The organism is Bilophila wadsworthia ATCC 49260, from assembly GCF_000701705.1.
Taxonomy (GTDB): domain Bacteria; phylum Desulfobacterota; class Desulfovibrionia; order Desulfovibrionales; family Desulfovibrionaceae; genus Bilophila; species Bilophila wadsworthia.
This window is the reverse complement of sequence record NZ_JNJP01000026.1, coordinates 1-45,725: the sequence shown is the minus strand read 5'-3', so window position 1 is coordinate 45,725 and position 45,725 is coordinate 1. Positions and strand designations below refer to the sequence as shown.

The window sequence follows — 45,725 nt, the reverse complement described above, 5'->3', positions numbered from 1 at the left end:
TCTATTCAAAAAATAGCAGTGGACATATCACGTCCATTGCTGCTGTGACTTATGAAGACGGCACGAGAGAACTTGTGGCGGATAGCCCTCTCCAAATCAACGACATACAAATAAAACAGGTTGTTGACGGCGGAAGAAGGGTAATCGTGCTCTCTGGGGCGCGTGGCAAGGAAGGGTATTCATTTCGTTTTTCCCCGGACACGGGGGAGGCATATATGGATGGCCGTGTAATACATGCGAAAGCCGATACCGCCGGATACGCAGATACCGCCGGGAGTGCGAATGCGCTTGGCGGCAAAGCTGAATCGGCCCTCTCCGTAGCGTATGCAAGGGACTCTGGGGCGATGAACGGCAAGGCCGAAAGTGCCCTTTCCGTCAACTATGCAAACAGTGCTGGACAAGTATATCTAGCAGGTTCGGCAGTGCAATGGGTCGTCAATCTCTCAGGTCCACAAATCACAGTGCCGCTCGGTGGTACATATAATGTCGTGTGTATCTGCTTCAACGACAGTGGCGGCAAAGGCGCTGTGAAGCACTACCCCAATATTGCCGGGGGCACAGTAATCCCGAACGCACCCACAGACTACATGGTCGCCGGGCTTTGTGCTCGTGTTGCATAAAAAGAGGTTAAAATGATTGATTTTTCGCAAATCATCCACCGCACTTTTGACGACTCATACGTCATCACGAAAAATGGTATGCCCTACCATGTCTATCCCTACTCTGCCGAATTCGCGGAAGAATGGGACGAGGCATTTGCCTATGCCGAGGCGCACCCTGAATGCGTGACCGAAGAAAAGCCTTATGTACCCACGCTTGATGAACTGAAAGCAGCGAAGAAGGCATGGATCGACGCTGAAACGTCCGCCGCCATTGCTTCCGGGTTCGACTATGCCGTGGGCGGAGTCACCTATCATTTCAGCTATGACACCTTTGACCAGCAGAATTTTGCGGATACGGCGAACGTTTGCATCATGAAACAGGCGGGGATGCCGGGCCTGCCCGACTCCGTAATGTGGAACGCCTACACGGTGCCGGGCAATGAGCTGGTGCGGCTGACGTTCGACGCATCGGGCTTCCTCGCGCTCTATGCTGGCGGGGCTATGCGGCACAAGAACGGGACGATGCAGCGCGGCGGGGAACGTAAGGCGGCTGTGGAGGCCGCGACCACGCCGGAAGAGATTGAAGCCGCATGACCTACGGAAAACGAACGTTGATCGCCGTCGACCAGCTCATCAATACGCTATTCATGGACTGGCCCGACGAGACCCTGTCCTCGCGCTGTTACCGCTGGGCGCGGGACGGGGTGAGAGCGTGGCCCCGCAAGCTCGTGGACGGGCTGTTCTTCTGGCAGAGGGAACACTGCAAGAGCAGTTACGAGAGCGAGAGGGAGGGGAGACAGTCGCCGCCGGAATTGCGGAGAGTATAATGGTCTCTCGATTCGTTGTGCAATCGCTGCAATTTGATGTTGACTCGTATGGACACAGAGCTAGTGTCCGGTCACGAGGAGGCGGTTATGAGTCTAATCACCCAGTATAATGCAGTAAACAACGGATGGTGTCCGTACAATATCGGACGGCGATGTCTTGGAGACAAGTGCTTGGGATGGCTCTGGGCCGCTCCCGAAGAGGCCACCGAAAATTCTTCTGTCTGCAAGGATGCCGCAGGTGCCGCATGCAGTGAAGACTGCAGCCAGTGCGCGTACCGTCTGGGGCGCTGCGCCCTGATCTCTGCCGAGCAGCAAGACGATCAGCAAGATATGCCCGTCTACCGAGGGAGCTTTATCATGTCTGCGGAATGACGGGGGTACATATGAGAGCCACATGAAGGCCGGGAGTAATCCCGGCTTTTTTTGTGTAAAAACATCTGGTTATCGCAAGAAATGACTTGCATCTCTTTGCAGCAAGAGCGAACACACAACCACGGAAAGGAACAAAAGGCAAACAACAACGACAAGTTAAGGAGATAAAGATGAACATTTTTTTAATCGAAACGGAAACAAACCATTTCGCCAACCAAATTTTCTCAGCTTGGGTGAAAAAGACGCTCCCAGACTGGAACCTCATAAAGATCGAGTCGGATAGTGATAACGTCATAGAACTGGTGCAGGTGGCGCTGACCCAAAATATATCCAAGGTGATCCATCTTGGAAATCCCACGATTGGAGCCATCATACAGATGAGCATGGCTTTTTCGATGGGGATGCCGGTATACGCCCTCGGCTTGCCGGTTGACAAACAGGATGCCGCTTTCCGGGGGATACTTGAGGACTGGAGCTACGAAACCGAAGACTTTGAGCGGAGCCTGAAGAGCATTTTAGGCAAGGCGGCGTAAGCAAAAGGGGTGGGCGGGGTACTTCCCCGCCCTTAAAAATCCTTTGAAATCAGCAAGAAATGACTTGCATCTCTTTGCAACAAGAGCGAACACACAACCACGGAAACGAACAAAAACAAATAAAAACAAGGTGTTGAAATGTTTAATGTAGCAAAGGCTCTCGAAAATTTCTGCAATGCATATGAAGGCGAAGTTACTTTTTACCCTGATTATTCAGGGAGATGCATGTACGGGAGAACATGCCCCGGCATAACCGTGAATGACGACCTCCAGCCGTTTGAGCTTGCCCTCGCACTTGCTGACTTTGTCAGCGAAACTGAAGAGGTTACCCCCTACGAGCTTGGCGATATGCTTGGGACAAGCCGCGTCGATTCGATGGGGCTTGGGTACATCGTCTACTTCCCTAACGCGGCATAACGGAACCGGCCCCCTCCAGAACATCGGAGGGGGCCGCATCAGAACTAAAAAATTCTTTAAAATCAGTAAGAAAAGACTTGCATCCATCCGCAACAAGAGCGAACACACAACCACGCCACGGAGCGGAAACGAAATACAAACCAAGGGGTTAGTGATATGGATCGCAAGTTTGGAGTCGAGCTGGAGCTGGTCGGAATCACCCGGGAACAGGCGGTAAGGGCCCTTACCGGAGTGGGCATTACGGTACGCGAAGAAGGATATAATCACGAGACTCGTAGGCACTGGAAGATCGTCAGCGACTCCAGCGTGATGGGAGGATTCGAGGTTGTCAGCCCCGTTCTGCAGGATGAGGCCGGGCTTGATGAAGTTCGCAAGGCCGCAACCGCATTGGATGACATGGGAGCTACGGCGAACCGGAGTTGCGGATACCATGTCCACCTTGACGCCGGAGACTTGACTGCGAACGACATCCGGGCCATCGTCACCCGCTATGCAGACCACGAAAGCGAGATAGACGCCTTTATGCCGCCGAGCCGCCGAGGAAACAGCAATGTGTACTGCAGCAGCGTGATGCAACTGGCGCGAAGCGAACGCTTCCGGAGCGCCGGGACGATACGCGACCTCGTCAACGCGCAGGGCGGGCGCTACTTCAAGGTCAACCTGCAGAGCTACTATGTCCACAAAACGATTGAATTCCGCCAGCATAGCGGGACAATAAACGCAGCGAAGGTTACAAACTGGGTGCTTTTCCTGCAACAGTTTGTCGAAACCTGCCGAAGGCCAGCCAGCGCGGAGATTGCGGTGCGCGGCGGGGTACAGGGACGGCTTGCCGCGATACTCGCCGAAGGCCCGGTGACGCTGGAGGCCCTGCAGGAGCACTTTGGATGGCTTCCGCATACGGCTCGCGCCACGGTAGCCCGCCTTCGCCGCACGGGGCTTCAGATCGGAGCGATAAAGCTGGACGGTAAGCCCGGATACAAGCTCATCGGCAACGAGCCGACGACGCTCACCATCGGACTTTTTGACGGAATAGACGCCAACATAGCGGAATTTTACAGAAACCGTACTGCCGTATTTGCGGCGAGGGAGGGAAGATGAAATACAGGATGCTGAACGGGAAGATCGTGGGGGCGGACAGCCCCCGCCAACTGGCGGAAATCATGAACGAGATGGTGATGACGCCAGCGGAAACACTGGAGGACTGGATGAAGGATTCCGCAAAACGGGCGCAAATCTACAGCGGCAGCATAATACGATGCACAACGATAGAGGAGCACATTGAAGATCTCATCGCCGCCGGATTCATCACGCCGGTTGAGTGAGTCCCCAATATCCCCAAATCTTCAATGGATTATACGGGATAACTGAGAAAAACACAAGTATCTTGCACGGCTGAAAAATACTTTGCACAGCTTGCGAGGATTCCGGAAAACGCCTCTGGTTTGCGTCATGGTACGCGCCAGAGGCTTTCTTTTTTGGGAAAGTTTCAGACGGCAGAGGAGGGGGCAGTTGTGATGCCCCCTCCGGAGAGACGTCCGGCTGAGTGGACGTAGCTCCCCACGGCACCACGGACATAAGCGAGATGCCCGCAGTGATTCCGCCTGCGTGATTGCCCACGGATAGGGCGCAGTCACGCTATCAGAGGCCGGAGTCCGGTGCAAGCTGCAAAGGACTGGCAAAATGACTGAGCTGAAGGAGATCCGGTGTCACAAGTGTGGAAAACTGCTGGCAAAGGGCGAGGCTCTGGTTCTCGAACTCAAATGTCCACGCTGCAAGGCGTACAACTTCCTGCGAGCCGTGAGCGCCAGACCAGAGCCGCGAGAAGGTCGAACCGAGATGATGAGTGACGCAAGATAACGAAGGTTTCAAGCCCATCCGCTCGCCTCTGGCTGGCTGGATGGGCGGCAAGTTCCAGCTCTCCAAGCGCATTGTCGCCGCCATTCCCGAGCACATCTGCTACGTCGAGCCTTTCGCGGGCGCGGCATGGGTACTGTTCCGGAAGCCGGAGTCCGAGGTCGAGGTTATCAACGACATCAACAGGGAGCTGGTGACTTTTTACCGATGCATCCAGCATCATCTGGAAGAATTCGTCCGCTATTTCAAGTGGGTGTTAGTGAGCAGGGACGAGTTTGAGCGCCTGAAACGGGTCGAACCCGACACGCTGACGGACATCCAGCGGGCGGCGAGGTTCTACTACCTGCAGCAGCAATGCTTTGGCGGGCGCATTACCAACCCATCCTTTGGATACGCCGCCGTGCGCGGCCCGAAGCTCAACCTGCTCCGCATTGAAGAGACACTCTCCGCCGCACATCTGCGCTTGGCACGGGCGTATGTGGAATGCTTGCCGTACCACGAGGTCATCCGGCGTTATGACAAGCCCACCACCTTCTTTTACATCGATCCTCCGTACTGGGACTGTGAGGATTACTACGGCAAGGGATTCTTCAGCCGGGAGGACTTCGGCAAGCTGGCGGATCTGCTGGAGGGCGTGCAGGGGAAATTCATCCTGTCCCTGAACGACACGCCCGGCGTCCGAGAGACATTCAAGGCGTTCCGATTCGAGGAGGCGGAGGTCAACTACACCTGCTCGAACGGCAAAAATCTAAAGTGCGGGGAAGTCCTGATCCGGAATTTTAGTATAAATTAATATCATATTTAACAACAAAAGCCCTCTTCAATCATTGAAGAGGGCTAATTTTTATTTTTCATATTTAGTAAATTTTAAAATTTTATTTTTAGGTAAAATACGTTCATCTCCAATTCTATCGAAATATGTCTGTTCAAGACCTAATAGTCTGATTACATCTAAAGCGCCTAAATTTGATATTTGTTCTAAAGAAATACATAGCTGTTTAAAAATAATATCAGCACTAGCTTCTAATAGATTTGGAGCCTCTAAAGGTGTTGTTTCATCATATGGTTCACAGGTCCTCCAACCTTTGCGAGAAAGATTTATTTGAATATTCTTGTGAGCTTGTTCAGAAATAATATTTAACTGGAGACAACGCCTGACTTGAGCAGCAATTGAAATTTTCCATTTTTGTTTTAAAATACGAAAAGTATCTAAGCTGGCGTAAGAAAAATCCCTCGCATACCCTTTTTCAGGCATAAGAAACGCTGATGCAAATAACCACGCCTGCTCCTCAATTATTTTGAGATTTGTATCTGCAGGAGTTATATGTCTATGTAAAACAAGATGCCCTAATTCGTGGGCCATGCTCATTCTATCTCTATATGCTGTTGTATTTTTTGATAAAAATACAACAGGAATGGTGCCTCCATGTAACCAACGTGAAAAACCATCTTCGCTGGAATCCATATCTAGTCGAACAACTAGACATCCATTGTTTTCAAGTAACTTTATCATGTTGGGAATTGGACCAAATTTTAAACCCAACAGTTCCCGTGTTTTATATGCAGCTTGTTCTATCTTGTTTTTTTCAACAGTTGCCCAGTGCTCTCCCAAAGAGAGTTGAGGAATATTAAGTTTAGGGATATCAACGTAATTAAGAATTTCATCAAGTAACTCATCTAATAGTGCGCTATGCTGTTCCCATTGTTCTTGGAATATCTTTTTTTGTCGCCGCAATGCTCGAAAATAAACAGGAGTTTCGAGTCGATCTGGCATGGGCTTACAAAAAAAACTTTCGGGAAGGGAGAGCGCGTTTGCTAATCTAGTCAGGGAGTCTTGACGCGGCTCCCGTGTCCCGGATTCATAATGAGAGAGGGACATCACAGATACTTGGGAAAGCATAGAGAGAGAGGTCTTTGTTAGGCCCCGTAGTTCCCGCGCTTGCCGCAAACGTTCTTTGATGAAGCTTGCCATGATTATGCCATTTTTCGAATTTCTTTGGGTTTTGGAGTAGCAATAGGGAGGTCTTCCTCTGGCTCTGTACCAAGTCCCGTATTGCCAAGGGTTAGGGGAAGCGAAATTATTTCTAAAAAAGATACAGCCCGCCTATCAGGCAGGGCTAATTTTAAAAAACCTAACTCTTCTCCATGCTTAGTTTCAGGGCCATGAAGCATAATGATATAGGGGACTTGTTCCTCTTTAGGCATTAACTCTTTTGAGAGAAAAAACTGATTACTCAGCGCGTGCTTACACCGAAACTTTGCAGTTCGCAAGCTTGCATCGCGATAGGGTAATCTATGCATGGTAAGGCATGCAGACTCGACAGTTCCCATCATATAAGTATAGCTTGAATTACGTGTCATTTTAGAGCGTAATGAAATGTTTGGACACTTAAAAATTTCAAATGTTTCTTGAAGAGCAAGATCTCCAGCATCCCTTTGGCGTAGAGACAGATTTTGATGCCGTTGCTGTGCAGAATGGAATCGTCCGGCCTCATTTGCGGCTATTGAGTATTCCCGGCTTAGGTAGGTTATGAGTGTGGGGAAAAAGTTTTCTGGCATTGTTTTTAAAAAATAGTCAATAAATTTAACCATAAAACTCAATTCATCCTTTTTTGAAAATAAACATAATGTAGAAATAATTATTTTTTTTAAACTTTAAAAAGGATTGTTGAGGTTGTCAAGAGTTTTTACGGTCTTTAGGGGGTCGGGGTGGGAGGTCACAAGTTCCTCTTTGAGGAGGCTCGGGTCAACTACGCCTACTCGAACGGCAAGAATTTGGAAGGGGGTGAAGTACTGATCCAGAACTTCTGACGAACGAAAAAAGGCTCCAAAAACTGGAGCCTTTTTTCGTCATATCCAAACATCGTGCCAATTGGATTTTTCACAAGTTCACATTCTCAAGTTGGCTGCAACAGATTCTCATCTTGGGTGACTCCTCACACCAATCTATCTGAAAATTTCCCATTGGTTCATCTAAAATAGCGGGATAAGAGCGGGATAAAAGGGCTTGCAAAAAGAAAAGCCCCTTAGAGAGTGTCTCTAAGAGGCTGAATTTTCTGGTGCGCCCGACAAGAATCGAACTTGTGGCCTACAGCTTAGGAGGCTGTCGCTCTATCCGACTGAGCTACGGGCGCGCGTTAGGAACGTGTTGTTTTAGGTGTTCAGGCCGGTGAATGTCAAGCCTTGCCGTCGTCGTGGGGGAGTTCTTTGTCGTTGATGCCCATGCGCAGGAGTTTTTTCCGGAGTCCTTCCCGTGTGATGCCAAGCAGTTCCGCGGCTTTGCTCTTGTTGCCGCCGGTTTTGTTCAGCACATCAAGGATGAGTTTGCGCTCCATTTCTTGCAGGTTGTAGTTCTGCGCCGTTGGCGTTTCCTCCCGAGGGGTATCTGCCCCATCCCGGCTGATGAGCGGTTCCGTCTCGAGAAGGTGGCATCTGACTTCATCCGGCACGATACGCGTGGAGAGATCGGAAAGCTCCACACGGTTGCCGATCGTCAGAGAGGCGGCGCGTTCCATTTCGTTATTCAATTCCCGCACATTACCGGGCCAGCCGTATTGCAGAAGCTGCCTGCACACGGCGGGAGAGAGCGAAAGCCGGGGCCGTCCCATATAGGCGCAATGGCGCTCAAGAAAAAGCTGTGCCAGCAAAAGGATGTCATCTCCGCGATCTCGCAGGGGAGGAACCCTGATTTCCGCCACATTGATGCGGTAATAGAGATCTTCCCGAAAGTTGCCCTTGCGGACGGCTTCTTCCAGATTGGCATTGGTGGCGGCGATGAGCTTGATGTCCACGCTCACGGGTTTGGAACTGCCCACGCGCAGGACTTCGCGCTCCTCCAAAACCCGGAGCAGCTTGGCCTGATTGGGCAAGGTCATGTCCGCCAGCTCGTCGAGAAACAACGTGCCCCCCGAAGCTTCCTCAATGAGGCCCTTACGCGCGTTGACGCCCGTGGCGATGCCTTTTTCGATGCCGAACATCTCGCTTTCAAACAGCGAGTCGGGGATGGCCGTGCAGTTGACCGCTACAAACGGCCCTTCGCGCCGGGGCGAGTTGAAATGGATCGCCTTGGCGATGACTTCTTTCCCAGCCCCGGTGGGGCCGAGGATAAGCGTATTGATGGGGCGGCGGGCGATGGTCAGGGCAAGCTGAATGACCTTCCGCATGGCCTCGCATTGGCCCACGATCTTCTTGGTCTGGTAGTTTTCCTGAATGGTCCGCATCAGATGCGTGTTGCGCTCGGCGAGGAGCCTGTGCGCTTCCTCCAGCTCGGCGTTGCGGGTTTTCAGATCCGCAATGAGCTGTGAGCGGTGGTACTCCCGGCTTTCCACCTTGACCAGCATCATACCGAAGGCTTCCGCGAGCCGGACATAATTCTTTGGGCCCGCGCCTTCCTTGGTGAGGGCGAACAGCCTGTCCTCGCTGGCGGGGCGGCCCCAAGCCAGATCGTCGCAAAGGTTGATCAGGGTATCCAGAAACGCCTGTTCGGAGAGAGGTTCTTGCTTCACGTTCGTTTCCTGTGCGTTCGTCATTGCCGCTGGAGGGACTGCACCCAGCGCAGTACTTCGGCCACCGGGCCAATGAGATCCTTGGGGATGTAGGCGTTTTCCGTCCCGTTTTCAAAAAGGCTGCGGGCCAGCGGCACATTCCGCATGATCGGGATGCCTTCTTCCTGCGCCACCCGTATCATGCGCTGGGCGAGGAACCCTTCGCCCTTGGCAAGGATAACCGGGAGCGGCGTCCTGTCTTTTTCGTAATCCAGCGCCACGGCGTAATGGGTCGGGTTGGTCACGAGCACCTTCGCTTTGCGCACGTTGCCCAGCGCGTTTTGGGAGAGCATTTCCTGATGGAGCTGTTTGCGCTTGCCCTTCACCTGCGGGTCGCCCTCCATCTCCTTGTACTCCCGTTTGACTTCATCTTTCGACATCATATGGTTCTTGGTGTACTGCCATTTCTGAAAAAGATAGTCCACGGCGGCGATGACGCAGAAGACGCCCGCCGCCATGAGCAACAGGTCTTTGACAGCCATCCCGAGGACTTCCCACATGGTCCAGATCGTCCCCCGCTGGATGGCGAACAGCGTCGGCAGATGATCCCGCATGACAACCCAGACCGTAACGCCGAGCACCGTCACCTTGATGATGTTCTTGAGGAACTCCACAAGGTTCTTCATGGAGAAAACCTTCTGGAACCATTTGGACGGGCTTACGTTTTCGAGCTTGGGCATGGCTCCCTTGAAGGCGAACAGTATACCCACCTGTCCGAGGTTGGCGACGAGGGCCACGGCCATGACGAGGCCGACGAGCGGGGCGACGATAGAAACAGCTATGTGGAACGTGGCTTCGGCGGCGCGCGGCGCGGCCTCGGCGTAGGGCGTGGACAACAGCTTCATGGGAAGCTCCATCATCGCCAGCAGCGATTCCAGCAGCTGCCCCCCCATCACGACAATATAGACGGACAAGGCGAGCACGGTCAGGGCCGACGGCACGTCCTGGCTTTTGCACACATCCCCTTTCTCGCGCGATTCGCGGAGGCGTTTCGGTGTTGGCTGTTCGGTTTTGTCGCTCACGGCAACAGCCTCCTGAGCTGCTCGAAATCGGCCTTGACCCCATCGAACAATCCTGTCGCGTTCGACAGCAGCATCATGAAATAGAACAGCATCAGAAAGGCCGCGACGCCGCTCTTGATGGGCATGGCAAGCACGTACACGTTGAGCTGCGAAGCGAAGCGGTTGATGAGCCCGAGCGAAACGTCGGTGAGCAGGCAGGCCACCACGATGGGGCCGGAAAGCAGAAGCATCATGAGCAGAAGCCAGCTCACGCGCCCGGCGAAGAACAACGGCAGGTTGATGTCCTTAAACACGCTGAGCGGGATGAGCTGCGTGACCGGCCAGATTTCGTAAGAGGCGTAAACCACGCCAAGCAGGGCGAGGAATGCGCCGGTGGAAAAAAACAGGTAGACGGCGCTCTGGAAAAAGAACGAGCCGAGCGGCGAAGTCTGTTCGCCGGACAGCGGATCGGCCCCTTCCGCCATGGACGCGCCGCGCTGGTTGTCGATGAAGAAGCCCGCGCACTGGATGGTCCAGAACAACATGCCGGACAGGTAGCCGAGAAGCATCCCGATGAGCGTTTCTTTGACAAGGATGGCCCCGTACAGGGCGAACGTGGAGGAGGAGAGGCCCTGCGTTTCGGGGAGGCTGGCGACGATGGCGGGGTGCAGTATGAGATAACAGGCAAAAACCACGGTGGTCCGCAACTGCCCCGTGAGGATGTTCCCGCCCATGAACGGGGCCACCTGCACGAGCATGAACAGCCGGGGCATCCCCACCAGCAGCGCCAGCAGTTGCTCGAAAAGGTGCAGTTCGTTGAACAGTGCCTGATAATCCAAATGAAGCCTCCGTGGAGGATGCCGGCCGCTCTGCAACGTGCCGTCCGGCGATGCCGTTGGCCTCCTCGTGTTCTTGCCGCATTCTTCGCCCCGGGCTTTCCCCGGCCCTCGCCCAATCAGCGTATCATATAAAAACGGCTGAAAATATCGTCGGCGTAACGGAGAATTTCGCCGCTGAGCCAGCCCCCCATGATGAAGAGGGTTAGGACCACGGCCAGCAGCTTGACGCCGAAGGTCAGCGTCTGTTCCTGCAACTGGGTGATCGCCTGAATGAGGCTCAACAGGATGCCGATGAGCGAGGCCACGATGATGGGCGGCATCGACAACATGAGCACCAGATAGAGCGCTTTCATGGCGTAATCGATGGCGGCTGATTCCATAGTGCTGTCCGGCGCGGGGATTCCGCCGACGGGACTCCCGCCGTGCGGCCTCCCCACCAGTCAAAAAGTTTGGGGGGATAGGGGAGGGGTACGGGTGAGGGGAAAGGATACCCTTTCCCCTCACCCGATTCTCTCTACAACCTGATCCTGCTGACGGGCTGGATCGAAATCTCGGGCGTGACCTCTTGGTACGAAACAACGGGCAGGCCGTAATGCTCGCCCTCGATAAGCCTGCGCACATACCGCCGGATATCCATGGAAGCCATGAGTACCGGCTTCTGCGTGTTGGCCGTGTACTTCCCGGCGGACTCGGTCACGGCGCGCAGGAACCGCTGCGTCGTATCGGGATCAAGCGCAAGGAACGCGCCCGCCGAGGTCTGCCGGATGGCCTTGCGGATCGTCTCCTCGACCGAGGGGTCCAGCAGGATCGCGGGCAGCATGTTCTGCCCCTTCGAATACATGTAGCTGATCTGGCGCTTCAGGGCGCTGCGGACGTACTCGGTGAGCATGACGGTATCCTTTTCCTTGGGGCTCCACTCGATGAGCGCTTCAAGGATGCTCCGCAGGTCGCGGATGGATATCTGCTCCTGCACCAGCCGCTGGAAGATTTCCGCAATACGCTGCGTGGGCAGCAGGCGGGTGGCTTCGCGGACCAGATCGGGGGCGCGTTCCTCCATCTTGTCGAGCAGGTACTTGGATTCCTGCATACCGAGGAACGATGAGGCGTGCCGGGCGAGCAGCAGCGAAAGGTGGTAGGCGAGGATGCGCGCATGGTTCATGATGCTGATGCCCACGCGCTCCAGCGACGCGGCCTTGGACTCGGGGACCCAGAGGGGCTCGACGTCGGGCAGGAACCGTTCACCGAGCTTGAATTCCACGCCAAGCATGGACAGGTTTTCGCTGGTATCGCGGGCGATGACCATGCCTTTTTCGAGTTTCCCCCGCGACATGGGGATTTCGTTGACGTTCAGGACGTAGGAAAGCTCCGGCAGGCCGGGGTTGGGCCGGATGTTGATGCCGGGGAAGGGCACGCCGAGATCGAAATAGAGCGCGCGGCGCAGGTTCGCCAGCTCCTCATTGAGCGAAGCGTAATCGAGGGATGCGCCCATGTCCTCCGAGATATCGAGGATGATGGGCACGGTGGGCGCGAACTCGTCCCGCGCCGCGCCGGGGCGGGACTTGGGGCGGGCCGTGGGCGTGAGCGACTTGGAGAGTTCCTCTTTGGCGTCCGGGGCCTGCGGGGTTTCGTTGACGCGCTTGAGCACATAGCCGAGCCCGCCGAGGAGGGCCGCCAGCGTGAACAATTGCGGCTTGGGGAAGCCGGGGATGAGGGCGAAGAGGAACACCAGCCCGCCCGCCATGAGCAGCGCCTTGGGCTGGGCGAATATCTGGAGGCCGATCTGCGAGCCCACGTTGTCGTCGGAATCGCCGGTGCGGGTGATCAGGATGCCCGCCGAAATGGAGATGAGCAGCGAGGGGATCTGGGATACCAGCCCGTCGCCGATGGTGAGGATGCCGTAGGTGTGCAGGGCGTCCCCGGCGGTCATGCCGTTCTGGGTGATGCCGATGATCGTGCCGCCCACGATATTCACGACGGCGATGATCATCCCGGCGATGGAGTCGCCTTTTACGAACTTCATGGCACCGTCCATGGCGCCGTACATCTGGCTTTCCTGACTGATGCGCTCGCGGCGGCGCTGCGCCTCCTCCATGTCGATGACCCCGGCGCGCATGTCGGCGTCGATGGACATCTGCTTGCCGGGCATGGCGTCGAGAGTGAAGCGCGCCCCGACTTCGGCCACGCGCTCCGCGCCTTTGGCTATGACGAGGAACTGCACGATGGTCAGGATGAGGAAGACCACCGCGCCGACCACAAAGTTGCCGCCAAGGGCGAATTCGCCGAACGTGAAGATGATTTCGCCCGCGTCCGCCTGAAGCAGGATCAGGCGCGTGGTCGTGATGTTGAGGCCCACCCGGAACAGGGTGGTGAACAGGAGCAGCGTGGGAAAGACCGAGAAGTCCAGCACCGTCCGCACGTACATGGTCATCATCAGGATGGTGAAGGACAGGGCCATGTTCACGCCGATGAGCGTATCCACCACCGGCGTGGGCAGCGGGATGATCATCAGCGCGATGACGGTGACGAGCAGGAAGACGATGTTGATGTCGTTGTGGCGCGTGACCACGCCGACGGCGGAACGGGCCGTGGTGAACAGGCTCATACGCGTTTGCCCATGCTGTTGAAGGGGGGCTCGGCCAGCGCTTGCGCGGACGGGCCGTTGCCGGCGAGGTACAGGTATTCGTTGACCGCGGCCCTCGCTTCATCCTTGCGCCCCTGCTGCCAGAGCGCGCGTGCCCGGAGCAGGTGCAGGGCGGCATGGCGGGTGGAGAGGGTTTGCCCGTCCATGACCCGGTGCAGCAGCTGGAGGGCTTTTTCGGCATTGCCGCGATCCGTTTCAATGGCCGCGAGCGTGGCGGCGGCCCTCCGGGAAATGGCGTCCATGCCTTCGGGGGCGAGCTTGTCCAGCGCCGCGAAGACCGTGGCGGCATTGTCCAGACGCCCCATGCGGTAATACAGATATCCCAGAATGGACAGTGTGTTGCGCTGTTCCTGCGTAAGCGCCACCTTAACCCCCTATCATCAGGCCCATGTAGGCGTTGAGGAGTTCCTTGTTTTGAAGCAGCGGGGCCAGTTCGCCGTCGGCCAGCGCCCGGACGGCGGGATCATCGGAATCCTTCAAGGCTTCCAGGCATCCCGCGAGGTTGCCGGAAAACACCTCCGGGCGGAGGATGTCGCCGTCGCCCGCATCCGGGCAGAGCGCCTGCTCCACGAGGTGGTGCGCGTTGCACGGGGAATACAGTTCCTCAAGCCCGGCCTCGCGCAGGACATTGGAGGCGAGGGGCCTCGCCTCGGGGATGCCGCCGCGCGTTGCCGCCGGGCTCTCCATGATGGTCTGGATGCCGAGGGAAGGATCCAGAAGGTTGATGCTCGGCATGGCTGTCCTCCTTTGCCGGTAAAGAAAACCGAGGTTGCGGAATCAGGCTTTGGCGACGGTATCCATGACGCCGCTGAGGAACTGGACGGCCCTTTCGATGCCCGCCGCCGTCGCCTGCCGTTCGGGGAAACGGGTGAGAAGGACAATATTGCCCTTGTGCACCCCCCCGGACAGCGGCATGGGATCGGCGTGCCGGTAATGGCAGCGCTCGAGCACGCGGCGTGGGGCTTTCACGTCATACTCCGGCACGGCCCGCGCGAGGTAGACGAGCAGCTCACGCTCCCCGGCGTTTTCGGCAAGCTCCAGATGGAGCCGCCCGAGGCGCTCCACGTCGAGCGCGGCGAGCCCCGCAGGGGAAAGGGAAAAGGCGGGCATACCCATGCGTCTGCCGAATTCGGCGATTTCACGTTCGATCATCACGCGTCTCCCAAACTGGCGAGGTATTCGTCTTCACGCCGGATGGCGGCGTCCACGGATTCCTGTACGGCGTCGATGACCTTCATGCGGCCTTGTTCGCCGTCGAAAAGCTGGACGGGCAGGTTGCGGGCCATATTCAGGAGTTCCTGAAGGAACAGCACTTCGCGTTCGATATCCGGGGCCTTGGCCTTGGAGGCAATGCGATCGATCTGCATGGCTCCGAGGAAATGTTCTTTGCGCAGGTCAACCAAATCGCCGAGCAACTCCATCGGAGCAAGCCCGCACTGGACCCCGTGGACATCCTGCCAGCGCTGGAGCAGGCGTTCGCACTGGACATGCGTGCTTTGCAGGAGACGCACCTGTTCGAGGGTGGCGTGGACGCTTTCGAGATGGGTGGTTTCCATGCTCGGTACGTCCGTGGCGAGGTCGTTGCCCAGCGCGTTGAAAAGGAAATCCATCGCCTTGCCGAAGCCCACATCGCCGTATTTCTCGTGGATGTGGGTGAAGGCGGCGTTGACGTCCGTAAAGTCGCAGACGGTCTGGCGGTACAGGTCGCGCAGGCCGTCCGCGCTGTCCAGTTCGGGATATCCGGCAGCGGCGAGCGCGCCTTGGATGCCCGAACGGATCTGCGGGCCGTGTTCGGCTTCGAGTTCGGCGAGCCCTTGCCGGATATCTTCAATAACGGAAGGATCAACGGACGGATCATCCGAAAAGGCGTCAAGCGCCTCGGAAAGGGCGGCATAGGCGTCGCTCGGGTCCGGAAAGCGGTAAAGCGCCTCCCGTGAGGCCTTTTCCCGGCCTTCGCGGGCGCGCAGGCTGTCCTTCAGGCGATCGATGTTCTGCGACTTGCCCGCCTCATGCATGAGATCCTGATAGAGCTTGACGCGCTCGGCATAGGCGCTTTCAGCGCGTTCCCGCTCCTTGCGGTCCTCAAGTTCGTATTCGTCAGTGGTGTCAGCCGCAAAGGTCAGTTCTTCGGCCGCATCGGCGAGCAGCGACATGGGGTCTTCCACCTGCGCGGCGGCGTTCCCCATGAGTGAGCCCGTGGCGAGAGAGCTCGCCGCCGACGCGGTTGCGCCTCCGGCCATCTGGCTCATAGTGGTGACGGAAAAATCTATGGACATGCCTCCTCCTGCCCGGCTCCCCGCCGGGAAATGAGTCGGCCCCCGTGCCTGGAGGCTGCGGGAACACGTGATTCCGGGAACCGATCCATACCGGCCCGCAAGAAATCATGCGAGAAATATGCCAATCATCGCTTAGCGAGTATCATAGGCCGCAACGTCTTACAAGCGCCTCCTTTTTGATTGATTTGGGTAATAGCCTGTAGTAGTTGTCAAAGAAGATTTATCAATGGATGAGAACAATGTTGGTAGATGTAAAGGCGAAATAGTGCCAATATTGTTTGTTTTCTGCGCACGGAAAACCATGCAAAAAGGCTTGATGAGCCGAAATTCCTCGTATTTGTTTGTTTGGCACGGAACATGCTAAAAATGAAGCACCAACAACAGGAGCAACGACATGGCATTCACGGAAAAAGACATGCAGGCTCAGGAAGAACAGCTCAACGCCCTCAAGGACGAGCTGTCCCGCCTCAACCAGAAATTTGATGCGCAGCTCAAGGGCATGGGGCTCACGGAAGACGATCTCAAGCAGCAGGAGGCGATGACGCCGGAAGTGGAAGCGCTCGTCGCCAAAGCAAAGGAAGAGGCCAAGCGCGCCGGGGAAGCCCGCAAAGCGCAAGCCTCCCTGGATAACCGTCCTTCCGGCAAGGCCCCCGGCGCTGGCCGCCGCGGTGTCGTCCGTCTTTAATTTTTAAGATAGGGGAAAGTATGGTTCAGGGTTCCGGTGGAGTTGGAGGATTGGGAAGCGTCACCAGCGTGGGCAGCCTCGGCACGTGCACAAGCGTCAACTTCATTTTCGCCAAGCTCCAGATGGAGCTGGCCGCCTCGGCCAAGGATTCGGCCCTCGGCTACATCAAGCAGATCGAGAGTGCGCAGGCCGAACAGAAGGAAGTAGCTGATTTGCTCCAGCAGGCTCGGCAAGCTCAGAACGAGGGGGAAAATGGTACGGGCGTAGGGCAAAAAAGCATCAATGGAGTCACCGTGACAGGTAAAGATTGCTACCCTATGTCGAAAGAGCTGGCCACGTTTATGGAACAGCACGAATTAACTTTCCCAAACACGGATAAAGATTATATTTTGGGCAAAGACGAGTGGGATGTCGCAATCCAATCCCTTCAAGCATATCAGGAAACCATCGGTACGGACATCCAGACGCTGATGGTTTATGTGCAGGACTTCATGGGCCAATACAACTCGTACACGCAGGGAGCGAACTCGGCCATCCAGTCCGGTATGCAGACGCTCACCAGCGTGGCCCGCGGGCAATAAATAACGTATCCAAGGAGAATGATATATGGATCCAGTCAGCGGAAACAGCGGTTCGGGAAGTGTCTCCAGTGTAGGCAGCCTCGGCACGTGCACAAGCGTCAACTTCATTTTCGCCAAGCTCCAGATGGAATTGGCCGCCTCGGCCAAGGATTCGGCCCTCGGTTACATCAAGCAAATCGAGGGGGCTCAGGCCGAACAGAAGGAAGTTGCCGATATGCTCCAGAGGTGCCGCGAACTCCAGAATCAGGCCAAGGACAGCGGCGGATGCACTGAAATGCCCGCGGATGTCCGGGAGTTTATGGATAAAAACAATCTCACCTATGATTTGACCACCGGTGGAGTCAGCAAGCCTACAAAGGAAACCGCGGACAGCTTGCATAATAAGGACGAGTGGGACGTGGCCATTCAGTCCCTGCAAGCCTACCAGGAAACCATCGGCACGGATATCCAGACCAAGATGGTGTATGTGCAGGACTTCATGGGCCAGTACAATTCGTATACGCAGGGCGCGAACTCGGCTATCCAGTCCGGTATGCAGACGCTTACCGCCGTGGCTCGCGGCCAGTAAAGATCCCTTTCGCAGGGGCAGCCCCGTCTGGATGGTTCCCGTACATGTGGGGGATGCCCCTTCACCGGATGGCGGTTGCTTGGGGGTACCCGGATCTGCGGGCTGACCTTTCGCCAACACCCTTTTTCCCGCTGTTGCGGGGCGGTTCCCGAGGAGCTTTTCATGACAGAACAGAAACGTGCGGCGGTCGAATATACGCAGGAAGAGCTTGAGACGATGGTCAAGGCCGTCCTGAACGGCGCCACCATCGGGGACGTATGCAACGTCTCTCAGGATATGTTGGAATCACTGTATAGCCTTGGATATAACCTGTACACGTCCGGCAACTACAAGGACGCCGAAACCGTCTTTTCCGGGCTGTGCCTGTACGATCACAACGATCCCCGTTTCTGGATGGGGCTCGCCGGAAGCCGTCAGGCCAACGGCAAGTATCAGGAAGCCGTGGACGCCTACGGGCTTTGTTCGGCGATGGGCGCGCTCGCCAGCCCCGTGCCCGTGCTTCAGGCCGGAATGTGTTACCTCAAAATGGGGGATCGGGAAAAGGCCCAAGGCGCGTTCGTTGTAGCGCTCTCGATGGGCGAAGAGGGCAATCCCGAACACGATGCCGCGCGAGGCAAAGCCTCGGCCATGCTCGCCATTCTCGAACAAGCCGAGAAGTGAGGTTCCCATGCCCAACTCCATTGGTTTTCAGGTCGGCTCGAAGTTCATGGAGCTTGCCGGCGGCGTTGAGGTAAACAACCTCCAGGAGGCCATCAAGAAGGCCCTGCAGGAAATCACGCTGCCGGATCTGCCGTCTTCCTCCCCCAATGCGTCATCCTCATCTTCAGACTTGCCGAGGCTGGCCCCGCCCACGGCGGGAGGGCTCTCGCTCGAAACGCTGGCCCAGATGATCAGCAACGAGACGCGCACGCAGGCCACCAAAGACGGCGTGGCCTCCATCGACGCCAAGGGAAAAGAGCGCGCCGAGATCAACGAGAAGAAGCTGGAAGAGATCATGGATCGCCTCGACTCCATGAAATCCAAAGGTATCCTCGATGTCTTCAAAAAGATTTTCAGCTGGGTCGGCGTGATCGTCGGGGCGATAGCCAGCGTCGCCACAATCGTGGCCGGGGCGGCAACCGGGAACCCGCTGCTTATCGCGGGCGGGGCCGTAATGCTCACTATGTCCATCAACAGTGCCGTGAGTATGGCGACCGACGGCAAGGTAAGCATCAGCGCCGGGATTGCCGCCGGATTGAAGGCGTGCGGGGTTCCGGAAGACATCGCCGGGTATGTCGGCATGGCCTGCGAGCTTGCGATCACCATCGTGGGCATCGGGCTGACTATGGGCGGCTCCTTCGGCTCCGCCGCCACGACCTCAGCGCAGACCTTGTCGAAGGTGGCCGACATTGCGCTCAAGTCGTCGAACATCGCCAGCAGCGTCGTGCAGATGGGCAGTGGGGCGACGAACATCGCCGGTTCCGTGTACGATTACAAGATTTCCACCAGCTATGCGGATACCAAGGAGCTGGAAGCCATTCTGGAACGCATCCAGCAGGCGCAGGATATGGAGCTTGATTTTCTGAAGGGCGTCATGGAGCGCGCGGAAAAGATGCTCGAAGACGTCAACAATATTATTGAAGGATGTACCGAATCGCAGACGGCTATCTTGACCAATGTCGCGCCGACGATGGCCTAGCGCGGTGGAAGGCGGTGCTCTCACGCCACACTCCGGTTTTTCCGGTTGATGGGTGCGGAGGAAGAGGCTTGTGCCGCGTGATGGATGCGGCGTTTCGTGAGTGGCTGAGAGGGCAGTTCGCGTTTTCCCGTACCGGGATGAGCGGTGGCCAAATCGTATACGGGAAGGCCGTAAGCAGTAAGAGGATACGCATATGTCAGGCATACAAGGGTTGTCATCCGATCAACAACAGGTTTACAATCAACTGATAAACGATGCGGGGACGGTCAATGTTTCCCGAGCTGCCGTGGACAAGGAGCTACAGGTTGCGATGGATGCGGGGCTTTCCTTTCAGGAGGCCGCCGCGCAGGTCCGCAACGATTTGCCGACGCTCACCCCGCCGAAAAGTTCTTTCGGAGCACTCGGCGCCTGGGTGGGCGTGGCCTCCCCGATGGCGAGCATCAATGCCCTCATTACGGAAATGAGCGCCGAACAGCGCAAGGAAAACCGTGAGGTCATGAAAGCGCAAACCGACAGCATCGCCATGTCGATGGAGCAACAGGCCGATGAAATCCGCAAAAAGGCCGTGGCGCAGCTCGTCTGCGGCGTCGTGTCCGGGGCGATCAACATCGGCATGGGCGCTGTCCAGTTCGGCATGGGCATGAAGCAGTTGAACATGGGCAAGCAGCAGGGGGCGCTGGCTAAGGAGCAGGGCGTCCTCGGCAAGCAGCAGACCGACATCGCAAACAAGCAGGCCGATCTCAAATCCCTGCGGAGCGAAGGGGCGAAGTTGTCCGGCGATGAGCTGAAGCAGTTCAATGCGGAGTATTCAAGCCGGAAGGCGTCGCTGAAGGCTGATATGACGGATGTGAAGACGCAAATGAAGACGCTGGATGCAAAGTCCGGCGCTTTGGGGGCTCAGTCCCAGAGCTACGGAGTCATGGGGCAGTCCATGTCCCAGCTCGGGCAGGGGGTAAGCGGCATCGTCGGTTCCGTCGGGGATTTCATCGGGGCGCAGTACGACGCCGCCATGAAGGAGATGGAAGCCGATCAGGAGCGGATGCGGGCCAGCCGCGATGCGTTGAAGAGCATCAACGACAGCCTGTCCGAATTGATCCAGAAGTCGATCTCCACGCAGGACGCCATCCAGCAGAATATGAACCAGACCCGTTCACGGATTTTGGGATAGGAGGTCGTATGGCTATCAACGGCATTTCCACGCAACAGGTTTCGGGAGTTTCCCCCAATGCGGGCGTATCCGCCAACGGGGGCGCGTCGATCGAGAGCGTGTCGAACGCCATCAGCGCGGCGGCAAACAAGGGCATCACGCCTGCGGGGCCCACGGTGACGGAACGGGACAGCCGGGGCTCCACCTATGGCTTCACGCCGTACCACGACCATAACGGCAATAAAATGGTCTATCTGGAAAGCCGCTCGGCGTCCGGAGTCGTTTCGCATATGCCGCTTAAATTCGAGCAGCTCGAATCCCTTTGCTCCAGAAGGGGCATAGCCGTCCCTTCGTTGCAGTATAATTAGGGGGAGGATCATGGTAACGAACAGCGAACCGCAAGATCGGCTTTTGGAAGAATTGAGCGCATGTTCGGCGGTGCTGTCGGCCATCGCGGAGAAGCTCGAAGCGGAAGGGCGTTCCTTGGAGGCCCTGACGGATGCCGAACAACGGGAAATCGAGGCTCTCGGCAAACGGGTGGAGCGTTGTGACCGCCAGCTTGACGAATGCCTGAAGGATACGCCTTCGTGCGGGAAGGGCCCCATGCCGCACGTTTGGGGTCTCCGCGTTTGATGATTGACAAGGCGTTGTGGAAGACCGCATAGTTCCCCCAAGGAGGCAACATGTCGCTTTTGCAGGAATCCGTTGACGCACTGACGGCGGCTGCAGGCTGGAAAAAGGCCTCTCCCGGCGCGGACGGCGTCTTCCGCTTTCGCCTTGAAGGCGATTTGGACATGGAGTTTTTTTCGCCTGATGGGCGGACGGGCATCCTGCGGGCCGATCTTGGCCCGCTTCCCGCTGCGGAACAGGATGCGGATGATCTCTTGCGGAAGTGCGCTTCCCGTATGGTCGCGGCCTCGCGCTCCCGGAGGACGGTCCTTTCGGTGGATGAGGGCAGGTTTTCGCTGCACCTTGTTGTGCCTTTGGCCGAGAGCGTTGCCTCCATGCCGGGGTATGCCAAGGATTTTTTGAATGATCTGGCATGGTGGAAAAGACAGGTGCAGGGCGGTGGCGCGTCGGCGTTTTCTTTCTTCTCCGGTATGCAAGCCTGGAATATGGGGCGCTGATGCATTGTCGTGGTGGCGTTTCGCTCTTGATGGTTTTTGCACTCGTTTTCGGAGTGCTTCTGGTTTCTTGCCCGGCGTTTGCCGTCCAAGGGGGATTTTCCCGTCCGTACACGCACTATGCGGACGATGAGGATCTGACAGTCATCCTCACGAACTTCGCCCGCTCGCAGGGGCTCGGCGCTTCGTTCTCTCCCGGCGTGGTCGGCAAGGTGAGCGGGCGCTTTGATGCCGTTCCCCCGGAAACCTTCCTGAAGGGGATGCAGGCCGCCTTTGGCGTGACATGGTATCGGCTCGGCTCCACCCTCTATTTTTACAGCGAATCGGAACTGTCGCGGACGTTCATCACCCCGCGGGCCATGACCGCGGAGCGTCTGTACCAGATGCTCAGGCAATCGGCGGTGTTCGCCCCGCAACTGCCCGCGACGCTCGCCCCCGGCGGCGCGATGATCGTCGTGTCCGGCCCGCCCACTTACCTTGCCCAGATTTCAGCCGCCGTCACCGCCTTTGAAGAGGCGCAGATCACCAATTTCGTGATGAAGGTCTTTCCGCTCAAATATGCGTGGGCGGAAGACATGTCCGTCAACAGCATGGACAAAACGGTGACCATCCCCGGAGTGGCGAGCATCCTCAGGGCCATGGTCACGGGTTCGCCCAATTCCGCGACCCGGGTGACGCAGGACACCGCCACCGTGGACAAGCTGTCCGGCACCGGGCTCATCGCGCAGGGACGGATGACGCCCGTGGCTCCCGATGCCCCCGCCCCCGCCGCGCAGCAGGGCGGACAGGCCGCTCCGCAGAATGCCACGCAAGTGAACATCATGGCCGATCCGCGCGTCAATGCGGTGCTGGTCAATGATGCCGAATACCGGATGCCGTACTACGCCAAGGTTATCGCGGATCTCGACAGGCCTGTGGAACTCGTGGAAATCCATGCCGCCATCGTGGACATCGATTCCGACTTCAAACGAGATCTCGGCGTTACGTATCAGGGCGCGAACAGCCGGGACAAGGGCTGGAGCACCGGAGGCGAGTTTTCCGGCACCGGAGACAAATTTTCGCCTCTGCCCACGATGGGCACCCCGTCCGGAACGGGCATGAACCTGTCCACCATCTATACGCACGGCGCGGACTTCTTCCTTGCCCGCATCCAGGCGCTGGAGGCGGAAGGCGAAGCCAGGATGCTCGGGCGGCCTTCTGTGCTGACAGTGGACAATGTGCAGGCCACGCTGGAAAACACCAGCACCTATTACATCCAGGTGGAAGGCTATCAGGCGGTGGACCTGTTCAAGGTCGAGGCGGGGACGGTCTTGCGCGTGACCCCGCACATCATCCGCAACGAACGCGGCCAAACCTCCATCAAGCTCGCGGTCAGCGTGCAGGACGACCAGAACGACAGCAAGGATGCGCCGGTCAGCGACAACAGCGTTCCGCCCATCAAGCAGACGAAGATCAACACGCAGGCCATCGTGGGCGCGGGGCAGAGCCTGCTCATCGGCGGGTACTACTACGAGCAGAAGTCCACGGATGCCAGCGGGATACCGATCCTCATGCACATCCCCGTGCTCGGAAACCTCTTCAAGACGACGAGCAAGGGGACCAAACGCATGGAGCGCCTGATCCTCATTACGCCGAAGGTCATCCATTTGGATGAGATCCCTACGACGCCCCCCCGCGTGGACGAACCCACATTCCACAGATCGCCGACGCAGGCCGATTATGAGGAACGGGTTCCGGCGGCCCCGCAGAGCGGCTGCTCCCGGAAACGGCCCGAACTGGAGACGGTGACGCCCGCCACGGCGACCCCGTTGTCGCCGCCCGCGGCGCGGCAATCGCCCGGAGTACAGGCGCAGGCACGGCCTGCGGGAGCGCTATGAGTGCCTCCGGCTTGATTGTCTTTCGTCTTTTTTCCGGCCCCCACATAGGGGCGGAACTTGTCTTGCCCGCGGGGAATCAGCTTGTAGGGTCCGACGACTCTTGCGACATCATTCTTCAAGACAGTTCAGTCGCTTCCCGGCACGCGAACATCGTCATAGGCTTTTCCGGGGACGGCGCCCCGTCCGTGCGGGTGACGCCGCTCGACGGCGAGATACTGCTCAATGGCGCTCCCTTGCCGTCCGACGGTGCGGACATCCCCGCGCGTACGCCGTTTTTTCTGGGCTTGACCTGCATGGCATGGTCGGAGCCCGGCGAGCTGGCGGACGCATGGCGTCAGGTCGCGTCCGGCTTGCAGGAGCGGCGTTCGGTGCAGGAACGCCCGGAACCTGCGGAGCCGCAGCGCGAAGAGCCGGTCATGGATCTCGGTGATCCGATGATACTGTTGGAAGAAGGGACTTCTGTAGGCGCCAACGGCGTTGGCAAAACGCTTTGGGAGCGGTTGCGCTCCTTGCCGCCGCAGAGGTTGGCCTTGTCCTTTTTTCTTTTGCTGGGCCTGTGCGGGCTGACTTTTTCCTATGCGGGCAGAACCCCGGATGCGGAAACGAGAGTCAAGGAAATCCAAACCATTATTGACGAAAACGGTTTTCGCACATTGGTCGTATCTCCGCAGGATGAAGGCGTCGGCGTGCAGGGAGTCTTGCGCGACGATGCCGAAAGGGCCGATCTCCTGCGCTTGGCACAAGGTGTGCAGTACCCTGTTTATCTTGATGTGACGCTCCGCGGGGACAGGGTCGATGCCGTAACGTCAGCCTTCGCAAGCCGGGGATTCTCCCTCTCCGTGCAGGAGAAGACGGATAACCCGGACGACGGCCTGGACCTTGCCGGGTACATGAAGGACGGGCTCGTGGAAGAGCAGGCCTTTTCCGCCGTCCGCGAAGATGTCCCGGAACTGCGGGACCAGGCCGTCTGGAGCCGTTTGGACCGGACCATCCGTCACGCCGACGCGGTTGAAGCGGTCCTGTTGCCGCTCTTGAAGGAGGCGGATCTGGCGTTTGTGCAGGTCCGGTTCCTGCCCGGAAAGGTGGAGCTTGCGGGCCGGTTCGATGTGGCCCAGCGTATCCGTCTGGACGGCGTGCTGGACAAGGCCCGTGCGGAACTCGGCGTCCCGGTCGTGTTCGATGTGGTTGCGTCGTTCGAGAAAAAGCGGCCTCAAGCCGAAGTCCGGCGTGAAGCCGCGGCGCCGCAGCAGGCGGAGGCGGGAGACGTTCCCGCGCCGCAAGCCGATGATATGCCGGAGATCCGGGTGACCGGGGTAACATTGACGCCCATGCATTTCATCAGTCTGGCTACGGGGCAGCGTGTCTTTGAGGGCGGTCTGCTCCCCGGCGGATATGTGCTCGAGTCCATCGGCGTGAAGGAGTTGAAGCTCCGTAAGGATGGGCGGATAATCGTGTATCGACTGAGAGGTTCCAATGAGTGACGCGATGGTTTCCGTGCTGGATGCCCTTGACGATCCCCGCGCCTTGCAGGGCATCCGGGATGAGGTTCTGGAAATGGATCTGGCTGTCAAACGGCATATGGATAGGGGGTTGACCCCCGACGAATGGGCTGTGGCGCAGGCCGTCCGGGAAGCGACGCAGGCTGCGTTGCATTCTATGGACAACATGGCGAAGTAAAAGGATTTCTAACCAAAGTGAGTTTGCCATGAATATCAACGGCACGAGTGGAACGCCGGGATTGAACGTCAATGAGCTGTTCAACAGCGGCTTGGATTCGATCAGCAGCAAGGGCAAGGACCTGCAGGCCAAGATGACCGAGATGCTGGGCAAGGACGAAGTCAGCCCCGAGGACATGATGGCCCTCCAGTTCGAAGTCGGGCAGTACAATGCCATGCTGGAATCGCTCTCGTCCGTCACGAAGAGCATGACGGATATGATGAAGAGCCTTGCCCAGCGTACCGGCTGAGTTTGTCTCCCGTCCGGAATCATGTTCCGGGACCGCACCCCGGATGCTTTTGCGTGGCTCCATCCCGCGCATGGCGCGTCGGACGGGATGACGGACAAGGAGAAGGGGCTGTCCCCTTCTCCCCTTTTTGCGTTTAGCCGGGGGTGCCCGGGCTGCCCGCATCTTTTTACGATTGGAGAAACGCCATGCTGTCCGATACCCAGATCAGCCGTTTGCTTGATGTCGCCAACGCTGCATGTCACGGAGGAAACGTGGTGGATGCGCGTGCCATGTACGCGGGGGTGCTCGCGCTCCGCCCGGGATTTGCGCCCGCTCTCATGGGCAAGGCCCTGAGCCATATTGTGGTGGATGATTTCGACGAGGCGGAACGGCTCCTGAAAGATGAAGTGCTGGCCGCCATGCCGGAAGATGAGGACGCGCAGGCGCTGCTTGGTCTGTGTTACACCTTGGCGAGACGGCAAGGCGAAGCCGAAGCTGTGCTTGCCCCGCTGGCCGCCGGCGAAGGCCCGAGAGCGGAGCTGGCCGCCGGGTTGCTTGAAAAACTCCGGCAAGAACCGTAGGCTGGTGTAATCCGGCGGAGGTAGACGTGGACATTTCCGGTCTTGGGGCTTCAAAGCTTTTGGAGGCGCTGGAAAAGCTGGGCGTCTCCAAGGGGGCCGAACTGCGGAGCCTTGGCCCGCAGGGAGAACCTCCCGCCGAGCTGGTGCGTGCCTTCGAGGATGCGCTGCGCGCGCCGGATGGGCAGGGCGGCCCGTCCGTGCAGGGCGTTGCCGAAGGCTCGCGGGAGCACGGGCCCTTTGAGGAGGCCGGTCAAGATATCCCGGAAGTGACGCGTACGGATGAGGCAATCCCTCCGAACCCTTCCGAAGATCCCGTGTACGGCATCTCCGAGGGGAGCCGGATTGACGGCATCGGCGGTACGATGCGGATAGAATCGCCTTCCGGGCCGCAGGCCGTGGAAGGGCGGACGGATGCCGTTCAGACGGACGGCATGCAGGAGCTGGCCCGGCTGCTCGAGCGGGTCGGCGGCGGGAACGCTTCCGCGACGGAGTTGTACCAGCTGCAATTCCTTGTGGGGATGCTCCGGGTACAGGCCACGGGCGGGGCGAAGTTGTCGCAGCAGGTCAATCAGGGTTTTGAATCGTTGTTGAAGCAGCAGGGGTAGAATGTGACGGAAACGGGGCGTGGACATATGACGGAAGCACATGGGTCCGGGAAAAAAGGGATGCGCTGGCTCCCGTTTCTGCTGGTGTTGTCGCTCTGTGCGGCGCTTCTGGGCTGTCAGGTAGAAGTGTACCGCGGGCTGACCGAGGCGCAGGTCAATACGATGCTGTCCACGCTGCTCAAGCGCGGCATCCGGGCCGAGAAAACCGCCGCTGGAAAGGCTGGGTTCACCTTGTCCGTGGATGAGGATCAGCTCGTTCAGTCCCTTGAAATACTGAAAGAGAACAACCTCCCTCGGGCGGACTACGAAAACCTCGGCAAAGTTTTTTCCGGGCAGGGGATGATCTCATCCGCCTCGGAGGAACAGGCTCGCATGGCCTACGCCATCTCGCAGGAGCTGTCCGACACCTTTTCCCGTATCGACGGCGTGCTGACGGCCCGCGTCCATGTGGTGCTCGGAGGCACGGATCAGGCCACCGATACGCGTACCCTGCCTTCCGCCGCCGTTTTCCTCCGCCATACCCCGGATTCGCCTGTCGTCAACCTGGTCGCCAAAATCCGTGAGCTTACGTCCAAGGCCGTGCCGGATCTCGACTATGAACGTGTTTCCGTCATGCTCGTTCCGGTTCGGGAACAGGTTTCCGTACCCATGGAGCCAACCCCGAAATTTCTCGGATTGCCGCTCGCGCCGCAGAACGGGCCGCCATATGCCTTGATCGGCGCGGGGATCGTCTTTTTGGCGGCGCTCGCCGGACTTGCGCTGTTGGCGCTTTCCCTGCGTGATGCCCTGCGGAAGCGCAAAGAGGCGGCGAACGCCTCGGAAGATCAGCCGTCGTAACGCTGGCACGGCCGGACAGGTATGCACACCTCGTTTTTTTCGGACATCATCGCACGGAAACCTGCGCTGTTTCGGGCTATGCTGGCCTTCAACGGTCGCTTGGGCTCCGTTGTGCCGGACTGTCCCGAAGCATGGCGCGTTCCCGGTTTGAACACGGCGATTGTGGCGGCGGAACTCTCGCGGCGTGGCTCGCCCGTATTGGCGTGGCCTGTCGCGCCGCCGGAAGAAGGGTTCTGGGATTTCACCGACGAGTCACGGCGTTTGGCCTTCCTGAGTGCGGAAGAGTTGGAGCGTCTGGGCAAAGTGTTCGGCGTGTGTGTCCACGCTGCGGAGCTGGCTCGCATTATCACCCGGGAGCCGGTCTTGGCCCTGCGTGAAGCCCTGGGGGAACCGCTGTACCGCTATGGCATCCAGCGCGGGCAGTATCAGCTCGGTAGTGTGCGGCAGTTTTTTCTGAGCCGCGACGTCCGGGAGCCGTTGCTGGAACGTATGCAGCGCCACGGCCGTCTGGCGATTGCCATTTGCCGCGCTCCTTGGCCCGCCGCCTTGAAGGAACGGGCCGCCGAGAATATTGAGGATGCTCCGCCGTCGGTGTCGCCTGCGGTTCAGCGGGCGGTATGGTTTGGTCTGAAGAAGCTGTTGCTGAAGGAGGTTGCACCGCAATGGGCTCCCTGTTTCGATTGACCGGGGACACGGTAACCCCGTCCGCCGGGACGCGTGTGCTCAAAGCCTCTGAGGCCGCCGTCCTTCTGGAGGCCAATGCCGTGCTCGACGCGGCCCGTGAGCGTGTGGCCGACATGGAGCGCAAGGCCGGGGAGGCCTATGAGCGGCGGCGCGAGGAAGGTTACCGCGACGGCGTGGAGGAAGGCCGCCTCGAACATGCCGAGAAGGTGATGGAAACCGTGCTGTCGTCGGTCGAGTACATCGAAGGCATTGAGGCCACGTTGGTGAATGTGGTTGCTGTGGCCGTGCGCAAGGTCATCGGCGAGATTGACGAAAACGAACGCATCGTCCGTATCGTCCGCAATGCGCTGGTGACGGTCCGCAATCAGCAGCATGTGACGATCCGCGTGGCGCCCGCTGATGAAAAGGCCGTCCGGGAGGGGTTGGCATCCATGCTGGCCTCCGTGCCGGGCGGGGCCAGTTTTCTGGATGTCGTGCCGGATGCGCGTCTTGAGCGGGGGGCGTGCCTTTTGGAAAGCGAGCTTGGCGTGGTCGATGCCAGCCTCGAGACACAGCTCAAGGCGCTGGAAAACGCCCTGCGCTCCAAAATCGCTTCATAGCGCGCACCGATTGCGGGGACAACGCCGACAACCGCTAGCCGTCTGCCCCATATGCGATCGCGGCCCGATTCATTGGTATACACGTTTCCCCCATTATAGAGCGGTGTGTGCCGTTGCACGGCACGGCTTGAGAAAGGACGTTTTGGGGCCACGCCCGCATTTTCGGCCCTTGCGGAGGGGCGATTGGGCGAACGCCTGCTTGGATCTCGCGGATATGGTTTGACAAACGGATGGATGCCCTATGGCCTTTGAATATATCGGAGCGCTTCTTGAGGAAGCGGTGCAGTCGACCGCCTCGGTGGAGGTGCGGGGCCGCGTGGAGCAGGTCGTGGGGACCATCATCCGGGCCGTGGTGCCGGGGGTGAAGGTCGGCGAACTGTGCATCCTGCGGAACCCGTGGGAAGACTGGACGCTCCGGGCCGAGGTCGTGGGCTTCGTGAAGCAGGTGGCCCTGTTGACGCCGCTCGGCGATTTGCAGGGCATTTCGCCCGCAACCGAAGTCATCCCGACGGGGGAAATCCATTCCGTGCCCGTGGGCGAAGATCTCCTCGGGCGCGTCCTGAACGGGCTCGGCGATCCCATCGACGGCGGGCCGCCGCTCAAGCCCCGGACCCACTATCCGGTTTACGCCGATCCCCCGAACCCCATGCTCCGCAAGATCATCGACAGGCCGATTTCTCTGGGCCTGCGCGTGCTCGACGGGGTGCTTACCTGCGGCGAGGGGCAGCGCATGGGTATTTTCGCGGCGGCTGGCGGCGGTAAAAGTACGCTCTTGTCCAGCATCATCAAAGGCTGTTCCGCCGATGTGTGCGTGTTGGCGCTGATTGGCGAGCGCGGCCGCGAAGTGCGTGAGTTCATTGAGAACGACCTTGGCCCGGAAGGGCGGAAAAAGGCCGTGCTGGTCGTTTCCACATCCGACCGCTCGTCGATGGAACGCCTCAAGGCCGCGTACACGGCCACGGCGGTGGCGGAATATTTCCGGGATCAGCACAAGAGCGTTCTGCTCATGATGGACTCGGTGACCCGTTTCGGGCGCGCACAGCGCGAGATCGGCCTTGCCGCGGGCGAACCCCCGACCCGGCGCGGTTTCCCTCCGTCCGTGTTTTCGACGCTTCCCAAGCTGATGGAACGGGCGGGCAATTCGGATAAGGGCTCCATCACGGCGCTGTATACCGTACTGGTGGAGGGCGACGATATGACGGAGCCCATTGCGGACGAAACCCGCTCCATCCTCGACGGGCACATCATCCTGTCCCGCAAGTTGGCGGCGGCGAACCACTATCCCGCCATCGACGTACAGGCCAGCGTCAGCCGTGTTATGAACGCCATCGTTACGAAGGAGCACAAGAAAGCCGCGCAGGCGCTCCGTAAGGTGCTGGCGAAGTTCGCCGAGGTGGAATTGCTCGTGCAGATCGGCGAATACAAGAAAGGATCGGATAAGGAAGCCGACGACGCGCTGGCCCGGATCAACGCCGTAAACGCGTTCCTCAGGCAAGGTTTGGACGAAAAAAGCACTTTTGAGGAAACGTTGCAGGCGCTGTATAAGGTGGTGGCCTGAGCGTGGAAAAGTATCCGCTGGCTCCATTGCTTAAGGTGCGCGAATACCGGGAGGATGCGGCCAAGAATGCCCTCAGTGCCGCCGAGCGCGCCGTGGTTGAGGCGCAGGAGGCGGTGGAGCGGTGCCGCGGGGAGCTGGAGCGCTACAAGGTCTGGCGTCAGGAAGAGGTCGAGCGCCGCTATGACGCGATCATGGGCAAGGGCCTGAGCCTCAAGGAATTGGATGTGTTCAAGGCCGGGCTCGGTGCGCTGGCCGATGGCGAGTTGAAGCTGGAAGAAGCCATCGCCCAAGCGCTTGAGAACGTAAAAAAGCGCCAGGAGGACGTACGCAAGGCCCGGGAGGCCGCGCGGCAGGCTCAGCACGAGACGGCCAAAATCGTGACGCATCGGGACATCTGGCTCGTCGAGGCCAAACGCGAGGCCGAGCGTCTGGAAGATTTGGAAATGGAAGAATTCAAACCGCTGCCGCCTCAGGGGACCGAAGGCGAGCTCTAGGGGCGTTTCACCCTCGAAGGGGCAGGAAGCATTGGGGAAAGGAAGGGAAACCTTTCTGGAGAGACGTTTTTCCCGTCCGGCTTCCTCAAATCTGCCGATACGGAAGCTATACCGCTCTTTCCAATGCCTTTTGCGTCCATTATGCCCTGCATTTTCGGGAATTGAGCGCCGGTTGGAGCGATAGCCCTTTCAAAATAAAGAAACCCGTCCACAAGCGGAGGAATGCGGGAGGTGTCGTATGGCTGACTTTATGAAGGTGGATATGTCCCGGCTCGGGCAGGCTGAAGGCCGATCTGCGGATTCCGGCATGGCCGCGCCGTCAGGTGCGGACGTGGATACCTTTCAGCAAGCCATGCGGCGGCGTCCGCTTGACGAACGGCAGGGTTCCGGAGGAGAGGAGTCCGACGGGGGACGTGGGGCTTCCCATGCTCCTGACGAGGATACCTCAGCCGAGGCCGAAGCGCTTTCCAGCATGTTTTCCCGGATGACCGGGCCGTTGGATACACTTTTTGCCGGACGCACGGCGCAGACGGCTGAAACGGCGGCTCCGTCCGGAGATGCTCCGGATTTGGGTGCGCTGGCGGAAAAGCTCGTGGAGCGGATTCTGGTTTCCGGGCCCGACGGGGGCCATGAGATACGCCTCACCCTTGGCAAGGATGTCCTCCCCGGAACCGAAATCCGGCTCCAGCGCGGGAGCGACGGCGTGCTGTCGGTACATTTGGCGACGGACAACGCGGCATCCTTTCAGACCCTCGTCGGCGCACAGGAATCCTTGAAGGCGCGGCTTGAGTCGTTTGAGAAGGATGTTCGCGTCGAAGTGGTTTCTGAACGGGGCGAGGCCGAAGCCGAGAACGGCGATGGGCGTCGGCAGTCGCGCGGCGAGTATGTCGCTCCGGACGAACGGGATGCCTGACCCCGGCGCACGGGGAGGGATGCCGCGCCGGCCGTTTGAAGAGGCGTAGCCCGAAACTTTTTGTAACAGCCCTCCATTGCCGGGGGCGGAGAAGTACATGGAGATACTGCCTTTCCGGGCTCCGGCGCTTTCGCCGCTTGAAGCGCATGTCTTCAACCTGCTGTGCACGCGGGCGCAGCCGTGGCCCATTGATGTGGCCGGTACGCCGTGCGCGTTGGAGGCCGGGGGCCTTGCGGCTCCGGTCCCTCCGGTGTGCGCTTTTGACGTCGTTTGCGGCGAACGGACATGGCGCGTGGAACTCGGCAGCCTGCGCTTGCTGGCTTTGCATCCGGCAGTGGCGGATGTGCCGCCGAACGCCGCACTGCCCGGGGCGCTGCAGTTGGCGGTTCTCGACTTGCTGGCCGCTCCTTTGGCGGAACTGGCGCAAACGTTTTTGCATGTGCCGCTGGCTGTCCGCAACGTCCGGATGATCGAAACGGCGGAACCGGCCGTTTGTGCGCTTCCCCTGACGCTGCACGTGCCGGTGGGGGCGGGGGCCTCCGCAGAGGCGTATCCGATCCCTGTCAGGCTGTGCCTCCCGGATCGGGAGAGCGCGCTCGAACTGGTGGAACGTCTGGACGCCTTGCCGCGCCGCCGCGCACTGGGGCTTGCCGGGGACGTGCCGGTTCCGGTCAGCCTCGAAGCGGGGCGTATGCGGCTTTCCGTCAACGAGCTGTCTTCCCTTGAACCAGACGATGTGCTGCTGCCGGAAACCTATCCGGCGCGTGAGGGCCGCGTTACGCTCCGCCTCTGCGCCACGTCGCGTTCCCTTGCGTTCGCCTGCTCCCTCGCGGAGGGCTGCGCGACCATCCTTTCTGTCTTGAATCCCGAGGAGGGGCCCATGTCCGACGAAAACAATACGGCTGCCGGGGCCGCGCCGTCCGAAGGCGTCGATACCGGCGAACTGGAAGTGACGCTGACCTTTGAACTGGAACGCCGCCTCATGACGGTGCGGGACGTGGAGACGCTCGCCCCCGGCTATACTTTCGCGTTCGGCGGCGATGCGCTCGCCCCGGTCACGCTGTACGCCAACGGCAAATCCGTCGGCAAGGGGCGCCTTGTGGATTTGAACGGGACGCTCGGCGTACAGGTCGTCAGCCTCGGCAAGGTGGGAGAGTAGGCATGACGGGCGTCAATCCGTTGTATTTCATTGTGGGCATGGCTTTGTTGGGCCTTGCTCCGTTTTTCCTGATGATGGTCACGTCCTACGTGAAGATCGTGGTGGTCACGTCGCTTGTCCGCAACGCCCTCGGCGTGCAGCAGGTCCCGCCCGCGATGGTCATGAACGGCCTTGCCATCATATTGAGCCTGTTCATTATGGCCCCCATGATGATGAGTACGATGGACATCGCCGAGAAACTCCAGATCAGCGCGGAGCCTTCGCCGAAGGAAGTTATCGGCATCGTCGACAAGCTGTCGCCGCCGCTGCGCAAGTTCCTTTCGGACAATACGGAGGACGGCGTGCTCCGGGCCTTCATGAGCACGGCGAAGCGTATCTGGCCCAAAGAACAGCATGATCAGATTTCCAAAGACAACATGCTGATCCTCGTGCCCGCGTTTACCATTTCCGAATTGACCAAGGCGTTTCAGGTGGGGTTCCTGCTGTATTTGCCGTTTATCGCCATCGACCTTATCATTTCCAATATCCTGTTGGCGATGGGCATGATGATGGTATCTCCCATGACCATTTCCCTGCCCTTCAAACTCCTGCTTTTCGTGACCCTTGACGGGTGGCTTAAGATCAGTCAAGGATTGCTCTTAAGCTACAAATAGCAACAACATCAGGAAGAACGTGTATGCAAGTTGTCACATCGGAACAGGGTTGCGTCAGTATCATTGCGCTTACCGGAAGGATCGACGCAACCACGGCGAGCAGTTTTGAAACCTCCTGCCGTGAGCTTCTGGATTCCGGGGCCAAAAAGGTCGTGGTGGATCTTGGTGGTGTCGAATACATCAGTTCCGCAGGGTTACGGGTCATTTTGACGATGGTTAAGGCGAGTAAGGCCGCCGCGGCGACGCTGGCGTTCTGTTCCATGCAGTCGATGGTGGCGGAAGTTTTCAAAATTTCGGGATTCAGCTCCATGCTCCCCATTTACGCCACGCGCGACGAGGCCGTCAGCGCCCTTTCCTGAGGAGGCGATCATGGCGACGCTCAGCGTTCCGGCCAGTCTTGAGCAGCTGGCGAATGTCAATGCCTTTATCCACGAGACCATCCCTTCTTCATACAGGCCGCTGATCCCGCAGGTGGAGCTTGCCGCTGAGGAACTTTTGGTCAACGTATTCAGCTATGCCTATCCGGATGTCCCGGGTGAGGCGCAGGTCGCCTGCCGGGAAGTACGGCTCGACAACGTGCCGTACTTCTGCTTCAAGGTGCAGGACTGGGGAGCCCCTTTCGATCCTTTCCTTGAAGCGCCGGTCCCGGACGTATCGCTCGGCGTGGACGAGCGGCCCGTGGGCGGGCTCGGCATCCATTTGATCAAGTCCGTAGTGGCCCACTATACCTATGCCTACTACGAACAGTCGAATATTATCGAACTCTATTTCGCGCTGCCCGAGTGATCCGCGTCCTGAGTTTTTGCCTGGCGGTGGGGATGTTCGTATCCGGCACGGCTTCGGCGGGCGTCATCCTGCATGAGGAGCTCTCGACGGACGAGCGCCCGGCCCAACGCCTGCGCCCCGTGCATCCCGGCGGCCAATCCGAAAGCTCCTTGCCGCCGCGTCCCTCCATCCCTACTGAAAACCTGCTCGACCAGATGGACATTTACGCGCTGTCGCCCCATGCGGCGGCGCTGTCCCTGCCGCGCATGGTGTCGCCGCAACTGGTTCTCCGCGCCCATGCCGGAAAAGGGACGCTCCCTCCGCCCGCCGTGTGGCGGGAACTCGTGGCCAAGGCCAGCGGCCGCTACGGGCTCGATCCCCGGCTTATCGCGGCGGTGATCAAGGTGGAGTCCAATTTCGAAACCATCGCTGAATCGGAGAAGGGCGCACAGGGGCTCATGCAGCTTATGCCGGGGACGCAACAGATGCTCGGCGTTATCGATCCTTTCGATCCCGAGGCCAATGTGGACGCGGGGAGCCGCTATCTGCGCCAGCAGATTGACCGCTTCGGCAGGCTTGATCTCGCGCTCGCCGCCTATAATGCCGGGCCGGGCAACGTCCTGCGCTATGGCGGCATCCCGCCTTTCGCCGAAACACAAGCCTACGTGAGCAAGGTGCTGTCACTGCTGGATGCCGACAACTGAGCAATCCGGCTATTCTTTTCAAGGAAAAGACTCTCTCGAAAACGTCCCCGCCGTATTCATCCTCGCGCCCTCTTCTTTTCCCCTTTCCCTGCAGAGCCCGCCGCCAGACAAAGAAAATCCCTCGCAGCACGGAAAAGCCGCCGCGAGGGATTCAATAAGGGTGGAAAGCCTTTGGTGGAGGTAGGTGGGGGGAGGAGGCCCCTTTTTCCAGAAAGGGACCTCCTCCCCCCACCTACCTGCTTACCATCGTTACTCATCAAACGTGGGCCGGTTCTCCGCCTTGATGGCTTTGCGGACATCGACGAATTCGGGCTCGCCCCACGGAAGGGCGGGGGTGCGCTTGGGCGCCACATTGACGAAGGTGCTCTCGCCGTTGATCTGAACGCGCACGGCTATGGTCCCGTCGGGAGACGCCTCGGCGGCCCGGACGCCTTTGGGCGAGTAGGAGGCCACGAGGCTGGCCGCGTCCTGAAGCGTTTCGTTGTCCCACGGGGTGAGCTGGCGGGCAAGTGCGAAAGGGCTCGGAAAGTCACGCACGCGGAGGATGGCGTCGCCGGGACGGACCAGACGCTCCAGCGCCGAGTTGTCCGCTTCGTTGCGGCCCATCGACAGCCAGTGATCACCGAACCAGTACTGACGCCCGATGTTGGACAATTCGAAGTCTTCAACCGTCGGCTCTTTGAGGCGCGTCAGGACCGGCCAATAGCGCCGGGAGTTTTCCTTTTCCGCCAGTTTGCACCCTCCGGCGGGTGTGGGGATCTCTTTCAGGCCCATTTGATCGGCCAACGCCATTTGGGACTTCCGGCCGCGCCCGAAGATACCGAGCAGCTTGTTGCGATCCACCAGGCCCGAGATTTCAGGGGCGGTCGGATCGAGCAGTTGGGCGCTGAGCGGACGGAGGAGGGACTCCTTAACCTCTGCGTCGCGGCGGATGACATTGAGGGTGTCGCGGCGCTGGGACATGGGGCGCTGCCCGAGCACTTCACCGGAGATAAGGAATGACGCTCCCCATTTTTTCATGAGTTCCCGCGCTTTGCGCATCATGAGGATTTTGCAGTCGACACAGGGGTTCATGACTTTGCCGAAACCGTGGGCGGGGCGTTCCCTCAGGAGGCGCACGAACGCTTCACCGACGTCCACGGCTTCCACCTCAAGGCCGTACACCTTCTCCCAGTGGGGGATCAATTGCGGCTTGCCGAAAAAGGGGGTGACAAAATGCAGGCAACGGACAACCAGCCCTTGTTCCATGATCAGGCGGGCAGCGAGGATGCTGTCCAGCCCGCCGGAAAACAGGGCAAATGCATGCGGAGTGGAGGTATTCATAAAGCTATTCTACTGCGCCGGATACATGAACACAAGCGTCTGTTGTGTTGGCGCACAAGGGAAAAGGGCATGGCGTCGGCGTTTGCCGGATCGCACATGCCCTTTTTTATGGGGGCATCGTCCGATGCCCCGAATGAGGTGTGGGAGAACCGCGGGACGCATACGGGTTCTCTCGACCCCCTTAGACAGCGGAAAAGCTGACTTTAGGGATGATCTTTGAACTTGTTCATCAGGTGTTCGTTGCCGCTGTGGCAGGGCGTACAGTCCATGACGCTCTTCATGTTGTCGGCTTCCTTGCCCTTGGCGTGGCATTCGCCGCAGGTGGTGACGGATTGCGGAGCAGCGAGAGCGGGCTTGAAGGTTCCGTCGATTTTAGCGTTCATGATTTCGACGGCCTTGTAGGTGACGTCGGCGGTGAGGCGGCCGCAGCGTTCGCTGCGCGCCTTGGAGTTTGCCTCAACCTTGTTTTCGAAGCACCATCGGCTCAGGGAGACGTGACACAGTACGGAATCGGCTACGCTGGTGGGAAGATCGCCCTTCACGCCCTTGGCGGCTTCGCCGGGGTTGAAGATGGGCAGTTTCGCCGTTTCGTACCAGCGGTAGAGTTCCGACACCATCGCATTGCGTTCCTTTCTTCCCCAGAAAAGGGCGTAAGCCGAAGCGGGGCCGAGCAGCGCGCCGCAGATGGTGCCCCAGTCGGAGATGCCGCCCTTGCCGACTTCGAGCATGGCAAAGGGGAACTGATTGTACGGGGCGCCGTATTTTTCGCCCATAAGGCCCACGATGGCGTAGAATGCGCCGTACGCGCATCCCAAGCCCTTGTGCCAGTAGCCGTCATAGGCCACGGCGGCGCATTCCTTCGGATCAAGCTTATGGGGCTTCCAACCAAAGTCCCCGTTGATTTGCTCAAAGCGTTTGGTCTTGGGATCCGCCGCAATACTGGTCCCCACAACGGATGCGACGGTACCGCCGACGGCGAGTCCGCCCAATGCCCCAAGTATCGCTCTTCTGGTCAGTTCCATAGCCACTCCTCCTTGCAAGCTTGTTTGTCCTTTTCTGCTCAATATCGTTTTTGCCCGTCACAGAGGACGTCCGTTCGGCATTTTTACCGATATTGGGTGATAAAAAGAGCCTTCTAAGCTTTTGTCCGCGACGCATGGCCTGCGTACAGACGTTTATCGAACGGGTTGTTCGACAATTCACGTGAAGGATGCCTTCAATCCATTATCCTGTCAATGGGGATTAACGGAAAAAGGGGACAGCTCCGTATGAGAGTTTTGCGTTTCTGAGCGGTTAGAGGGCAAAAAAAGTGCCCCGGGCGATTACGCCGAGGGGCACCTTTTTTCATCTGGGGAAAACTACTTGGTTTCGTGGAGCCACGCCTTCATCTTTTCCAGCTGGCGCGCCACGGACAACGGGCCGGTGCCGCCGGGGGCGTTCCTGCGGGCGACGGCGGCGCGGTATTCGAGCACGTCGAACACATCGGGGCCGATGCGATCGCACAGGCCCTGAAGCGCGTCAAGCGGCAGGGCTTCGAGCGAGAGGTTCTTCCCTTCGGCCAGCGCCACGGCGGAACCCGTGATGTGGTGGGCTTCGCGGAAGGGAATGCCCTTTGTGACCAGGTAGTCCGCAAGCTCGGTCGCGTTAAGGAAACCGGCGGTGAGGGCGCGGGCCATGCGGACTTCATCGAAGCGCAGGGCCTTCATCATGCCCGCCATAAGCTCCAGGGACGTGCTCAGGGTGTGGTCGGCGTCAAGGAAAGGCTCCTTGTCTTCCTGGAGGTCACGGTTGTAGGTCAGGGGGAGGCCCTTCAGGATGGTGAGCATGGCGGTCAAATCGCCGTACACCCGGCCCACCTTGCCGCGCATGATTTCGGCGACGTCGGGGTTTTTCTTCTGGGGCATGATGGAGGAGCCCGTGGCATAGGCGTCGGGCAGCTTCACGAAGCCGAAGGCCGGGTTCGACCACAGGATGATCTCCTCGCAGCAGCGGGAGAGGTGCATCATGGTCGTGCTGGCGCAGAACAGGGCTTCGATGACGAAATCCCGGTCGGACACGGCGTCCATGCTGTTGTCGAATGTGCCGTACATGTCCAGCTCGCGGGCCACGGATGCGGGATCGAGCGGGTAGGTCGTCCCGGCGAGGGCGGCCGCGCCGAGGGGGCTGATGCGGGTGCGCTTTTCGCAGTCGGCCATGCGCTGGACGTCGCGGCGGAGCATCCAGGCATAGGCGAGCAGGTGATGGGCGAGGCTGACGGGCTGCGCGGGCTGGAGGTGGGTGCAGCCGGGGAGGATGGTGTCCTGATGTTCTTCGGCGCGGGCCATGTATACGGCGGCCAGTTCGCGGGCGAGGCGCTGCCATTCGCGGAGCCGGTCGGAGACGAACAGGCGGAAGTCGAGCGCGACCTGATCGTTGCGGCTGCGGCCCGTGTGGAGCTTCTTGCCCACGTCGCCCACGAGTTCGGTGAGGCGGCTTTCGATGTTCATGTGGACGTCTTCCAGTTCTTTTTTCCACTGGAAGGTGCCGTCCTCGATTTCCGCGCGCACGGCGGCGAGGCCGGCGACGAGCTGATCGGCTTCCTCGGCGCTGATGACGCCCTGCCGGGCCAGCATACGCGCGTGGGCGCACGAGCCGGCGATATCCTGCTTGTACAGGGTCCAGTCGTAGGAAATGGACTGCGTATAGGCTTCGACGGAAGCGGCGGTGCCTTCGTGGAACCGTCCGCCCCAGAGTTTTTCTTTCGCCATTGGTGTCTCCGTGTTCGCTGTGCGCCTCCGGCGGCCGGGCTGCCGCCCGGACCTGCTTGGGGGGCATGATGCCCCCCAAACCCCCTCGGCGCGGAACGGCTCCCCATACGGCTGCGCCGCACGGGGAGCCGTTCCGCTTGAGAGGCTTTGAGAGACACACCCATCCATTCAGGCCGGAACCTGCCGGGGGACGTATGCTCGTGTTTGCCTAGTATGTTTCCCCGCCCTTCATCGACTCTTGCAAAAGTCTTGGGAAGGGGTGGGGAGGGTTTGGGAGGGGCGGGGAGAACCTTTCTTCAGAAAGGTTTCCCCGCCCCTCCCAATCTTCACAGTCAACTCATCTTACTTGATGAGGTCTTTGCGGTAGCCGCGGATGCGGAGGCTGTTCAGCTTGATGAAGCCGGCGGCGTCCTTGTGGTCGTAGGTGGCGCATTCCTCGAAGGTGGCGAGGTCGGCGCAGTACAGGGTGTTCTTGGATTCGCGGCCGACGGGCCATGCGTTGCCCTTGTAGAGCTTCAGGCGCACGGTGCCGGAAACGCGTTCCTGCGACTTGTCGATGAAGGCCTGCATGGCCTCGCGCTCGGGGGAATACCAGAAACCGTTGTAGATGGCTCCGGCGTAGGAGGGCATCATCATGTCGCGGATGTGCATGGTTTCGCGTTCCATCGTGATGCCTTCGAGGTCCTTGTGGGCCACGTAGATGATGGTGCCGCCGGGGGTCTCGTACACGCCGCGGGACTTGATGCCCACAAAGCGGTTTTCGACCATGTCCACGCGGCCGATGCCGTGCTTGCGGCCAAGTTCGTTCAGCTTCACCATGATCTGGGCGGGCGACAGGGCTTCGCCGTTCACCGCGACCGGGTCGCCGTGTTCGAAGGTGATGGTGACGTATTCGGCTTCATCAGGGGCCTTCTCGAACGGGACGGCCATGATATGGGAGGCTTCGAGGGGTTCTTCCCACGGATCTTCAAGCTCGCCGCCTTCGAAGCTGCAATGGAGCATGTTGCGGTCCATGCTGTAGTGCTTCGCACCGGAGGAGATCGGAATGTTGTGCTGTTCGGCAAAGAAGTTCAGGGCGGTACGGGACATCAGATCCCATTCGCGCCAGGGGGCGATCACGCGCAGATCGGGCGCGAGGGCGGCGGCGGACAGCTCGAAGCGGACCTGGTCGTTGCCCTTGCCGGTCGCGCCGTGGGCGAGGGCGTCGGCGCCTTCGGCACGGGCGATTTCCACGAGGCGCTTGGTGATCAGCGGGCGGGCCACGGAGGTGCCGAGCAGGTAGCGGCCTTCATACAGAGCGCCGGAGCGGAGCATGGGGAAGATGAAGTCCTTGGCGAACTCTTCGCGCAGGTCTTCGATATAGGCCTTGGTCGCGCCGGTCCTGAGGGCTTTTTCGTCCACGCCGTTCAGGTCGTCTTCCTGCCCCACGTCGGCGGTCATGGTGATCACTTCGCAGCCGTAGTTCACCTGAAGCCACTTGAGGATAACGGAGGTGTCCAGCCCGCCGGAATAGGCGAGCACCACTTTCTTGATGTTTCTCTGCTGAGCCATGAAATCTCTCCAATGAGATGAGGAATATGCTTTCGGAGCCGCGGACCGGGGAGGAGGGCGGTTCCGTTAGAGCCAGAGGTACGGGTTGTTGGCGAGTTCTTCGCCTACGTTGGTGTTGGGGCCGTGGCCCGGATACACCGCGGTTTCCTGCGGAAGGATGAAGATCTTCTTGTGCAGCGACTTGCGCAGGGCTTCCTGGCTGCTGCCGGGGAAGTCCGTGCGGCCCACGGAGTGGTAGAAGAGCAGGTCGCCGGTCATGATGCTGTTCAGTTCCGGGAAATAGATGGAAAGGCTGCCGGGCGTGTGTCCGGGCGTAGTCAGCACTTCACACTTGATCGAACCGAAGGTGTGCGGGCCTTCCTTCAAATCTTCCCATTTGAACGTCGTCACCGGAGGGAAACCCCATGCGCCGCTGCCGCCGAGCTCGGTGCCGAGCAGGGAGGCATCCCCGGCGGGGCCGTAGACCGGAGCGCCGGTCGCTTCATGCAGGGCCGCCACGCCATACAGGTGATCGAAGTGGAAATGCGTGCACAGGATGGCCCGGAGCGTGAGGTTCTGTTCCTTGAGCAAGGCGAGGACTTCGCCGAGGCCGCTGTTCAAATCCCCGCCCGGATCGACGGCGACGGCGTCCGAGCCGCTGATGACGATGTGGCAGTTGGTTTCAAGCGGCCCGATGGGAAATGTTTCGATGGGCATATTGAAATCTCCCTCTCTATGACAAGCGGCTGCCGACGCTCAAATAAACGGCTGCTCCGTTCCGCATGGGAAAAGAGAGCCGGAACAGGGCAGGCCGGTTGCGGCTGTAGGTTTGGCATATCCTTGGTGATCAGGATAAACTGCATGACTATAGCCCGAACCCGCCATTCGTGCAAATACCGCTCAATGGCGGAAAAACGGTCCCCGAAAAGCGCTTTCGCGGGATATTTCGCCAGTAATACATGTTATTCTTTGAATAAAAGGCGGAATGGCGAGGTCCGGAGCGATACAACCGATGGTCCGCCGTTCAGCAAAGTTTTTGCGGATAAGGGCGTATTCCGACAAAGGCCGGGGTGAAGGCGCCGCAACGCCCGTCAACCCGGCCCTGATTTCCCGTCAAACGGAAACTATTCCGCGTCGTCCTCGCTGCCGCCTTCGAGGGGGCGCGTGTATTTGCAGGTCTTTTCGGGGCAGGCGATGAACTTGCCCTTGGCCTTGGTATTTTTCAGCACCAGCAGCGGAGAGCCGCATTCCGGGCAGGGCTCGGCGATGGGCCAGTCCCACAGGGCATAATCGCACTGGGGATAGTTGCTGCACGAGTAGAATATCTTGCCGCGCTTGGAACTTTTTTCCACAAGCACGCCGTTGCAGCCTTCACGGGGGCAGGGGACGCCGGTGGAATAGGGTTCGGCGTGCTTGCAGTCCGGATATCCGGAGCAGGCAATGAACCGGCTGCCGGTGCGGGAACGCTTGAGCACGAGATCCTTGCCGCATTCGGGGCAGGTCCCGACCTTTTCGAACTCCGGCTTGACCTTTTCCTGAAGGTGGATCTGCCCTTGCTCGTCGCGGGTGTAGTTCGAGGTATACCGGCATGCGGGGTAGCCGGTACACGCGAGGAACTGCCCGGTTTTGCCGAACTTCACGGCCAGCGGCTTGCCGCACTCGGGGCAGGGGATATCCGTCACCGTATCGGTTTTGGCCTTGCCCATGCTCTTGGCGGCTTCGAGCAGCGTGGGATCGAAATCGTTGTTGAAGTTGCGGAGCAGGGCCACCCAGTCCTGCTGGCCTTCGGCCACCTTGTCGAGCAGTTCTTCCATGTGCGCAGTGAAGCCCACGTCCATAAGCGTCTTGAAGTGTTCGCGCAGCCGGTCGCACACCACGCGGCCCAAGTCCGTGGGCGCGAAATGCTTTTCCTCCAGCGTCACGTAGTCGCGGTCCTGAAGGGTGGAGATGATCGAGGCATAAGTGGAAGGGCGGCCGATGCCGAGCTCTTCCAGTTCGCGCACCAGCGAGGCTTCGGTGAAGCGCGGGGAAGGCTGCGTGAACTTCTGTTCCTTGGTCAGGCTGTTGAGCTTGAGCGTTTCGCCCTTGGTGAGGGCGGGCAGTTCCACGCCTTCCTCGTCCTTGCCGCGCGGCATGACCGCGAGGAAGCCGGGGAACAACATGCGCTCGCCCTTGGAACGCCACTGGACCGGGCCGTTGTCAATGGTCACGGTCGTATCGTGGAAGCGGGCCGCCGCCATCTGGGAAGCGACGAAGCGCGCCCAGATGAGCCGGTAAACCTGATACTGGTCCGGGGCGAGGTAGGGCTTGACGTCCTCGGGCGTGAGGGTCACGTCGACGGGCCGAATGGCTTCGTGGGCGTCCTGAGCGTCGGACTTGGTCTTGAAATTCCGCTTGCCGCCGGGGGCAAGGTAGTCCTTGCCGAAACGGTTTTCGATGAAATCCGCCGCCGCTTTCTGCGCTTCGTCCGCGATGCGCACGGAGTCGGTACGCATGTAGGTGATGAGGGCGGTCGTGCCGCGATCGCCGAGCTCAAGGCCTTCATAGAGGCGCTGGGCGATGTTCATCGTGCGCTTGGCGGGATAGCTGAGGCGCTGGTTGGCGGCCTGCTGGAGCGTGGACGTGATGAACGGAGGCATGGGCGCGCGGCTGCGTTCCTTTTCTTCAATGGCGGAAACCGTGAACGGAGCGCCTTTCATCGCCTTTTCGAGCGCGTCGGCGGTTTCGGTGTTGGGGACGACCGGCTTCTTGCCTTCTACTTTCCAAAGCTCGGCCTTGAACGGCGGCGGGATGCTGCCTTCAAGGATCGCCTTGAACAGCCAGTATTCTTCGGGCACGAAAGCCTGCCGTTCCTCTTCACGCTCGACGATGAGGCGCAGGGCCACGGACTGGACGCGTCCGGCGGAGATGCCGCGTTTGACGTTTTTCCAGAGGAGCGGGGAGATCTTGTATCCCACGAGGCGGTCGAGCACGCGGCGGGCCTGCTGGGCGTCGAACAGGTTGACGTTGAGGTCGCGCGGGTGATCCAGCGCCTCATGTACGGCACGGGAGGTGATTTCGTTGAACTGGATACGCTTGATGTTCGGATTTTTGTCCTTCAAGAGTTCGGCGACGTGCCACGCGATGGCTTCCCCTTCGCGGTCGGGGTCGGGGGCGAGGAAGACGGTGTCCACCTTGGAAGCCGCGTCGCGCAGGGACTGCACGACCTTTTCCTTGCCTTGGATGATTTCGTATTCCGGGGCGAAATCGTTGGCTTCATCCACGCCGATGTTGCTTTTGGGAAGATCCCGGATATGGCCCACGCTGGCTTGCACCAGATAGCCGGGGCCCAGAAATTTTTTGATGGTCTTCACCTTGGCGGGAGATTCGACGATAATGAGACTTTTGCCCATGTGCGCATCCTTTTGACTGAATCCGCCACGGAAAATGACCCGTGGCGCAGCACAACATACGACACTGGCGCGTAACGTCAAGCCGCAAAGAGCAAGAAATCGGTTACGGAGAACGTTCGGGGGAGGGAGCTTTCTGTAGAAAGCTCCCTCCCCCGGACCCCGCCCGTAAACGTATTGACGGGGGGGCGGCTGCGCGGAAGACGTTTGTTCCAGCCGGAATGAATGCCGTTTTTTGCGGAAAGCTTACGGGAAGCTCGGATCGCCTTGGACCGGAAAACCCAAACACGGTATTGGATAAAGATCTAGCTATACAAAAGGGATAGAAGTGTCAGAATGTCTGCTTTCAGAAAAAGCCCCTTCCTCACTTCCCGATATCTTCCTATGCTTTCTGATCGTTGAGGCGTTTCAGGGCGGCGGCACATTCGGCGCTGCCGAGATCCGCGCCCTTTTTGTACCAGACGGCGGCCTGTGCCGGATCGGCCTTGACGTCCTTACCCTGTTCGTACATTTGGCCGAGGTGCAGACAAGCGTCGGCGTCGCCGGCGGCAGCGGCTTTCTTATAGTAGTCGAGGGCCTTGCCCTTATCTTGTCCCACGCCGTAACCCTGGGCGTACAGATCGCCGATGGCGCTGTAGGCGAGGGCATAGCCCTGATCGGCCGCTTTCTGGAACCAGCTCATGGCTGAGGCGTAATCTTTTTTGCCTTCCATATGGAGCTGTCCAAGCTTGGCCTGAGCGGCGGCATAGCCCTGATTGGCGGCGGAGGTGAACAGTGTGACGGCTTGTTCCGTATCCTTCTTTACCCCGCGGCCCAGTTCGTACATCTGGCCGAGCAGGTATTCGGCGTCGGGGTGCTCCAATTTAGCGAGCGGTTCCACAATAATGAATGCTTCTTCGTAGCTGCCGTTGTCATAGGCTTTTTGGGCCTGCTCAACTGAGGGGGCCGGGGTTTCTTTAGCCGGATCCGTGGCAGCCGGAGCCTGTGTCTTTACGTCGGCCTTGGCGTCCTTTTTGGTATCCGCCTTGGCTTCAGCGGGTTTGGCCGCCGCTGGCTTATCCGCAGCCATAGCGGCAGGTTTGGCGGCTTGCGCATGTTCTTCTATGGCCAGGGCTTCCGCCGCCGGAGCCAGAGAAAGCAGCGTGACGGCGACGAGGGCGGGGACAACCTGTTTCGTATTGATCATGATCAGAACCTCCTGTCGGAATAGAGGGCGAACGACCGGAATCTCCGGCCTATTGGGGCGGAGGCGTTTCGACCCTTGGGGACCATAGAAAAACGGCTCCCACGCTAGAGGTCAATGATTTACCGTAACGATATGGCTGTGGCGAAGAAAACCGGGGGAAGGGGGAGGGAAACTTTCTACAGAAAGTTTCCCTCCCCCTTCCCCCGGACCCCCATCTCCCTCTCTTCAAAGACTTTTGGCTTTATCGAATCCCTGTTCATGCTTTTGGGGAAATGGAGGGAGGTCGTCTTTGTCAATGAGGAGAGTGCAGTCCTGAAAATATTGGGGGCCTTCTAAGGAAAAGTAAAGAGACACAAAGCTAAAAGAATCCCGTAAACCCAAACGGACCCGCGGGGACCGACAGTTTTGCTATAGCCGAGAACCGATGCGGCGGGCGGCTGCACAGATGAAAGTCTTGGGAAGGGGAGGGATGGGGCTTGGGGAAGGG

54 protein-coding genes and 1 tRNA gene are annotated in these 45,725 nt (G+C 59.2%); 36 read left to right on the top strand and 19 right to left on the bottom strand.

Annotation, left to right across the window (positions count from 1 at the left end; translation table 11 throughout):
* From T370_RS25385 to T370_RS0110645, 9 genes are all read left to right on the top strand, one after another.
* A partial coding sequence (locus T370_RS25385) for a hypothetical protein (protein WP_029435713.1) occupies positions 1-620 on the top strand: 620 nt, incomplete at its 5' end.
* A gap of 12 nt (positions 621-632) precedes the next feature.
* A complete protein-coding gene (locus tag T370_RS24335; protein ID WP_248604248.1) occupies positions 633-1,196 on the top strand; it encodes a DUF4376 domain-containing protein in 564 nt (187 codons plus the stop codon).
* Complete coding sequence (locus tag T370_RS0110680) at positions 1,193-1,429, top strand: hypothetical protein (RefSeq protein WP_029435711.1); 237 nt, start codon at positions 1,193-1,195, stop codon at positions 1,427-1,429. Before T370_RS24335 ends, T370_RS0110680 begins: the two co-directional genes overlap by 4 nt.
* A gap of 542 nt (positions 1,430-1,971) precedes the next feature.
* Positions 1,972-2,334 carry a hypothetical protein gene (locus T370_RS0110670; RefSeq protein ID WP_029435709.1) on the top strand — a complete coding sequence of 121 codons (363 nt, stop codon included), beginning with the start codon at positions 1,972-1,974 and terminating at the stop codon, positions 2,332-2,334.
* Positions 2,335-2,472: 138 nt separating this feature from the next.
* Positions 2,473-2,751, top strand: a complete 279-nt coding sequence (locus tag T370_RS0110665) for a hypothetical protein (protein ID WP_156034401.1) — start codon at positions 2,473-2,475, stop codon at positions 2,749-2,751.
* 156 nt (positions 2,752-2,907) lie between these two features.
* Entirely contained in the window at positions 2,908-3,849 is a 942-nt protein-coding gene (locus T370_RS0110660) for an amidoligase family protein (protein ID WP_029435707.1), read from the top strand.
* Positions 3,846-4,073, top strand: a complete 228-nt coding sequence (locus T370_RS0110655) for a hypothetical protein (protein ID WP_029435706.1) — start codon at positions 3,846-3,848, stop codon at positions 4,071-4,073. Before T370_RS0110660 ends, T370_RS0110655 begins: the two co-directional genes overlap by 4 nt.
* Positions 4,074-4,431: 358 nt before the next feature.
* Positions 4,432-4,608 carry a Com family DNA-binding transcriptional regulator gene (locus tag T370_RS24330; RefSeq protein WP_156034400.1) on the top strand — a complete coding sequence of 59 codons (177 nt, stop codon included), beginning with the start codon at positions 4,432-4,434 and terminating at the stop codon, positions 4,606-4,608.
* Positions 4,595-5,398, top strand: coding sequence for a DNA adenine methylase (locus tag T370_RS0110645; protein WP_248604247.1), 804 nt, complete (start codon positions 4,595-4,597; stop codon positions 5,396-5,398). The genes T370_RS24330 and T370_RS0110645 overlap by 14 nt, the downstream gene beginning before the upstream one ends.
* Positions 5,399-5,449: 51 nt before the next feature.
* On the opposite strand, the gene T370_RS24325 is transcribed toward T370_RS0110645, so the two are convergent.
* From T370_RS24325 to sctW, 12 genes are all read right to left on the bottom strand, one after another.
* Complete coding sequence (locus T370_RS24325) at positions 5,450-6,577, bottom strand: helix-turn-helix domain-containing protein (RefSeq protein WP_081847538.1); 1,128 nt, start codon at positions 6,575-6,577, stop codon at positions 5,450-5,452.
* Positions 6,578-6,579: 2 nt separating this feature from the next.
* On the bottom strand, positions 6,580-7,197 hold the full coding sequence (locus tag T370_RS24995) for a hypothetical protein (protein ID WP_156034399.1): 618 nt from the start codon (positions 7,195-7,197) through the stop codon (positions 6,580-6,582).
* A gap of 465 nt (positions 7,198-7,662) precedes the next feature.
* Positions 7,663-7,739 (bottom strand) — tRNA-Arg (locus tag T370_RS0110635).
* Between the two features lie 42 nt (positions 7,740-7,781).
* Positions 7,782-9,134, bottom strand: coding sequence for a sigma-54 interaction domain-containing protein (locus tag T370_RS0110630; RefSeq protein ID WP_016360492.1), 1,353 nt, complete (start codon positions 9,132-9,134; stop codon positions 7,782-7,784).
* Entirely contained in the window at positions 9,131-10,171 is a 1,041-nt protein-coding gene (gene sctU / locus T370_RS0110625) for a type III secretion system export apparatus subunit SctU (protein WP_029435703.1), read from the bottom strand. The genes T370_RS0110630 and sctU overlap by 4 nt, the downstream gene beginning before the upstream one ends.
* Positions 10,168-10,989 (bottom strand): type III secretion system export apparatus subunit SctT, encoded by an 822-nt coding sequence (gene sctT, locus T370_RS0110620; RefSeq protein ID WP_029435702.1) that lies wholly within the window; start codon positions 10,987-10,989, stop codon positions 10,168-10,170. The genes sctU and sctT overlap by 4 nt, the downstream gene beginning before the upstream one ends.
* A gap of 116 nt (positions 10,990-11,105) precedes the next feature.
* Positions 11,106-11,369 carry a type III secretion system export apparatus subunit SctS gene (gene sctS, locus T370_RS0110615; protein ID WP_005029245.1) on the bottom strand — a complete coding sequence of 88 codons (264 nt, stop codon included), beginning with the start codon at positions 11,367-11,369 and terminating at the stop codon, positions 11,106-11,108.
* A gap of 134 nt (positions 11,370-11,503) precedes the next feature.
* Positions 11,504-13,591 (bottom strand): type III secretion system export apparatus subunit SctV, encoded by a 2,088-nt coding sequence (gene sctV / locus T370_RS0110610; RefSeq protein WP_029435701.1) that lies wholly within the window; start codon positions 13,589-13,591, stop codon positions 11,504-11,506.
* Positions 13,588-13,995 carry a type III secretion apparatus assembly chaperone SctY gene (sctY, locus tag T370_RS0110605; RefSeq protein ID WP_005029249.1) on the bottom strand — a complete coding sequence of 136 codons (408 nt, stop codon included), beginning with the start codon at positions 13,993-13,995 and terminating at the stop codon, positions 13,588-13,590. The genes sctV and sctY overlap by 4 nt, the downstream gene beginning before the upstream one ends.
* Before the next feature lies 1 nt (position 13,996).
* The gene (sctX, locus tag T370_RS0110600; protein WP_005029251.1) at positions 13,997-14,365 is read right to left on the bottom strand and encodes a type III secretion apparatus assembly protein SctX; all 369 of its coding nucleotides are present in this window, start codon (positions 14,363-14,365) and stop codon (positions 13,997-13,999) included.
* Between the two features lie 42 nt (positions 14,366-14,407).
* The gene (gene sycN / locus T370_RS0110595; protein WP_005029253.1) at positions 14,408-14,782 is read right to left on the bottom strand and encodes a type III secretion chaperone SycN; all 375 of its coding nucleotides are present in this window, start codon (positions 14,780-14,782) and stop codon (positions 14,408-14,410) included.
* Entirely contained in the window at positions 14,782-15,906 is a 1,125-nt protein-coding gene (gene sctW, locus T370_RS0110590; protein ID WP_029435700.1) for a type III secretion system gatekeeper subunit SctW, read from the bottom strand. Before sctW ends, sycN begins: the two co-directional genes overlap by 1 nt.
* Before the next feature lie 394 nt (positions 15,907-16,300).
* On the opposite strand from sctW, the gene T370_RS0110585 reads away from it, so the two are divergent.
* The 26 genes from T370_RS0110585 (at position 16,301) to T370_RS0110460 (ending at position 35,063) form a co-directional block, all read left to right on the top strand.
* Positions 16,301-16,591 (top strand): hypothetical protein, encoded by a 291-nt coding sequence (locus T370_RS0110585; protein ID WP_005029257.1) that lies wholly within the window; start codon positions 16,301-16,303, stop codon positions 16,589-16,591.
* 20 nt (positions 16,592-16,611) lie between these two features.
* Entirely contained in the window at positions 16,612-17,172 is a 561-nt protein-coding gene (locus tag T370_RS0110580) for a hypothetical protein (protein ID WP_029435699.1), read from the top strand.
* Positions 17,173-17,197: 25 nt separating this feature from the next.
* Positions 17,198-17,740 carry a hypothetical protein gene (locus tag T370_RS0110575; RefSeq protein WP_005029260.1) on the top strand — a complete coding sequence of 181 codons (543 nt, stop codon included), beginning with the start codon at positions 17,198-17,200 and terminating at the stop codon, positions 17,738-17,740.
* A gap of 162 nt (positions 17,741-17,902) precedes the next feature.
* A complete protein-coding gene (locus T370_RS0110570; RefSeq protein ID WP_029435698.1) occupies positions 17,903-18,400 on the top strand; it encodes a SycD/LcrH family type III secretion system chaperone in 498 nt (165 codons plus the stop codon).
* Between the two features lie 7 nt (positions 18,401-18,407).
* A complete protein-coding gene (gene sctE, locus T370_RS0110565; RefSeq protein ID WP_029435697.1) occupies positions 18,408-19,418 on the top strand; it encodes a type III secretion system translocon subunit SseC family protein in 1,011 nt (336 codons plus the stop codon).
* A 193-nt stretch (positions 19,419-19,611) separates the two neighbouring features.
* Positions 19,612-20,586 carry a type III secretion system translocon subunit SctB gene (sctB, locus tag T370_RS0110560; protein ID WP_029435696.1) on the top strand — a complete coding sequence of 325 codons (975 nt, stop codon included), beginning with the start codon at positions 19,612-19,614 and terminating at the stop codon, positions 20,584-20,586.
* Positions 20,587-20,594: 8 nt separating this feature from the next.
* Entirely contained in the window at positions 20,595-20,933 is a 339-nt protein-coding gene (locus tag T370_RS0110555) for a hypothetical protein (RefSeq protein WP_029435695.1), read from the top strand.
* Between the two features lie 10 nt (positions 20,934-20,943).
* Positions 20,944-21,198: a hypothetical protein gene (locus T370_RS0110550; RefSeq protein WP_029435694.1), complete on the top strand. Its 255-nt coding sequence runs from the start codon at positions 20,944-20,946 to the stop codon at positions 21,196-21,198.
* A 50-nt stretch (positions 21,199-21,248) separates the two neighbouring features.
* Entirely contained in the window at positions 21,249-21,692 is a 444-nt protein-coding gene (locus tag T370_RS0110545; RefSeq protein WP_005029271.1) for a type III secretion system chaperone family protein, read from the top strand.
* Entirely contained in the window at positions 21,692-23,566 is a 1,875-nt protein-coding gene (gene sctC / locus T370_RS0110540; RefSeq protein WP_029435693.1) for a type III secretion system outer membrane ring subunit SctC, read from the top strand. The genes T370_RS0110545 and sctC overlap by 1 nt, the downstream gene beginning before the upstream one ends.
* A complete protein-coding gene (sctD, locus tag T370_RS0110535; protein ID WP_029435692.1) occupies positions 23,563-25,047 on the top strand; it encodes a type III secretion system inner membrane ring subunit SctD in 1,485 nt (494 codons plus the stop codon). Before sctC ends, sctD begins: the two co-directional genes overlap by 4 nt.
* Entirely contained in the window at positions 25,040-25,243 is a 204-nt protein-coding gene (locus T370_RS0110530) for a hypothetical protein (protein ID WP_005029278.1), read from the top strand. The genes sctD and T370_RS0110530 overlap by 8 nt, the downstream gene beginning before the upstream one ends.
* A 28-nt stretch (positions 25,244-25,271) precedes the next feature.
* Positions 25,272-25,532, top strand: a complete 261-nt coding sequence (locus T370_RS0110525) for an EscF/YscF/HrpA family type III secretion system needle major subunit (protein WP_005029280.1) — start codon at positions 25,272-25,274, stop codon at positions 25,530-25,532.
* Between the two features lie 185 nt (positions 25,533-25,717).
* Entirely contained in the window at positions 25,718-26,092 is a 375-nt protein-coding gene (locus T370_RS0110520; RefSeq protein WP_009379596.1) for a hypothetical protein, read from the top strand.
* A gap of 26 nt (positions 26,093-26,118) precedes the next feature.
* Entirely contained in the window at positions 26,119-26,697 is a 579-nt protein-coding gene (locus tag T370_RS0110515) for a hypothetical protein (protein WP_029435691.1), read from the top strand.
* Positions 26,698-26,757: 60 nt separating this feature from the next.
* Positions 26,758-27,534 carry a type III secretion system inner membrane ring lipoprotein SctJ gene (sctJ, locus tag T370_RS0110510; protein ID WP_029435690.1) on the top strand — a complete coding sequence of 259 codons (777 nt, stop codon included), beginning with the start codon at positions 26,758-26,760 and terminating at the stop codon, positions 27,532-27,534.
* 21 nt (positions 27,535-27,555) lie between these two features.
* Positions 27,556-28,218, top strand: coding sequence for a hypothetical protein (locus tag T370_RS0110505; RefSeq protein ID WP_029435689.1), 663 nt, complete (start codon positions 27,556-27,558; stop codon positions 28,216-28,218).
* Positions 28,197-28,817, top strand: a complete 621-nt coding sequence (locus T370_RS0110500) for an HrpE/YscL family type III secretion apparatus protein (protein WP_005029290.1) — start codon at positions 28,197-28,199, stop codon at positions 28,815-28,817. The genes T370_RS0110505 and T370_RS0110500 overlap by 22 nt, the downstream gene beginning before the upstream one ends.
* Positions 28,818-29,058: 241 nt before the next feature.
* Entirely contained in the window at positions 29,059-30,375 is a 1,317-nt protein-coding gene (gene sctN / locus T370_RS0110495; protein WP_005029293.1) for a type III secretion system ATPase SctN, read from the top strand.
* A 2-nt stretch (positions 30,376-30,377) separates the two neighbouring features.
* Complete coding sequence (locus T370_RS0110490) at positions 30,378-30,869, top strand: type III secretion protein (protein ID WP_005029295.1); 492 nt, start codon at positions 30,378-30,380, stop codon at positions 30,867-30,869.
* Between the two features lie 238 nt (positions 30,870-31,107).
* Complete coding sequence (locus tag T370_RS0110485; protein WP_029435688.1) at positions 31,108-31,782, top strand: type III secretion HpaP family protein; 675 nt, start codon at positions 31,108-31,110, stop codon at positions 31,780-31,782.
* A gap of 97 nt (positions 31,783-31,879) precedes the next feature.
* Positions 31,880-32,941 (top strand): type III secretion system cytoplasmic ring protein SctQ, encoded by a 1,062-nt coding sequence (sctQ, locus tag T370_RS0110480; protein WP_029435687.1) that lies wholly within the window; start codon positions 31,880-31,882, stop codon positions 32,939-32,941.
* Positions 32,942-32,943: 2 nt separating this feature from the next.
* Positions 32,944-33,594: a type III secretion system export apparatus subunit SctR gene (gene sctR / locus T370_RS0110475; RefSeq protein WP_009379588.1), complete on the top strand. Its 651-nt coding sequence runs from the start codon at positions 32,944-32,946 to the stop codon at positions 33,592-33,594.
* A gap of 23 nt (positions 33,595-33,617) precedes the next feature.
* Complete coding sequence (locus T370_RS0110470) at positions 33,618-33,953, top strand: STAS domain-containing protein (RefSeq protein ID WP_029435686.1); 336 nt, start codon at positions 33,618-33,620, stop codon at positions 33,951-33,953.
* A gap of 10 nt (positions 33,954-33,963) precedes the next feature.
* Entirely contained in the window at positions 33,964-34,380 is a 417-nt protein-coding gene (locus tag T370_RS0110465; RefSeq protein ID WP_005029307.1) for an ATP-binding protein, read from the top strand.
* Entirely contained in the window at positions 34,377-35,063 is a 687-nt protein-coding gene (locus T370_RS0110460) for a lytic transglycosylase domain-containing protein (protein ID WP_029435685.1), read from the top strand. Before T370_RS0110465 ends, T370_RS0110460 begins: the two co-directional genes overlap by 4 nt.
* Positions 35,064-35,312: 249 nt before the next feature.
* Here T370_RS0110460 and T370_RS0110455 read toward each other — a convergent pair whose 3' ends face one another.
* The 7 genes from T370_RS0110455 to T370_RS0110425 form a co-directional block, all read right to left on the bottom strand.
* The gene (locus T370_RS0110455; protein WP_005029311.1) at positions 35,313-36,386 is read right to left on the bottom strand and encodes a DUF814 domain-containing protein; all 1,074 of its coding nucleotides are present in this window, start codon (positions 36,384-36,386) and stop codon (positions 35,313-35,315) included.
* 203 nt (positions 36,387-36,589) lie between these two features.
* The gene (locus T370_RS0110450) at positions 36,590-37,408 is read right to left on the bottom strand and encodes a split-Soret cytochrome c (RefSeq protein ID WP_029435684.1); all 819 of its coding nucleotides are present in this window, start codon (positions 37,406-37,408) and stop codon (positions 36,590-36,592) included.
* Between the two features lie 336 nt (positions 37,409-37,744).
* A complete protein-coding gene (argH, locus tag T370_RS0110445; RefSeq protein WP_029435683.1) occupies positions 37,745-39,133 on the bottom strand; it encodes an argininosuccinate lyase in 1,389 nt (462 codons plus the stop codon).
* Positions 39,134-39,475: 342 nt separating this feature from the next.
* Positions 39,476-40,684 carry an argininosuccinate synthase gene (locus T370_RS0110440; protein WP_005029316.1) on the bottom strand — a complete coding sequence of 403 codons (1,209 nt, stop codon included), beginning with the start codon at positions 40,682-40,684 and terminating at the stop codon, positions 39,476-39,478.
* Between the two features lie 66 nt (positions 40,685-40,750).
* Positions 40,751-41,380 (bottom strand): MBL fold metallo-hydrolase, encoded by a 630-nt coding sequence (locus T370_RS0110435; RefSeq protein WP_005029318.1) that lies wholly within the window; start codon positions 41,378-41,380, stop codon positions 40,751-40,753.
* A 407-nt stretch (positions 41,381-41,787) separates the two neighbouring features.
* A complete protein-coding gene (topA, locus tag T370_RS0110430) occupies positions 41,788-44,055 on the bottom strand; it encodes a type I DNA topoisomerase (protein WP_029435682.1) in 2,268 nt (755 codons plus the stop codon).
* Positions 44,056-44,434: 379 nt separating this feature from the next.
* A complete protein-coding gene (locus T370_RS0110425) occupies positions 44,435-45,238 on the bottom strand; it encodes a tetratricopeptide repeat protein (protein WP_029435681.1) in 804 nt (267 codons plus the stop codon).
* Positions 45,239-45,352: 114 nt separating this feature from the next.
* Here T370_RS0110425 and T370_RS0110420 point away from each other — a divergent pair, with 114 nt between their 5' ends.
* Positions 45,353-45,574, top strand: a complete 222-nt coding sequence (locus T370_RS0110420; RefSeq protein WP_029435680.1) for a hypothetical protein — start codon at positions 45,353-45,355, stop codon at positions 45,572-45,574.
* Positions 45,575-45,725: the final 151 nt, after the last annotated feature.

Bases quoted from the DNA above. Each gene is read 5' to 3' on its own strand.
- T370_RS24335 (WP_248604248.1), top strand. From the start codon at position 633: ATGATTGATTTTTCGCAAATCATCCACCGCACTTTTGACGACTCATAC.
- T370_RS0110680 (WP_029435711.1), top strand. From the start codon at position 1,193: ATGACCTACGGAAAACGAACGTTGATCGCCGTCGACCAGCTCATCAAT.
- T370_RS0110670 (WP_029435709.1), top strand. From the start codon at position 1,972: ATGAACATTTTTTTAATCGAAACGGAAACAAACCATTTCGCCAACCAA.
- T370_RS0110665 (WP_156034401.1), top strand. From the start codon at position 2,473: ATGTTTAATGTAGCAAAGGCTCTCGAAAATTTCTGCAATGCATATGAA.
- T370_RS0110660 (WP_029435707.1), top strand. From the start codon at position 2,908: ATGGATCGCAAGTTTGGAGTCGAGCTGGAGCTGGTCGGAATCACCCGG.
- T370_RS0110655 (WP_029435706.1), top strand. From the start codon at position 3,846: ATGAAATACAGGATGCTGAACGGGAAGATCGTGGGGGCGGACAGCCCC.
- T370_RS24330 (WP_156034400.1), top strand. From the start codon at position 4,432: ATGACTGAGCTGAAGGAGATCCGGTGTCACAAGTGTGGAAAACTGCTG.
- T370_RS24325 (WP_081847538.1), bottom strand. From the start codon at position 6,577: ATGGCAAGCTTCATCAAAGAACGTTTGCGGCAAGCGCGGGAACTACGG.
- T370_RS24995 (WP_156034399.1), bottom strand. From the start codon at position 7,197: ATGGTTAAATTTATTGACTATTTTTTAAAAACAATGCCAGAAAACTTT.
- T370_RS0110630 (WP_016360492.1), bottom strand. From the start codon at position 9,134: ATGACGAACGCACAGGAAACGAACGTGAAGCAAGAACCTCTCTCCGAA.
- sctS (WP_005029245.1), bottom strand. From the start codon at position 11,369: ATGGAATCAGCCGCCATCGATTACGCCATGAAAGCGCTCTATCTGGTG.
- sctV (WP_029435701.1), bottom strand. From the start codon at position 13,591: ATGAGCCTGTTCACCACGGCCCGTTCCGCCGTCGGCGTGGTCACGCGC.
- sctX (WP_005029251.1), bottom strand. From the start codon at position 14,365: ATGCCGAGCATCAACCTTCTGGATCCTTCCCTCGGCATCCAGACCATC.
- sycN (WP_005029253.1), bottom strand. From the start codon at position 14,782: ATGATCGAACGTGAAATCGCCGAATTCGGCAGACGCATGGGTATGCCC.
- sctW (WP_029435700.1), bottom strand. From the start codon at position 15,906: ATGTCCATAGATTTTTCCGTCACCACTATGAGCCAGATGGCCGGAGGC.
- T370_RS0110585 (WP_005029257.1), top strand. From the start codon at position 16,301: ATGGCATTCACGGAAAAAGACATGCAGGCTCAGGAAGAACAGCTCAAC.
- T370_RS0110580 (WP_029435699.1), top strand. From the start codon at position 16,612: ATGGTTCAGGGTTCCGGTGGAGTTGGAGGATTGGGAAGCGTCACCAGC.
- T370_RS0110575 (WP_005029260.1), top strand. From the start codon at position 17,198: ATGGATCCAGTCAGCGGAAACAGCGGTTCGGGAAGTGTCTCCAGTGTA.
- T370_RS0110570 (WP_029435698.1), top strand. From the start codon at position 17,903: ATGACAGAACAGAAACGTGCGGCGGTCGAATATACGCAGGAAGAGCTT.
- sctE (WP_029435697.1), top strand. From the start codon at position 18,408: ATGCCCAACTCCATTGGTTTTCAGGTCGGCTCGAAGTTCATGGAGCTT.
- sctB (WP_029435696.1), top strand. From the start codon at position 19,612: ATGTCAGGCATACAAGGGTTGTCATCCGATCAACAACAGGTTTACAAT.
- T370_RS0110555 (WP_029435695.1), top strand. From the start codon at position 20,595: ATGGCTATCAACGGCATTTCCACGCAACAGGTTTCGGGAGTTTCCCCC.
- T370_RS0110550 (WP_029435694.1), top strand. From the start codon at position 20,944: ATGGTAACGAACAGCGAACCGCAAGATCGGCTTTTGGAAGAATTGAGC.
- T370_RS0110545 (WP_005029271.1), top strand. From the start codon at position 21,249: ATGTCGCTTTTGCAGGAATCCGTTGACGCACTGACGGCGGCTGCAGGC.
- sctC (WP_029435693.1), top strand. From the start codon at position 21,692: ATGCATTGTCGTGGTGGCGTTTCGCTCTTGATGGTTTTTGCACTCGTT.
- sctD (WP_029435692.1), top strand. From the start codon at position 23,563: ATGAGTGCCTCCGGCTTGATTGTCTTTCGTCTTTTTTCCGGCCCCCAC.
- T370_RS0110530 (WP_005029278.1), top strand. From the start codon at position 25,040: ATGAGTGACGCGATGGTTTCCGTGCTGGATGCCCTTGACGATCCCCGC.
- T370_RS0110525 (WP_005029280.1), top strand. From the start codon at position 25,272: ATGAATATCAACGGCACGAGTGGAACGCCGGGATTGAACGTCAATGAG.
- T370_RS0110520 (WP_009379596.1), top strand. From the start codon at position 25,718: ATGCTGTCCGATACCCAGATCAGCCGTTTGCTTGATGTCGCCAACGCT.
- sctJ (WP_029435690.1), top strand. From the start codon at position 26,758: ATGCGCTGGCTCCCGTTTCTGCTGGTGTTGTCGCTCTGTGCGGCGCTT.
- T370_RS0110505 (WP_029435689.1), top strand. From the start codon at position 27,556: ATGCACACCTCGTTTTTTTCGGACATCATCGCACGGAAACCTGCGCTG.
- T370_RS0110500 (WP_005029290.1), top strand. From the start codon at position 28,197: ATGGGCTCCCTGTTTCGATTGACCGGGGACACGGTAACCCCGTCCGCC.
- sctN (WP_005029293.1), top strand. From the start codon at position 29,059: ATGGCCTTTGAATATATCGGAGCGCTTCTTGAGGAAGCGGTGCAGTCG.
- T370_RS0110485 (WP_029435688.1), top strand. From the start codon at position 31,108: ATGGCTGACTTTATGAAGGTGGATATGTCCCGGCTCGGGCAGGCTGAA.
- sctQ (WP_029435687.1), top strand. From the start codon at position 31,880: ATGGAGATACTGCCTTTCCGGGCTCCGGCGCTTTCGCCGCTTGAAGCG.
- sctR (WP_009379588.1), top strand. From the start codon at position 32,944: ATGACGGGCGTCAATCCGTTGTATTTCATTGTGGGCATGGCTTTGTTG.
- T370_RS0110470 (WP_029435686.1), top strand. From the start codon at position 33,618: ATGCAAGTTGTCACATCGGAACAGGGTTGCGTCAGTATCATTGCGCTT.
- T370_RS0110465 (WP_005029307.1), top strand. From the start codon at position 33,964: ATGGCGACGCTCAGCGTTCCGGCCAGTCTTGAGCAGCTGGCGAATGTC.
- T370_RS0110455 (WP_005029311.1), bottom strand. From the start codon at position 36,386: ATGAATACCTCCACTCCGCATGCATTTGCCCTGTTTTCCGGCGGGCTG.
- T370_RS0110450 (WP_029435684.1), bottom strand. From the start codon at position 37,408: ATGGAACTGACCAGAAGAGCGATACTTGGGGCATTGGGCGGACTCGCC.
- argH (WP_029435683.1), bottom strand. From the start codon at position 39,133: ATGGCGAAAGAAAAACTCTGGGGCGGACGGTTCCACGAAGGCACCGCC.
- T370_RS0110440 (WP_005029316.1), bottom strand. From the start codon at position 40,684: ATGGCTCAGCAGAGAAACATCAAGAAAGTGGTGCTCGCCTATTCCGGC.
- T370_RS0110435 (WP_005029318.1), bottom strand. From the start codon at position 41,380: ATGCCCATCGAAACATTTCCCATCGGGCCGCTTGAAACCAACTGCCAC.
- topA (WP_029435682.1), bottom strand. From the start codon at position 44,055: ATGGGCAAAAGTCTCATTATCGTCGAATCTCCCGCCAAGGTGAAGACC.
- T370_RS0110425 (WP_029435681.1), bottom strand. From the start codon at position 45,238: ATGATCAATACGAAACAGGTTGTCCCCGCCCTCGTCGCCGTCACGCTG.
- T370_RS0110420 (WP_029435680.1), top strand. From the start codon at position 45,353: ATGATTTACCGTAACGATATGGCTGTGGCGAAGAAAACCGGGGGAAGG.